This is a genomic window from Paenibacillus thiaminolyticus (genome assembly GCF_007066085.1).
Taxonomy (GTDB): domain Bacteria; phylum Bacillota; class Bacilli; order Paenibacillales; family Paenibacillaceae; genus Paenibacillus_B; species Paenibacillus_B thiaminolyticus.
Map to the genome: position 1 here is coordinate 2,190,969 of NZ_CP041405.1, position 57,671 is coordinate 2,248,639.

The 57,671-nt window shown below is 56.8% G+C and carries 52 protein-coding genes and 2 tRNA genes (2 of these 54 cut by a window edge); 23 read left to right on the forward strand and 31 right to left on the reverse strand.

Going from position 1 to position 57,671, the window contains the following annotated elements:
* From FLT43_RS09860 to FLT43_RS09935, 16 genes are all read right to left on the reverse strand, one after another.
* On the reverse strand, nucleotides 1-2,026 hold the 5' portion of the coding sequence (locus FLT43_RS09860; RefSeq protein WP_087445052.1) for a hypothetical protein. 647 nt of this gene lie to the left of the window's left edge; only the first 2,026 of its 2,673 coding nucleotides appear in the window; its start codon is at nucleotides 2,024-2,026; its stop codon lies off the left edge, out of view.
* A gap of 16 nt (nucleotides 2,027-2,042) precedes the next feature.
* Entirely contained in the window at nucleotides 2,043-2,423 is a 381-nt protein-coding gene (locus tag FLT43_RS09865; protein WP_087445051.1) for a phage tail-collar fiber domain-containing protein, read from the reverse strand.
* A 13-nt stretch (nucleotides 2,424-2,436) separates the two neighbouring features.
* On the reverse strand, nucleotides 2,437-3,183 hold the full coding sequence (locus FLT43_RS09870; RefSeq protein WP_164776462.1) for a putative phage tail protein: 747 nt from the start codon (nucleotides 3,181-3,183) through the stop codon (nucleotides 2,437-2,439).
* Between the two features lie 31 nt (nucleotides 3,184-3,214).
* Complete coding sequence (locus tag FLT43_RS09875; protein ID WP_087445049.1) at nucleotides 3,215-4,312, reverse strand: baseplate J/gp47 family protein; 1,098 nt, start codon at nucleotides 4,310-4,312, stop codon at nucleotides 3,215-3,217.
* On the reverse strand, nucleotides 4,309-4,746 hold the full coding sequence (locus FLT43_RS09880; RefSeq protein WP_087445048.1) for a DUF2634 domain-containing protein: 438 nt from the start codon (nucleotides 4,744-4,746) through the stop codon (nucleotides 4,309-4,311). The genes FLT43_RS09875 and FLT43_RS09880 overlap by 4 nt, the downstream gene beginning before the upstream one ends.
* The gene (locus FLT43_RS09885; protein WP_240927260.1) at nucleotides 4,739-5,155 is read right to left on the reverse strand and encodes a peptide methionine sulfoxide reductase; all 417 of its coding nucleotides are present in this window, start codon (nucleotides 5,153-5,155) and stop codon (nucleotides 4,739-4,741) included. The genes FLT43_RS09880 and FLT43_RS09885 overlap by 8 nt, the downstream gene beginning before the upstream one ends.
* Nucleotides 5,148-6,179 (reverse strand): XkdQ/YqbQ family protein, encoded by a 1,032-nt coding sequence (locus FLT43_RS09890; protein WP_087445047.1) that lies wholly within the window; start codon nucleotides 6,177-6,179, stop codon nucleotides 5,148-5,150. Before FLT43_RS09890 ends, FLT43_RS09885 begins: the two co-directional genes overlap by 8 nt.
* 11 nt (nucleotides 6,180-6,190) lie before the next feature.
* Nucleotides 6,191-6,832: a LysM peptidoglycan-binding domain-containing protein gene (locus FLT43_RS09895; RefSeq protein WP_087445046.1), complete on the reverse strand. Its 642-nt coding sequence runs from the start codon at nucleotides 6,830-6,832 to the stop codon at nucleotides 6,191-6,193.
* Nucleotides 6,833-6,935: 103 nt separating this feature from the next.
* Complete coding sequence (locus FLT43_RS09900) at nucleotides 6,936-10,700, reverse strand: phage tail tape measure protein (RefSeq protein WP_127510938.1); 3,765 nt, start codon at nucleotides 10,698-10,700, stop codon at nucleotides 6,936-6,938.
* Between the two features lie 185 nt (nucleotides 10,701-10,885).
* Nucleotides 10,886-11,380 (reverse strand): phage tail assembly chaperone, encoded by a 495-nt coding sequence (locus FLT43_RS09905; RefSeq protein ID WP_087445044.1) that lies wholly within the window; start codon nucleotides 11,378-11,380, stop codon nucleotides 10,886-10,888.
* A gap of 38 nt (nucleotides 11,381-11,418) precedes the next feature.
* Entirely contained in the window at nucleotides 11,419-11,865 is a 447-nt protein-coding gene (locus FLT43_RS09910) for an endoglucanase (RefSeq protein ID WP_087445043.1), read from the reverse strand.
* 18 nt (nucleotides 11,866-11,883) lie between these two features.
* Nucleotides 11,884-13,302: a phage tail sheath subtilisin-like domain-containing protein gene (locus tag FLT43_RS09915; RefSeq protein ID WP_087445042.1), complete on the reverse strand. Its 1,419-nt coding sequence runs from the start codon at nucleotides 13,300-13,302 to the stop codon at nucleotides 11,884-11,886.
* A gap of 3 nt (nucleotides 13,303-13,305) precedes the next feature.
* Nucleotides 13,306-13,506 (reverse strand): YqzN/YkzM domain-containing protein, encoded by a 201-nt coding sequence (locus FLT43_RS09920; protein ID WP_087445041.1) that lies wholly within the window; start codon nucleotides 13,504-13,506, stop codon nucleotides 13,306-13,308.
* A 1-nt stretch (nucleotide 13,507) separates the two neighbouring features.
* Nucleotides 13,508-14,353 (reverse strand): 3'-phosphoadenosine 5'-phosphosulfate sulfotransferase, encoded by an 846-nt coding sequence (locus tag FLT43_RS09925; protein WP_174818191.1) that lies wholly within the window; start codon nucleotides 14,351-14,353, stop codon nucleotides 13,508-13,510.
* On the reverse strand, nucleotides 14,346-14,564 hold the full coding sequence (locus tag FLT43_RS09930; RefSeq protein ID WP_087445040.1) for a hypothetical protein: 219 nt from the start codon (nucleotides 14,562-14,564) through the stop codon (nucleotides 14,346-14,348). The genes FLT43_RS09925 and FLT43_RS09930 overlap by 8 nt, the downstream gene beginning before the upstream one ends.
* A 194-nt stretch (nucleotides 14,565-14,758) precedes the next feature.
* The gene (locus tag FLT43_RS09935; RefSeq protein WP_087445039.1) at nucleotides 14,759-15,181 is read right to left on the reverse strand and encodes an ArpU family phage packaging/lysis transcriptional regulator; all 423 of its coding nucleotides are present in this window, start codon (nucleotides 15,179-15,181) and stop codon (nucleotides 14,759-14,761) included.
* Between the two features lie 298 nt (nucleotides 15,182-15,479).
* Between FLT43_RS09935 and FLT43_RS09940 the strand changes: the two genes are divergently transcribed.
* The 3 genes from FLT43_RS09940 to FLT43_RS09950 all read left to right on the forward strand — a co-directional run bounded on the left by FLT43_RS09940 (nucleotide 15,480) and on the right by FLT43_RS09950 (nucleotide 17,524).
* Nucleotides 15,480-15,911, forward strand: a complete 432-nt coding sequence (locus tag FLT43_RS09940; protein ID WP_006675223.1) for a helix-turn-helix domain-containing protein — start codon at nucleotides 15,480-15,482, stop codon at nucleotides 15,909-15,911.
* A gap of 33 nt (nucleotides 15,912-15,944) precedes the next feature.
* Entirely contained in the window at nucleotides 15,945-16,406 is a 462-nt protein-coding gene (locus FLT43_RS09945; protein WP_087445038.1) for an ImmA/IrrE family metallo-endopeptidase, read from the forward strand.
* A 152-nt stretch (nucleotides 16,407-16,558) separates the two neighbouring features.
* Nucleotides 16,559-17,524, forward strand: a complete 966-nt coding sequence (locus FLT43_RS09950; RefSeq protein ID WP_087445037.1) for a GDP-mannose 4,6-dehydratase — start codon at nucleotides 16,559-16,561, stop codon at nucleotides 17,522-17,524.
* A 330-nt stretch (nucleotides 17,525-17,854) separates the two neighbouring features.
* On the opposite strand, the gene FLT43_RS09955 is transcribed toward FLT43_RS09950, so the two are convergent.
* The 5 genes from FLT43_RS09955 to FLT43_RS09975 form a co-directional block, all read right to left on the reverse strand.
* Nucleotides 17,855-17,928: transfer RNA gene (locus FLT43_RS09955), tRNA-Gly, on the reverse strand.
* A 64-nt stretch (nucleotides 17,929-17,992) separates the two neighbouring features.
* Nucleotides 17,993-18,069: transfer RNA gene (locus FLT43_RS09960), tRNA-Pro, on the reverse strand.
* A 136-nt stretch (nucleotides 18,070-18,205) separates the two neighbouring features.
* On the reverse strand, nucleotides 18,206-18,865 hold the full coding sequence (locus FLT43_RS09965) for a response regulator (protein ID WP_087445036.1): 660 nt from the start codon (nucleotides 18,863-18,865) through the stop codon (nucleotides 18,206-18,208).
* A gap of 26 nt (nucleotides 18,866-18,891) precedes the next feature.
* On the reverse strand, nucleotides 18,892-19,743 hold the full coding sequence (locus FLT43_RS09970; RefSeq protein ID WP_087445035.1) for a sensor histidine kinase: 852 nt from the start codon (nucleotides 19,741-19,743) through the stop codon (nucleotides 18,892-18,894).
* 175 nt (nucleotides 19,744-19,918) lie between these two features.
* A complete protein-coding gene (locus tag FLT43_RS09975; protein ID WP_087445034.1) occupies nucleotides 19,919-20,920 on the reverse strand; it encodes a LacI family DNA-binding transcriptional regulator in 1,002 nt (333 codons plus the stop codon).
* 242 nt (nucleotides 20,921-21,162) lie between these two features.
* On the opposite strand from FLT43_RS09975, the gene FLT43_RS09980 reads away from it, so the two are divergent.
* Nucleotides 21,163-21,489 carry a YbjQ family protein gene (locus FLT43_RS09980; RefSeq protein ID WP_087445033.1) on the forward strand — a complete coding sequence of 109 codons (327 nt, stop codon included), beginning with the start codon at nucleotides 21,163-21,165 and terminating at the stop codon, nucleotides 21,487-21,489.
* Between the two features lie 8 nt (nucleotides 21,490-21,497).
* A complete protein-coding gene (locus tag FLT43_RS09985) occupies nucleotides 21,498-21,749 on the forward strand; it encodes an HD family phosphohydrolase (protein ID WP_087445032.1) in 252 nt (83 codons plus the stop codon).
* A 74-nt stretch (nucleotides 21,750-21,823) separates the two neighbouring features.
* Here the strand turns inward: FLT43_RS09985 and FLT43_RS09990 are convergent, their stop codons facing one another.
* On the reverse strand, nucleotides 21,824-22,792 hold the full coding sequence (locus FLT43_RS09990; protein ID WP_006675215.1) for an aldolase catalytic domain-containing protein: 969 nt from the start codon (nucleotides 22,790-22,792) through the stop codon (nucleotides 21,824-21,826).
* Nucleotides 22,793-23,224: 432 nt separating this feature from the next.
* Between FLT43_RS09990 and FLT43_RS09995 the strand changes: the two genes are divergently transcribed.
* The 3 genes from FLT43_RS09995 to FLT43_RS30995 are packed head-to-tail and all read left to right on the forward strand — an operon-like array spanning nucleotide 23,225 to nucleotide 25,812.
* A complete protein-coding gene (locus FLT43_RS09995; RefSeq protein WP_087445031.1) occupies nucleotides 23,225-23,488 on the forward strand; it encodes a FeoA family protein in 264 nt (87 codons plus the stop codon).
* Nucleotides 23,485-25,614, forward strand: a complete 2,130-nt coding sequence (gene feoB / locus FLT43_RS10000; RefSeq protein ID WP_087445030.1) for a ferrous iron transport protein B — start codon at nucleotides 23,485-23,487, stop codon at nucleotides 25,612-25,614. The genes FLT43_RS09995 and feoB overlap by 4 nt, the downstream gene beginning before the upstream one ends.
* 15 nt (nucleotides 25,615-25,629) lie before the next feature.
* A complete protein-coding gene (locus tag FLT43_RS30995; RefSeq protein ID WP_087445029.1) occupies nucleotides 25,630-25,812 on the forward strand; it encodes a FeoB-associated Cys-rich membrane protein in 183 nt (60 codons plus the stop codon).
* A 120-nt stretch (nucleotides 25,813-25,932) separates the two neighbouring features.
* Here FLT43_RS30995 and FLT43_RS10010 read toward each other — a convergent pair whose 3' ends face one another.
* Nucleotides 25,933-26,823: a LysR family transcriptional regulator gene (locus tag FLT43_RS10010; protein WP_087445028.1), complete on the reverse strand. Its 891-nt coding sequence runs from the start codon at nucleotides 26,821-26,823 to the stop codon at nucleotides 25,933-25,935.
* 152 nt (nucleotides 26,824-26,975) lie between these two features.
* On the opposite strand from FLT43_RS10010, the gene FLT43_RS10015 reads away from it, so the two are divergent.
* Complete coding sequence (locus FLT43_RS10015) at nucleotides 26,976-27,980, forward strand: DMT family transporter (RefSeq protein WP_087445027.1); 1,005 nt, start codon at nucleotides 26,976-26,978, stop codon at nucleotides 27,978-27,980.
* 919 nt (nucleotides 27,981-28,899) lie between these two features.
* On the opposite strand, the gene FLT43_RS10020 is transcribed toward FLT43_RS10015, so the two are convergent.
* The 3 genes from FLT43_RS10020 to FLT43_RS10030 form a co-directional block, all read right to left on the reverse strand.
* Nucleotides 28,900-30,411: a leucyl aminopeptidase gene (locus FLT43_RS10020; RefSeq protein ID WP_087445026.1), complete on the reverse strand. Its 1,512-nt coding sequence runs from the start codon at nucleotides 30,409-30,411 to the stop codon at nucleotides 28,900-28,902.
* 136 nt (nucleotides 30,412-30,547) lie between these two features.
* Complete coding sequence (locus FLT43_RS10025; protein ID WP_373994961.1) at nucleotides 30,548-31,708, reverse strand: ATP-binding protein; 1,161 nt, start codon at nucleotides 31,706-31,708, stop codon at nucleotides 30,548-30,550.
* A gap of 559 nt (nucleotides 31,709-32,267) precedes the next feature.
* On the reverse strand, nucleotides 32,268-32,672 hold the full coding sequence (locus FLT43_RS10030) for a hypothetical protein (RefSeq protein ID WP_087445025.1): 405 nt from the start codon (nucleotides 32,670-32,672) through the stop codon (nucleotides 32,268-32,270).
* Between the two features lie 211 nt (nucleotides 32,673-32,883).
* On the opposite strand from FLT43_RS10030, the gene FLT43_RS10035 reads away from it, so the two are divergent.
* From FLT43_RS10035 to FLT43_RS10055, 5 genes are all read left to right on the forward strand, one after another.
* Nucleotides 32,884-33,129 carry a KTSC domain-containing protein gene (locus FLT43_RS10035; protein ID WP_087445024.1) on the forward strand — a complete coding sequence of 82 codons (246 nt, stop codon included), beginning with the start codon at nucleotides 32,884-32,886 and terminating at the stop codon, nucleotides 33,127-33,129.
* A gap of 228 nt (nucleotides 33,130-33,357) precedes the next feature.
* Nucleotides 33,358-33,843, forward strand: coding sequence for a DUF4912 domain-containing protein (locus FLT43_RS10040; RefSeq protein WP_255321576.1), 486 nt, complete (start codon nucleotides 33,358-33,360; stop codon nucleotides 33,841-33,843).
* Nucleotides 33,840-36,755, forward strand: coding sequence for a 1,4-alpha-glucan branching protein domain-containing protein (locus FLT43_RS10045; protein ID WP_087445022.1), 2,916 nt, complete (start codon nucleotides 33,840-33,842; stop codon nucleotides 36,753-36,755). The genes FLT43_RS10040 and FLT43_RS10045 overlap by 4 nt, the downstream gene beginning before the upstream one ends.
* On the forward strand, nucleotides 36,755-39,187 hold the full coding sequence (locus tag FLT43_RS10050) for a sugar phosphate nucleotidyltransferase (RefSeq protein WP_087445021.1): 2,433 nt from the start codon (nucleotides 36,755-36,757) through the stop codon (nucleotides 39,185-39,187). Before FLT43_RS10045 ends, FLT43_RS10050 begins: the two co-directional genes overlap by 1 nt.
* Before the next feature lie 4 nt (nucleotides 39,188-39,191).
* Nucleotides 39,192-41,183, forward strand: coding sequence for a glycoside hydrolase family 15 protein (locus FLT43_RS10055; RefSeq protein ID WP_087445020.1), 1,992 nt, complete (start codon nucleotides 39,192-39,194; stop codon nucleotides 41,181-41,183).
* Nucleotides 41,184-41,304: 121 nt separating this feature from the next.
* Here the strand turns inward: FLT43_RS10055 and FLT43_RS10060 are convergent, their stop codons facing one another.
* Complete coding sequence (locus FLT43_RS10060) at nucleotides 41,305-41,835, reverse strand: GNAT family N-acetyltransferase (RefSeq protein ID WP_087445019.1); 531 nt, start codon at nucleotides 41,833-41,835, stop codon at nucleotides 41,305-41,307.
* Between the two features lie 130 nt (nucleotides 41,836-41,965).
* Here FLT43_RS10060 and FLT43_RS10065 point away from each other — a divergent pair, with 130 nt between their 5' ends.
* On the forward strand, nucleotides 41,966-43,759 hold the full coding sequence (locus FLT43_RS10065; protein ID WP_087445018.1) for an ABC transporter substrate-binding protein: 1,794 nt from the start codon (nucleotides 41,966-41,968) through the stop codon (nucleotides 43,757-43,759).
* Nucleotides 43,760-44,500: 741 nt separating this feature from the next.
* Here the strand turns inward: FLT43_RS10065 and FLT43_RS10070 are convergent.
* Nucleotides 44,501-46,492: a S9 family peptidase gene (locus FLT43_RS10070; RefSeq protein WP_087445016.1), complete on the reverse strand. Its 1,992-nt coding sequence runs from the start codon at nucleotides 46,490-46,492 to the stop codon at nucleotides 44,501-44,503.
* Between the two features lie 340 nt (nucleotides 46,493-46,832).
* Between FLT43_RS10070 and FLT43_RS10075 the strand changes: the two genes are divergently transcribed.
* From FLT43_RS10075 to FLT43_RS10105, 7 genes are all read left to right on the forward strand, one after another.
* Complete coding sequence (locus tag FLT43_RS10075; protein WP_087445015.1) at nucleotides 46,833-47,510, forward strand: class I SAM-dependent methyltransferase; 678 nt, start codon at nucleotides 46,833-46,835, stop codon at nucleotides 47,508-47,510.
* Nucleotides 47,511-47,582: 72 nt separating this feature from the next.
* A complete protein-coding gene (locus FLT43_RS10080; RefSeq protein WP_087445014.1) occupies nucleotides 47,583-48,668 on the forward strand; it encodes a glycosyltransferase family 61 protein in 1,086 nt (361 codons plus the stop codon).
* Nucleotides 48,669-48,752: 84 nt separating this feature from the next.
* Nucleotides 48,753-49,430, forward strand: a complete 678-nt coding sequence (locus tag FLT43_RS10085) for a class I SAM-dependent methyltransferase (protein ID WP_087445013.1) — start codon at nucleotides 48,753-48,755, stop codon at nucleotides 49,428-49,430.
* A 60-nt stretch (nucleotides 49,431-49,490) separates the two neighbouring features.
* Entirely contained in the window at nucleotides 49,491-50,576 is a 1,086-nt protein-coding gene (locus FLT43_RS10090) for a glycosyltransferase family 61 protein (RefSeq protein ID WP_087445012.1), read from the forward strand.
* Between the two features lie 156 nt (nucleotides 50,577-50,732).
* Complete coding sequence (locus FLT43_RS10095) at nucleotides 50,733-51,374, forward strand: acetyltransferase (protein WP_087445011.1); 642 nt, start codon at nucleotides 50,733-50,735, stop codon at nucleotides 51,372-51,374.
* A 27-nt stretch (nucleotides 51,375-51,401) separates the two neighbouring features.
* Nucleotides 51,402-52,520 carry a DegT/DnrJ/EryC1/StrS family aminotransferase gene (locus FLT43_RS10100; protein WP_087445010.1) on the forward strand — a complete coding sequence of 373 codons (1,119 nt, stop codon included), beginning with the start codon at nucleotides 51,402-51,404 and terminating at the stop codon, nucleotides 52,518-52,520.
* Nucleotides 52,521-52,542: 22 nt separating this feature from the next.
* The gene (locus tag FLT43_RS10105; RefSeq protein ID WP_087445009.1) at nucleotides 52,543-54,237 is read left to right on the forward strand and encodes a DUF4214 domain-containing protein; all 1,695 of its coding nucleotides are present in this window, start codon (nucleotides 52,543-52,545) and stop codon (nucleotides 54,235-54,237) included.
* 25 nt (nucleotides 54,238-54,262) lie between these two features.
* Here the strand turns inward: FLT43_RS10105 and FLT43_RS10110 are convergent, their stop codons facing one another.
* Nucleotides 54,263-55,426, reverse strand: a complete 1,164-nt coding sequence (locus FLT43_RS10110) for a glycosyltransferase (protein WP_087445008.1) — start codon at nucleotides 55,424-55,426, stop codon at nucleotides 54,263-54,265.
* A gap of 176 nt (nucleotides 55,427-55,602) precedes the next feature.
* On the opposite strand from FLT43_RS10110, the gene FLT43_RS10115 reads away from it, so the two are divergent.
* Nucleotides 55,603-56,715 carry a glycosyltransferase family 4 protein gene (locus tag FLT43_RS10115; RefSeq protein ID WP_087445007.1) on the forward strand — a complete coding sequence of 371 codons (1,113 nt, stop codon included), beginning with the start codon at nucleotides 55,603-55,605 and terminating at the stop codon, nucleotides 56,713-56,715.
* A 126-nt stretch (nucleotides 56,716-56,841) separates the two neighbouring features.
* Here the strand turns inward: FLT43_RS10115 and FLT43_RS10120 are convergent, their stop codons facing one another.
* Together FLT43_RS10120 and FLT43_RS30100 are read right to left on the reverse strand one after the other, a co-directional pair.
* Entirely contained in the window at nucleotides 56,842-57,366 is a 525-nt protein-coding gene (locus FLT43_RS10120) for a DinB family protein (protein WP_244194391.1), read from the reverse strand.
* Nucleotides 57,367-57,487: 121 nt separating this feature from the next.
* A protein-coding gene (locus FLT43_RS30100; RefSeq protein WP_307719695.1) for an alkaline phosphatase family protein crosses the window boundary here: on the reverse strand, nucleotides 57,488-57,671 show its 3' end. It continues 203 nt past the right edge of the window; the window shows 184 of its 387 coding nt (coding positions 204-387); its start codon lies off the right edge, out of view; its stop codon occupies nucleotides 57,488-57,490.

Sequence of the window (57,671 nt, forward strand, 5' to 3'; positions counted from 1 at the left end):
CTTTGCTGCTCTCTTCTCCAGGATAAGTTGAATTTATTACGGTATTTCCGTTTATTGGGGAATGAAAAGGAATCACTTTCTCCCTTAGCACAATACCGCTGCCGACCTCGACCATGTTCGATCCTGCCGAGAATTTCGCCCCTAGTTCGTAATTCCGGACGGGTTCTACGGTAGGCTTCGCCTTTAGGTATTGGAGGCGGTATGGCTGCCAAGTCCGATTTAATTGATAATATGTCGTATTAGATGTGTTTGGGAATGTGCTCGGCGTACCAGAACCAGTATAACCGCCCTCATACGTAGTACCATCAAAACTTTGTAGTGGTGTCCATCCTTTATGCAATCCGTCTGTACGGTTATAAGTCCCTATAGCTGTAGGGTCAACACCCGAAATATCGTACATCTTCCATCCCAAGAAATATGCCTTAATCTCATCCTGCGACGGCTCGTAATCCTTTCCCCATCCGCTGTCTGAGTTGGCGATAGTCATCCAAACATACCCTCCAAGTGAGCCGCTTCCTACGTTAAATGAATCGGGCTTAACCAAAGGTGCTGAAATCGTATCGTGAGTGAGTTGTGTACCATCAAATTTTATTAATGCAACGTGATTAGTGGTATTCTTTTGTTTTAGCTCAATCGAGAATTGCTTAAACCCATCAGGCTGATCGTTGGTGGTCGTATTATCAAAATTACTTGGTTCAAGCGTGACCTTCTTCCACTTCTCCAACACATAAGGCAGCCCATCGTCTCCCATAAAGAGCGTATCGGGATTGCTGCCGTCTACTGGATGAGCGGCCAGTTCTGTTTCGAAGGCGAGCTTGCTGCGTTGCTGTGGGAAGAAGGGCTTCGGGTCTGTACCGGGAACAAGCATTGGATTCTTAACTTTAAATGAGCCAGTAGCTGACATATTGCCAAAGAATACGCCGATGTACTTGGTATCGTCGCCAATTTCGATGGTTGCTCCTGATTCGTCGATTTCATGTTGCCGTATTGGTGTTGCATCATACTCGGTCTGCTCATTAAAGTAACATCTTACGTCTGACCCCATAGGGTCAAAATCAACCCGGTACGTTTTATGTTTTACCTTCATATTCCCGAGACCAACGAATTGAATCGTGCTATTAGTCATCAGGTCTATATCATAATCAGACCTTATATCTACGATTGCTCCATTTACGGCTCCCATATGATAGAAGGACGGCAACAAATTGCCTCCTGTTACGATGGCGTATGGATTCGTCACGTTGGTCAAACTGTCTACGTAAGGGTATTTCTCCGCCACCTGAGCAAACTTCATGCTGCCGATGGCTTCGTATTCAGCTTGCGTGATCTCATATAAGGCAAACACGCCGATGCGGAATTCTGCGCCAGCCGTCCCTTCGCCCCGAAAGTAAAAAATGAGGCTTTCTTCTGCGGATAGGTGGGATGGAGAGATATCTATATAGCGGTACTGCATCCCATTCCCTTTGGAAAGATTGCCCGACTTCCGGATCGTATAATACCCGTCAGCCTTCCATTCTGCTAGGGAAAAGTAAACGGGTTTATCACACGAAATATTGTCCAAGTATGCTACTGCTACATAATGCTTGGAGCGGTCAATGTTTAGTTCGTACCGGGCGCCAAAGTGTCCCGGACTGTCCGCTGTACGGTTGCATACGATTTTCTGAGCTTTCGTTCCCGTCGGGACAGACGTTGTTATGATTTCACCCGTGCCGAAAAACGTGAATAGCGGTGATGTTCGGTAATCATAATTACCGTCTTTTCCAATCTGGTTGACGAGAGTTCGTCCTATAATATCCCCCAGCCTGAACGGCGCATCATGCTCCGATTCAACAATTTGATAACCTGGCCGGAAGGTAAGAGCTTCAGAAGGAAGCGTCTCTAACTGCTTACTCATGGTGACATCGTTATCAAGCAGCGGTTTAAGGACATTCGGGTTAAAGTCATCAGGATGTGCCCTTGTTTGCGTCGTCACGCCTTGAATTTCCTGGTTTATTCCCCCTGGCAAAACGTCACCTTTAATGCTCACGGTGATTCACTCCTTATTAAAAAAGTGCATCGAAGTCAAATTCAAGCTCGTCATTTGCTTCCAGGTTTTTGGTCGTCGTCGTCTTGATTGCGGCCAGTGCCCCGTCAGCATCAAAGAGGGCCACTTCGTTGATTCCCGCACCAGCTAAACCGTCATTTTGGGCCTGGACGGATAAAGAATAACGTACCGTAGCCGGTTCGGGCATAGTTGTCCTTACTTCTTTGCGAAAAACTTCATTAAACAGGCTGGTTTCGTCCCCGGTCAACGGCTTCGGAACGCCGGACGCATCTACGCCGCCGGTGCCGATGGCGATATGCGTGATTTTCACCATAGGATCCATTCCGGCCGCAGCACGAGCCAGCTTCTCGCGATATACTTTCGTTCTTGCGGTTGCCATATGTTCGCCCCCTTCAAAAGACTTCCTCATCAATAACCTGACCTGCGCGAATGTGGCGCAAGCTGCACTGATCCGCACTTTCCAGATAAAAATCGAGCCCGAACGGATTCATCCCGCTAAATGATTGCTCGCCAGCAAACTTCCAGGCCCCATTAAAAACAAGCTCGTCAACATCATCAACTTCATAACGGCTAAATCCAAGGTACAAGTATGAGCCTTTTAATTTAGACCCACCGATGATCTCCGAGGCGTAATCGAGCTTTATGCGACTTTTCACCTTGGCTGAAGCCTCTATGTGAAAAGAGTTGAATAAGTCAATCATCAGTTCTACGATATGGAGCAAATGAGCGGGTTTCGCTTCCTCGAATGCAAATTTAAGACCGGTGTAACTGGTTAGGTCATCAATATCATAAATCGTCTTGAAAGCATACGATTCATGCAATGGCAGGAACAGTGCGTTCCTAGTTTGGCTATACGCATTCGCCAGGTCGCGGGCCGTTTGTTCCGTAAAGGTGCCGCCACCGATAATTTTGGCCTTAATTCGGGAACGGCGGGTTTCATAGCTGTCCTCGTAAATGGTTGGTAAATCCCATTCCTCTTCCCAAATGTCAAGCCCCCAAGTTGCACGTTCAAGATAACACTGCTCCAGTATGGAGTCGAAGGTTTGCCATAGACCATCCAACTCAATCCCCTGTGTATCCAGTATCGAGAGCATGAACGGGGATAATTCATATTGTTTTTTCCGTAAATAGCCCAACATAATTGGACCCCGGTTGCTTTTGAACGACGAATTAACTGACATTAATCGTCACCGTCCCAAGAATCGCAACCGCATCTTGCGCAATTTCAATATTGGCTTCATTTCCATTGACTTTGAGGGCTCCGTAGTCAATAACAGGAGGGATATCCAGAATGATATTTGCAATCCGAGTATAGCGAACAAGCGGATCGGCAAATGCCAGCGTCTTTAAGTATGCGCGGACACCGTCCTGAATCATTTCTCGTACCTCGTTAGAAGAGCCTTCACTGCTGAGCGTCACGGTGACGGAAACATGAATCGGAACCTCGGTTGCTCCAACAACGGTTACCATCGAACCGATAGGGCACACATTTTGGATGAAACTCTCAACGGCTTCCACGACTGATGGAGCAGGGGCTGTTTTCTCTTCATTGATAAGTACCACTTTAACCGTACCCGGACCTGCCCATAACGGAATAACTTTTAAGCCGCCCACCCCGGGAATCGAGAGCGCCCATTGCTCGTAATCCGATTTGTTCCCGCTGCCGGTCGGAGTGCGGACCTTCAGCAGAAAACGCTCCCGCAGCGAATCGTCGCTCTCTTCATCGGTTCCGCCTTCCAGCGCGGTCAGATTCGTCACCGCTGTAATGCCTGGCACAGGCTCGCTCAAATGGCGTATCGCTCCCGCGGGCACGTTGCCGGATCGCCCTGCATCGAGAGCCTCCACATCGGTAAAGCCTTCGCCGTTCTCCGCAAGCGAAATGCCATGGATCACCCGGTACAGCAGAGCGGGCGTTGACTCCGTGCTCTCGGTCGCGATCACGTACCCGCCCGGGACGGCCGCGCCGGGCTTGCCTGTAAAGCGGATTGTTTTGTCCGTTGAACGGGCTGTGGCGGCAGGCCGCCGTGTCACACCGTGCTCCGCGCAGCGTTCGTCAAGATAGGGGCCGAACGTCGTCGAAGCAAATGCGCGCCGCAATACCTCCTTGGCCCAGTCGGCTGCCTGGGTCAATTCGATCGCCGCCGGTTCCAGCACATCCCACGGAAACGATCCTTCCGAACGATCCAGGCTTACCGGCAGCCGCGACAGCATGCGGTCTCGGATGACCTCTTCTGTATCTTCCTGTAAAAAAGGAGGCAGTTCCCTCATACGCTCACCTCCATTCGTTGCTCTTGTCCAATGACCGGTACGGCCGTAAAGGATACCGTGACCGAATCGCCTTCAAATTCATACTCAAAATCGGTAACCATCTGCGTCCGAGGATCAGCAAGAAGCGTCTCGGTGATGGTACGTTCCAGTTCGGAACGAACGGCGGCCCGGGTCGGCTGCCGAATTGCATTCCGGATCTCGCTTCCGTAATCGCTCGAGTAGGCGAGACAGGCGAAGCGTTCGGTCAAGACGGCCTTCTGGCACCATTGCGCCCACGCCGTATGGCCATCGGCCATTACGAAGCGCCCGGCTCCATCGATGACAAAATCGCCGGTTGCGAAATCGAACAGCGGACTCTCGGGGTATTGAACATCGTTCGGGCCCTCATTCTGGACCAGAAACGGCATGGAGAACGCCGGAAATAAATCAGGCATGATCGCCGCTCACCACCTTGCTCATAATGATAGGCTCTCCGGACACCCACAGCACCAGGACCCGGTCTCCGGTTACGAAGCGGGGACTGACATCGGCAAGCCGGCTTCCATCCTCCCCAGTGACAAAATCAAACCGGGTCAATGCGGAATAGGTCGTCTCTGCCGTATCCTCCCCTGTCTCGACAACAGGCGAAGCCAGGCGGGCCACTCGGGAATATACGGGGACAGTGAAATCCCAATCGGCCAACAAATACCCTTCCGCCGGAATCGGAACGGCGAACTGATCTAGCAGCAGGCTGCCGTCGTCCTGGATCGTGCCCAGGTCAATGACGTTCAACGTATCCACGCAGCGGGACACCCTCCCGTCCATGGCGGACAGCAAGCGCCCGGCCCACTCTCTTTTACTCATGGTCGACCACCTCCATCGTCATGCTGCGGTTGTCTGCATCATGCTGAATCCCGTCTATGATGTAATAGCCAAGCAGCGTGCCGGCTGCAATATAGACCTTGTCCCCCCGCCGCAGAAAAGGAAGATCAGGAGCCGTAACGCTCCGCCGCCTGCGCGGCTTGCCGCGCTCCTTCAGCACTTCCTGCGCAGCCTCCCGCACAGCCGCGACCGTGTCATATTGCTGGGAATAGATGATCTCTTGCAAAATGCCGAATTTCGTCTGACCATCCACGGTATCATCGATTTTGAGCCGAGTTTTTTTCATCCCCTGTCCCGGCCCCTCATGTTCCACTTCTCCGGCTTGCTTGCTGACGATTTTGACGCGAGTCACCAGATTCTCGATATCCTGTTGATCGCTGGCACTGCTCACAACATCTGCGTCGAATTGATAAATCGGCTTGTTTTGTCCGGCTTTGACGACATGCATTTGGCCGTTGCTGGCGCGGATAATATACTGGCCCTTGCCGCGGCTGCGCACCTGATCGATGACGGAGGTCATCATCGAAGCCAAGGTCTGGCTGCGGAACGGCTGCGCGGCTAAGACAACCGCAGGCAGATCCATCTGGCCGAGCGGAATATTCCAGGCTTTCGCAATATCTCTGATAATGACGGAAGCTTGCGTGCCGTTCTTGTACCAGCGATCGTCCTTGCTCCGCAACAGGTAGATCAGCATATCATACGATTTAATTTTCAAGACGCCGTTGCCATCCTGCATATAATCCCAGTCGAAAATGACGCCCTGATGGATTTCCTTCCATCCTTGGCCCCAATCCGCTTGTAAGATCGTCCGGGCGCCAAGCTGCAGCTGCTGATGCAGCCATTTGCCATTCCATTTCTGGTTCCGTATCGAAAAAGACAAGCGGACAGCCAGTTCATTAGGCTGTTCTTCCCAGCTTAAGCCGCTGGCCAGCGTGGTGAGTGATATCTGTTCCCCTGCAGGCAGGAGAACAGATAGGTCATATTTCACGTCAGCGATATTGATCATGGCGGCACCTCCTACACAGGCAGCCGCAGAACCTGGCCCGGCTTGATTTGATTCGGATCCGGGCCGATCTGCTTTTTATTGTCAGGGATGCGGTAGATGTCGCCGTGGCGTGCGCCATTTCCAAGAAACCGCTTGGCGATGCCCCACAGCGTATCACCCGGCTTCACGGTGTAGGTTGCCGGAGGCGGCGGCGCGGCGCGTCCGGCAGACGCGGCTGTTCCGCTTGACTTCGCCTTCTGGCCTTTTTCCGGAACCATGATCATCTTGGCTTGCACCAGCTCAATCGAATATTGAGCGTCACCATGCCCGCCCAGCCACGTATGGTCAAATGTCTGGATATACACATCGTGATTGATCGGCGTCTCGGTAATCAGCAGCTTCAGTTTTTGGCCTTTATCGCGCCAGCCGGACAATAGCCCCGCAATCGCTTGCGGGGACTGCCAGGACTTGACGGTCACGCTGTCCTTCCGCGCTTCTCCGGGGAAGATTCCCTCCCAGTTGAACCGTGTCGGCACCGTGCCGCGCGGTATCGTGAACTCGCCCAGCGCAATGCTCTGATACGTGACCATGCGCGCGGCCGTAGCAGCCGTGACCTGCTGCGGGTTCAACGGAAACAGCAATCTTCTTGAACCATCCGACAAGTAGAAATCCATATGCGCCTCCCTTATAGTGCGTGTTGAAAAAGGCCGTCTCTCAGCACCGAGAAGGTGGCTTGAGCTCGAAGCGGTTTGGCGATGAGCCGATTCCCCGGTTCTTTTATACACGGTTTTGCGCGGCATCTTCGATCTTCTGCGCAATCACGCCGCCAATATAGTCCGCGATTTCTTCGCCGTTCCGGCGGAGCGAATCGAGCAGATTATCGCCGCTGCCTTCCAGCGTGAAGTTCAGCGTCACGCCGCCAAGATGGATGCCGCCCAGGCTCTTGGAAGAGCTGGCGGTTGATAATCCGGCCTCTTCCGTCAACGCCGGGGCGCTAAGGTTCATTTCCGGTCCGCCAGCCAAGCCGCCCATGGCATAAGGCTGCACGCCAAGCATATAGCCGGCTTGCTGCCACAGCGACAGCCCACGCGCTCGCTTGCCTGGAGAGAGAGGCACGATCATTTCCGGCCCTGCCTCGCCAACCAGCCCGATGTGGGGGCGGGTTATAAATCCGCCGTGGGCGTAAGCTTTAACCCCATGGTGGCCGCTTGTGTGAAGACCGGTAATTTCCGAACCCCGGTCCCTCACGTCACCAACCCAGTCTGACACGGGCTGGGCCACGTTTTGGTCGAACCAGTTCGTTAGATCAGACCACACATTTTGCACCCAATTTTTCGCTTCTCCGAACCTGTCCTGTATCCAGCCAGAAGCATTTTCCGCCCCTGTTTTGATCGGGTCCCATATGTTCGTTCCGAACCAGCCAGACACATCCGACCACGTATTTGTCAGCTCTTCTTTCGTTTCGCCCCAACGGGTGGAAAACCATTGACCTGCAATGTCCGCGCCTTCCTTAAGCGGGGTCCACACCGTTTCATCGAACCAACCGGATATCTCCGCCCATTGTTCGGTTATCCAGGCTTTGGATTCATCCCATATATCCGACAACCACTGACCTGCAATCGCTGCGCCTTCCTTGATCGGTAGCCAGACCGTCTCGTCAAACCAGGAAGCAAACGGATCCCAAATGGACTTAACCATTTCGCTTCCCATGTCCCACAGGCCGACGGTAAAGTTGATCGTGTTAATGCCTGCGTCTTTGAGTGGCGTCCAGACGTTCGAGCCGAACCAGTCGCTGATGCCGTTCCATTGATTCGTTATCCAAGTTTTGGCTTTACCCCATTGGTCAGTTAACCACTGTCCTGCCGCAGCGGCGCCTTCCTTGAGCGGCGACCACACGGATGAATCAAACCAGGATACGAGGTTTTCCCACTCTGTCCCAATCCATTCACCAAGTGCGCTACCGCCCAACGAGCCGATAATACCGCCCACCGTACCACCGATAACCGTTCCGACTCCGGGAATCACGGAACCGATAGCAGCACCGGCAGCAGATCCAGCGGCAAATCCGCCCCAACCTCCGATCGTTCCGCCGATAGCCTGATTTCGTTCTTCTCCTGGTTCGGCAGCAGCGATATTGACCGCATCCAAAAGAAATGAAAAAGGAAGCTTCACTCTACCCCCAGTTCGGGCTAGGAAGCCCAAACCCTTGCCATTCCCACCTTGGAACCATTTGGGCATCCAGCTTGTCTTCGGAGTTGGAAGCGAGAAGCGAGACGCTTTACCCACTTCGTCATACCGGCCAAGCTGCCCGGCGTTGGCCATACGCACGACGTCGTCCCGGCTATAGGTGCGATCCAGCGGAATGCTGCGCCAGTATCGCTTCCCGGCGGGACGATAATTCCGCGGGAATTGCGCCGCCGGACCCGGCTGGCCGCCAAACGCCCTCTCCAGCTCGTTATACCGCCCGAGCTGTCCGGCGTTGGCCATGCGCACGACTTCGTCCCTGCGATATGTGCGATCCAGCGGGATGCTGCGCCAGTACCGCTTCCCGGCGGGACGGTAATCCGGCGGGAGCTGTGCCGCCGGGCCCGGCATCGCGTCCGCTGCCGTGGTGCCGCCAAGCCAGCGGCGATACCATGGCGAACGCTTGGCGGTGCCGGCGCGGGCGGTTCGCGTAGCGGCGGTTGCTGTCGTCTCGGCCATGGTGGCGGACGATCCGCCTCCAATCCACTTTCTCGCATTTTTATAGAACTTTTTCCCCTTACCTAGGAACTGGACGGTCTTGGATAGGATCCAAGCATCCATCATCAGCGCCAGCGTCTGACCCAGCGGACTGCTTGTATCGCCGCCGAGCCAGGTTGGCTGCACATTTTTGAACGCCTCGAGAGCCTTGCCCACGATTTTCCCCGCATCGAATGCTTCCAGGAAGGCCTCGAGGAAGGCCCGTCCGGCTGTGGAACCGGCTTGAACGAATGGCGAAGCATCTACATCCGCCTCTTTGGAAGCCATACCAAGCGCCCCCATAAGGTAGCCGCCAAGCGCTCCGCCCAGGGCCGCCCCGATCTTGTGCGCGGCTTCGATCACCCGTTCGCGTCCGCCTCCGCCCCACCATTCGTTGAAGGGAGCGACCACAATTTCATCCCATAGCAACCGGATTTTCCCGAACACGCCGGCGTTGTTCCAGGCATCCGAATCCATAATGTCGAGCAGCTTCGTAAAGACATGGTTGATTTTCCCGCCGATCATGTCCGCCAGCCCATTGCTTTGCGTAAACGCTTCGGCAATCCGGTCGATCCAGGCTCTCAAGGCCGGCACGGCTTGCATTCCAATCGAGATCGCGATGCCTTCCCATGCGCCGGACAGCCGCCGGATGGAACCGAGCAGGGTGTCCTCCTGAATTTTGGACATCTTCTTGGCGGCGCCTTGCGCCTGCTCCAGCTGCTTAGCATAGGCCGCGAAGCTTTCCGATCCCATGTTCAGCAAGATGGAAGCGGCATCGGCTGTTTCCGTGCCGAACGCACTGGCCACATCGGCAAGCCGCAGTCCCTTGCGTTCGACTTCCGCCATGAATGGAGTCAATCCCTTGAACGCGCGCTGCGCGTCCCACAGGTTCAGCCCCATCTCCTTCAGCTTCTTCGCCGCAGGACTCGATGCGTCGTTAAGCTGCGAAAGCATGAGGCTCATGGCCTGGCCTGCGCGTTCGCCCTGAATGCCATGACTGGACAGCACCCCGATAGCGGCAGCCATCTGCTCGATAGCGATGTTCGCGTCTGCCGCGGCCGGAGCCGCAAGGGAGAACGCGCTGCCCAACTGCGAGATGCTCGTGTTCGCCGTCGCGGCCGTTTTGGCCATGACATCTACGACCCGTTCAAGCTGCGCCGCGGGCATGCGCATGCCGAGCAGCACGCCCGATGCCAGGTTCGCCGCTTCGGCCAGATCCATTTGCCCGGCAGAGGCAAGCAGCAAGGTCGGGCTAATCCCGGCGAGCACTTGCTTGGCAGTGAAACCGGCTCCAGCGAGAGCGCCCATGGCATCCGCAACCTGAGTGGCCGTAAAAGGCATCGATGTGCCCAACTCACGGGCACGCTGATTGAGCGCAGCAAAGTCTTGCGCATTGGCATTGGTGGCCATCCGGACGTTGGCCATGCTCTGCTCGAACTTCGCAGCGGTCCGGAACAGACCCGCCAGCCCGGACGCAGCGGCTCCAAGCGCCGGGCCGAGTAATGCTATGCCGCCGCTGACCAGCCGGCCAAGCATACGCAATGGCCGGGTAGCGTAATCAAGGATGCGAACTGTAAATCGGAACGTTTTCCCTGATATGGACTGCACTCGAGCATTAATCGCGACCAGCGTGTCAGATGCCCGATCCGCTGCATGGACCGCCATCTGCCACCGGGTCCGGTTCATCCGTTCGAGCTGCTTGCGCGTGCGTTCTACGCTTTTGTCCAGCTTGCTCACTTTACCTTCTATTTTCGACAGAGCAGGTTCGGAACGATCGTCGACGGCCACGGATATATCTATGCGATAGGCTTCTTTCGCCACCCGCAATCACCCTCTTCCCAGCGATGCAGCTCGCTTCCGTTCCTCTATCTCGGATTCCAGCGCCAGCTTGGTGCTGACAAGACAAAAAAGCCGCTCTCCTTCGGGCAGCTTCATCACCTCGCTAGGGAATTTCCCCTGGCGCTGGAAAATATGATGCAGGAGGGTGGCAACCCCTCCTGCTTCTATCAGTTTTTTATGACTTCCTCCGCCTCGCTGCTCTCGTCATCATCCAGATCATAGCCCGACAGACGGTCGATCTGCTCGATGATCGCATCCTTTTCTCCAGGGAGCAGAACCTTGTCAATGAGCTGTACGCCGCTGATGACATTGAGCTGATCCCAGGCCGCCTTGTTGTTCCATACTTTTTGCTGATCTTCGGACACCGTCGCCTCATAGATCAGATACGAGCGGTATCTCGCCGTATCGGTGTCGTCCGGCATTTTGATGCCGCCCAGGCGGCGGTTTTTCTTATACTTGGTCGCCTTGTCCCGGCACGCGTTATATTCCGCCTCCGCCAACGGACGAATGCCGAAGCGGAAGAACACCTTTCCTTTGCGGGCGATCTCGATGACTTGCCGTTCTCCTTCCGTGCTCGCCGCCGCATCCAGAAGACCGCGCAGGATATCCGTTTCGTTGGCCAAAAGCGTTTCGGACTGGATCGGTTCATTGTCTTTTTTCATGAATATCTATCCTCCATTAAGTTGTTGCTCTCTCGAGATTAGCGGCTTGCACGGATGATGCCGGTGAAATTAAATACGGCATCCGGCGCTTGCGAGCGCAAGCTGTCGACCAGGCGCTTGAACAGTACCGCATCGCGGACCACCGTCTCGGTAAAGGTCAGCGTCATGCTATAGCTCTGCATTAATGCCCAGGTATGCTTTTGGCCTGCCGGCTGGTAATCGCTGTTCGTCACGTTGAGCTGGGCCTGCCAAGTGTTCACTTCGGCAAGGAAGGTGCCCTCGCCGTCGTATAGCTCCCCATTGTATCCTCTGGACACATTCCGGAAATCGAAGGCGCCGCGATCCAGCATCTGCTGAATGTCGGGCGGGCTGTTGACCCGGAAGCTCCATGAGCGGTTAATAATCTCGCCTACCTGCACATTGGCGATGTCGATGCTTCCATCAGGAACGCAGTCGCGGAAAATATAACGTGCGTCTTGTGCCATTGTTGTTCCTCCTTACGGTTACGCAGATTGCGGCGAGAATTGGAAGCCGAAATCCAGGTATATTTTTTCGATGCTGTCCAGGTCGACCAGATCCGAGAAGCGGAACCAAGCCGCATCGCCTTGCGGCGGGTAATTAGGGTCCACGATCAGTTGACCGCTTTCCAGACCGCCCTCGCGGATCATCGTCTGGATGATGCCGTTCGCAATCGTCACGACAAAGGCGCGCCCATCCGCGTTGTTATTCCATTTGCCGAGGTATGGATGCAGCGTGTACACGATCCGATCGATAAGCTCATAGCGCGTGCGGGTGCGGCGAATTTTTTTCCAGCCTTCGTCTTCATCAGCCAGAAGCGTTACTTTCGTGTTGATGCCATAATCAATTTGCGCCATGCCGTCCGGGTTGAGCGAGAAGGTAAGCATCCCGGATTGAATCGCTTCTTTGTACTGCGCATTCGTCAGTTCCCCGACCAGATCGATGGAACCGGTCATAGGAACATGCGTCAAGCTGGCATTGTACGCGCTCGAAGCAATGACGCCGGCAACCCGGGCAGCCGCTCTTGCGCCTTCCACGGGACCGTTGGCGGTCCGAAATCCGTTGCCGACATAGACGATGGCAAAATCATTGAAGGCTATGGCATTCGTCTTGCGCGTCGCAAACGGAACGCTGGTCGGTTCGCCGACCACGCCGATGATTCGCCCGCCGCCTTCGGCAAGCATTCGCTTCACGAAGGAATGGAGAGAGGCATGAACGGAGGCGTCCTCCGAATCTACAATTACGGTATCGAAAAATTGGCGTTCGAGACGTTCAAACGCATTCGCATAGTCTGCACCGGTAACGATTGGGTCTGCACCGCCCGTAAGCGGGGCATCCAGCAGCGCATCGAGTTCCCCGGATCCGTCCGCTATTTTTGCCGCCGTCAAGTACTGGCTCTGTTCATTGATGGCCGCGACAAGATGCTCCGGCTCGCTTCCTTTGGCGAACAGCAGCCGTTCCAGCTGGCGTGTATTTTCATGCAGCACGAACTCCCGCATGGTCACATCCTCCAGGGAGTCGCGGATCGTGACCGTCATCTGCCGCGTGGTTGGATACTTGGTGAGCAGCCGGACCACTTTGGCCGCCGGATCCGCGTTGTCGTTCAATTCAAGCGTGGCCTGGGTTCCCCCCGTGCCGGCGCGAACAGCCAACACCGTGCTGGCTCCGCCCGCAAAAATTTCCCGGATGCAATCCGAGCCCTGGCCGTCGCCAAGCTTCCCGGCCAATTCGCCGGGTGCTTCTACCGTTACGACTTGCGCAAGCGGTCCCCAGTTGGATTGGATCACGGCCGCAGCCACGCCGACGGTTCCTGTGACGACACGGGCGCCGCCGGCATTATGCCAACGGACATAGACGTCTGGCCGAATCTTCTGTTCCCCTAAAATAAACGTTGCCCCTGACATGGGCTACACCTGCCTTTTCTGAAATTGTTGAACTGCCTTTTCCGCTTCCGCTCGGGTCAAGCTGTCGGTAGGGACCCGGCGCAAGGCTCCCGCCATCGCATCGGCCGAGACACCGAATTGAGCGGAGGCAGCCATAATTTCCGCCTTCGTATAAGAGGCTTCCGGCTGCCGCTTTCTTGGTTTGGACTGTTTGGCTTCCGCCATGTTACGCACCTCCGATATGAATATGGTCGAGCAGCGGCGATGACGCCGCCGTCTGCAGGATGCCGAACCGGACATCAAGCGAGATCTGTCCGCTGCGGCAAGCGTCCTGGGTTCCGTCAGCCGATACGCTCTGGATCAGCATCGGGGATTGATCCAGCATGCGCACCTGCCCGTCGAGCGCCAATTGCCGCACCGTCAGATCCAGCCAGCGGCTGCGCGCTTCCGCATGCGGAACCAGCATATGCCCGCGCAGCGTCGCTTCGATCCAAGCACCCTGGCTCACCGTCTGGATGCTGCGGATCGCGGCCACACGCCAATATAAGGCGGGAGTATCCTCCGATGGATTCCAGGCTACGGGATCGGTCTCAATCTCCGGGAAGCGCGCGCGAGTCCATGCAGCCATCGCCGCCACCGGATCCGGATCCAGCGGCGTATGTGACATCCACCCCAGGGAAAACACTTCAAACTGGACACTTCGGGCAACCGCCTTGAGCTTCTCATCCACCGTGTCCGAGCCTGTGCCTATGTACCGGAAGAGGATGGACTTGCCGCTGATGGCGTCCGTCAATCGTTGACGATCCAGCGCGGAGATGACGGCGGCGGCCAGGCTGTCCACATGCGGTAGCTCCGCAGGCGGCGCATACGGCGCCACTTCGATCTTGCAGCTGGAGCCTGCCCAGTCGTTCTCTACCGTCTCGGAGCCTATGGTGAGAACAAGGTAGGGCTTCGCTTCGCCCGCCTCCGCAGTGCCTGCGTCCAAAATCTTGCCGTTGACGGCCGGAATCCGATCGAGCAACCGCTGGCGGATAACACTGCGCAACGAAGCCCCCTCCAGATACTTATCCATCCCGAATCCGCTCCACCTGCGCCATTGCTTCCATCTTGCTGCCCGGATCCCGCTCTCGCAGCAGCACAAGCGCATACTGCACCCGGAAGCGCAGCGTATGATCCGGGTACTCATGGCTCATCTCGGCATTGTGCATTTCTTCTCCCCCCTGCAATCCGGCGTACGTTCCCGTGAAGCGGCCCCATAATAAAAGACCACCCGGCATCATCATCCGAATGGTCTCTCCTAACGGTCTGCCCGTCGCCCGCCTTGACAGCAGGTCCAGCGGGCACACCACTTCACACTATCATCTTATCACCCGATGCCGACCTTCCGCGTGCCAGCATCCGGCCAACGAGCGGACATAGGGCAGGCCAGCGGCGGAACAGCCTGTGCCGCGCGGATCCTCTCCGGCGCATATCAGCGCTACTCCGCGTACACTTCCAGCCCGAGCAGGAAGGCCAGCTCCATGACGCCGCGCGCCTTGATGCGGCGGAAGGTGCGCTCGCTAACATTCATCTCATGGCAGAGCAAATAATCCGGCGTGCTGTTCTGCGGGCTAAGATAACAACGCTCGATCACGCCCCGCTCCGCCTCGCCGAGATGCGCAATCGCCTTAGTCACATTGTCATGAACGGTCTTCATATATTGCTCCCTCTCGACATTGTGGACCGCGGTCTCCTCGACCGGCTTCCCGACCTTGTGCGTCGCCCCATGATAACGGGGAATATAAGCCAGCGTCGTCCGCATCTCTCGCCGAACCGCTCCGGCTTTGCGGTACAGCTTCGCCACAGCCAACACCGATTCCACCTGCTTGCGCGTCTCTGTCCGATTAATGGTTGCCAACATCGTGAACCACTCCCCAATACGTTATTTATAATATAAAATAAAAATATAAAGTTATTAAAAACAACATTCAGAAAATAATGATAGGTCATGCTGCCTGCACAAATGCACAAATAAGACATTGTAACTCTTCCGTTATTTACAATAACGATTTATACTGTAAGAAATTTATTTCTAGCAACGTACATCAAAGCTATTGAGAACAAATGTTCGTAATGTTATACTGCAAGCATACCATACCGCCGAATTGAGCGTCAATCATGAATTGATGCTCATATATTAAAGGACGAGGGTGATAACGATGACTGGCAAGAATAGAGAAGTGATGGGTTCACGCATCAAGCAGCTCCGCTTGAAGCATGGCCTCTCCCAGGATGACGTCGCGCATGCGCTGGATATGAAGCGGGCGAATGTGGCCAACTATGAAGCGGGACGAACGACGCCGCCGAGCGATATTATCGGTCGTCTGGCCGATATGCTGCACACCTCTGCCGACTATCTGCTCGGGCGGACGGACAACCCGCTCGCGCTGCATGCGGCGGGCACGATTCCGGAATGGGCCACCGCCAAGGACAAGCGTGATTTCCGCAAAATGCTGGAGGAAGATCCGGAAGTAATGTTCGACGGCGTGCCGATGGACGAAGATGACCGCGAACGGGTCATTCAAGTGCTGGAAGCCCTGTTCTGGGATGCGAAGAAGAGGAACAAACGGAAGCCGAAGCGAACAGAATGAACATTCGAACCTTGAAACCGCGGGGTGCATGGCATGGATGTTGAGAACATCGTAAGCAAGCTGATTCGGAAATACAAAACGAACTGTCCTTTTCAATTGGCGCAGCGGCTGAACATTATCGTTAAGCAGGCGCGGCTCGGCAATTCGACGCGCGGCTTCTATTACCGCAAGCTGCGCCGCCGCTATATCGTGATCAATACCGATCTGCCGTTCGAGTGGCAGCGCTTCGTCTGCGCGCATGAGCTGGCGCATGACCGGCTGCATACGGGAACCGGCCACTTCTTCATCGAGCGGAACACGCTGTTCTCCGTCGGCAAGTTCGAGCGGCAGGCGAATGAGTTCGCGCTCCGGCTGCTCCTGGACAGCACCGAGGCGCTCCCCGGCGACACGAAGGAGAACTACTGCATGCGGCATGGCATTCCGCCTGATGTCGCCAAGTTCCTTCCTTACGGAAATTCGCATGATATTGAACGGGAGCGTAATGCCGTCCCATAGGCAATAAAGTCAGAAACCGGGACGAATGCCGTGGCCTTTTATAGGTGAATCCCATAAGATGTGGCATCTGATGATTAGGTCTGTGCCGGGTGCGCGGAGTCCGCATTCTCCGGCCCCATGCCGCAACTATATGAGAGAGGTGATTCCCTTACATGAAGGCGCTCGTTACCGGTGTCTCCGGGTTTGTCGGAAGCCACATGGCGGAATATTTGCTGGATCGGGGCGTCGAGGTAGTCGGAACGATTCGCAACCGGAGCCGGATGGAGCATATCCGCCATATCGAATCGAAGATTCATCTGGCCGAGTGCGAGCTGCGCGATCCGTTCTCCGTCGAGACGCTGCTGACGCAGGAGAAGCCGGATTTGATTTTCCATCTGGCGGCGCAGAGCTTCGTCCCGACCTCCTGGAATTCTCCCGTCGATACGATTACGAACAATGTGGCGGGGCAGCTTAATATTTTCGAGGCGGTCCGCCGTCATGATCTGGACTGCAAGATCCAGCTCGCCTGCTCCAGCGAAGAATACGGCCATGTCGAGCCTCACGAGACGCCGATTACCGAGGACAATCCGCTTCGGCCGCTCAGTCCGTACGCTGTGAGCAAGGCAGCACAAGATTATCTAGGATACCAATACTTCAAAAGCTATGGTCTGCATGTGCTCCGCACCCGTACCTTCAATCATACGGGCCCTCGCCGGGGCGAGCAGTTCGTGACGTCCAACTTCGCCAAGCAGATTGCCGAGATCGAGAAGGGTATTCGGCCGCCGGTCGTTCATGTCGGCAACCTGAACGCGAAGCGGGACTTTACGGATGTGCGGGATGTGGTGCGGGCCTATTGGCTTGCTCTGGAAAAAGGCGAGCCCGGCGAATGCTACAACATCGCCTCCGGCTCCTGCGTCACGATTCGCGACATGCTGAGCATGCTGCTCTCCTTCAGCAACGTCAACATCGATATCGTGCCGGATCCGAGCCGGATGCGGCCGTCGGATGTCGAGATTTTGCTGGGTGATAACAGCAAATTTTCCCGGCAGACAGGCTGGAAGCCCGAGATCCCGTTGGAACGGACGCTGGAGGATTTGCTGAACTATTGGCGCGAGCGTGCAGGCAAGCAAGCATTGTAAGAAGCAGAGGAACCGGATACACCGTCCCGGCATCTCTGGCATCCCTAAGGCAGTATGGCGCAACAACCGTTTCCCGGTGGGCACCGGGGAGCGGTTGTTTTTGTAACAAGGGAGAACTCTGCCTATGAAATACATACCGCGACGATGGCCGCCAAAGGCAAGGCGGGTAATCATCCAGGAAGCGCCCTCTGCGAGAGTCTGAGCGGATGGGAGAATGCCGTAAAGCAAGGCAAAGGATGGGCTATCATATGTAACATTTCCCCAAAAACCAAAAAAGGCCCCGGTCGGAACGACCAAGGCTAAAGTAGTAAAAGGTTATGAAGAAAAAATTGGAGCGGGTGATGGGAATCGAACCCACGCTGCTGGCTTGGGAAGCCAGCGTTCTACCATTGAACTACACCCGCGAGAGGCCAAAAAACACACCCTGATCCCACAAAAACTGACCGAGTGTGTCCAATCAACAACAGATGGTCGGGACGACACGATTTGAACATGCGACCCCCTGGTCCCAAACCAGGTGCTCTACCAAGCTGAGCTACGTCCCGAAGCAAAGTAATTTTGACAAGAATTAATATACCATATCGTTGAGTTTCATGCAAGCCATTTACGAAAAAATGAACCGGTAAAATCAACCACCATCCAATTGTTCACGACCGCTAGAAAAAACGGCCCATCGCTCCTTTACGAGTCGACGAGGCCGTTCTCCAATGCGTAACGCGTCAGCTGCACGCGATTTTCCAAATGAAGCTTCTGCAAAATATTTTTCAGGTGATTTTTGACCGTATGCTCGGATAAAGAAAATTGCGCGGCAATCTCCTTGTTCGACTCGCCCCGGGCAACCCGCTCCAATATTTCGCGCTCCCGCATCGTCAACGGGGAATGCGCCGGCGCCTTGCTGTTCTTGGTGGAGAATTCCTGCAAAATGCGGAATGCCAGCTCCTTCGACATGGGTGCCTCGTCGATGGCGATTGCCCGCAAATACTCATGCCATGCCGATGGCTGCAAGTTTTTCAGAAGATAGCCTTGGGCCCCTTTTTTCAGCGCCTCGAACAAATGAGTAATATCGTCGGATACGGTCACCATGACGATCTTGACATAAGGGAACCGCTCTTTAATATGCTTCGTCGCTTCCAACCCGTCCATCACCGGCATCGAGATATCCATTAGGATCATATCCGGCATGACCGTCTCGGTCATCGCGATCGCTTCTTCGCCATTCACCGCTTCGCCCACGATGACGAAGGAGGAATCGATCGCCAAAATATCCCGCATCCCCTCTCGCGCATGCGCATGATCGTCCGCGATCAACACGCGAAATACCGGTTGTCCAGCCATACTCATCGTACCCCTCTCCTCTCGTGTCACGCCTATCTCGCCTCGGCCACCCGCTCGGCTACTCCCCGCTTCGAGACGCGCATAATCGTCTGTCCGGCCTCCCGCCTCATCTCGAATTTCCAGCCCAGCGTCCTGGCCCGATCCCGCAGCATTTTCAATCCGTATTTCCCGGCAGCGGCGCTCGGATCGCCCTCGAACCCCGCTCCGTCATCCCGCACCTCGCATTCGAAGCCGTCCCCATTCAGCCGGCCGATAACCCGCACATGCTTCGCGTCGGCATGCTTCCTCACATTGGTCAATGCTTCCCGCACGCAGGAGAACAAGGCAATCTTCTCCTTGATGGTAAGCGATTCTTCCGGGATGGCCCATGCGACATCCATCTCCCACTCCGTATCTTTGTGAATGTCCTCGATCATTTGCATGAACGGATGGGACCAGGTAAAATCCTTCTCCTGCGGCACGGTCCGCAGGTTCGCAATCGCTTGCCGCACATCGTCATACACATGCCGCACCGTCTGGCGGAGCTTATCCAATTGACCCTGCTTCTCCTCCGAAGGGCATGACTCAAGGCGATCGATTTTGACCGACAGCATGAACAACGATTGCGAGATGCCGTCATGCAGCTCTTGCGCCAGCCTTTCCCGCTCCTCTAGCGCCGCCGTCATCCGCTGCTCCCGCCGGAGCGTCGCCTGCGTTTCGTCCAGCTTCTTGAACAGCCGGGTCAGCAGCGTCGCCGAGACGATGAACACGATGATCGGTGCCAATATATTGCCCATGTCCATCGACAAATAAGGAAGCAAAAAGGAATGTCTGACATATTCCCATAGCCCAATCGTCAATGTCGGAATCCATAAGATCAACCGCTTAATCATCTTGTCGCTCATTCGTGCATCCTCCCCGCTCAATCTGCCGCCCAGACCCTTGCAGCCGGACGATGATTATCCCGTTCCTTACTGCCGCCCTTTTCCCGGTTGTGCTTTCCAGCAAAAAAGCATGAGATCCCGCACGGGAACTCATGCCGCCTTCCTGCAGACGATGAGACGATGGCCCTGACTGTTCTCATTGCGATTGCGGCGCTGCCGTTGATTCCCGGACGATAATCTCCGAATTGAGACGGACGGTCCGGTTCGTGAGCGAGACGCCGTTCATCTGCTTGACGAGCATGTCCACCGCCGCCTTCCCGATCTGCTCGGCCGGCTGCCGCATCGTCGTCAAGCGCGGCCGCAGCTCGGAGGCAAGCACCTGATCGTCATAGCCGACGATCGACATATGCTCCGGCACCCGCAGGCCCGCTTCGGTCAACGCATTGATGGCGCCCAGCGCCGTGAAATCGTCCGCCGCGAACAGCGCGGTCGGAAGCTGTCCTTGGTCGAGCCATTGGCGAACCGCCTGATATCCGGATTCAATCGAGAACTCGCCCGGCTCCACCGCGAACGGCTCTAAGCCCGCTTCATCCAACGCCTGCCTGAAGCCGCGCTCCCGCTCGATCGAGCTAAGGAAGAAGCCCGGACCCTGAATATGGGCGATGGAGCGGTGCCCCAGTTCAACGAGATGGCGGGTCGCTTCATAGCCTCCCGTATAATTGTCGACGGTAACGCCATGTACATCCGGCTGAACGGTCTGATGATCGATAAGCACGAACGGAATATTCCGGTTCCGCAGCTCCGTCAAGTAAGACAATTCATGAATCGGCGACAGGAGAAGCAGTCCGTCCACCCGATCCTCCTCGATAAAATCCCTTCCAACGCCTTCTTCCTGGGGATAATTCGCGACTGACAAAGCAAGATAATATCCGTGATCCTTCAACAGGGAAGACACCGTCTGCACGATGCTGTCCAGGAACGAATCCTGCAGCGTCGTGACAATCATGCCGATGACTCCGGTTTTGCCTTTCGCCAAGCTTCGTGCCGCCGCATTCGGGTGATAGTCCAGTTCCTTCATCGCCTGCAGAACCTTTTGGCGATTCTTTTCTCGAACAGTTTGGGCATTGTTCAAGACACGGGATACCGTTACGACAGACAAGCCAGCTTTTTTGGCCACATCAAAAATACTGACTTTCATATCCTTCTCTCCTCATTGTCATCGTCATCCTGCCAGCCACATTGTTGTCATCTAATATCCATAATAACCAATATAGCCCTTCAATCCAATAAAATCTGCAGCAATCCGCTATTCATTTTGAGTATACTATGAATTAGAGTGGACTTGTGCCAATCGCCGCCTTGAAACGTAATTCAAGTTACGGCGTATTAGGTATAGATAGGGTGGATGCATACATTTGCCTCACGAAGGAGATGGTAAGAATGATTGTAGCAACAACCGAGAATATCCCCAACTATGAGATCACCGACGTGGTTGGCACTGCTTTTGGCGTCGTCGTGCGCGCCCGCGGCATCGGGGGAGACATTATGGCTTCCTTGAAAGGGCTGGTCGGCGGCGAAGTCAAGCAATACACGCAGATGATCGAGGACGCCCGGCGCCAGGCGATGGATCGGATGATCGAGAACGCGCACGCGATGGGCGGCGACGCTATCACGATGATGCGCTTCGACAGCGGCGACGTCGCACAGAATATGAGCGAAATCGTAGCATATGGAACGGTCGTCAAGCTGAGACCGGCTCAGAGGTAGGCGGGCCTATGTGGATCGTGATAGGTACGGCGTTAGTCGTATACGGGCTCCCTTTGCTTGCCCTTATCATCCTCATCGTTATCGGCAAAACCTATTTTGACAAGCGCTACAAGCAAGTCGACAATCCTCGCGATGCGATCGGCATCAACGCCGATTATGCCCCGACCAAAGAAATTTTTATCGATCCTCGCGACGGTTATAAATATCAGGTATACTACAATGCCAAAACGGGCCAAAGACAATATATCCGCATGGATTGATGACGGTTCGCTTGGCATCCAAAGAAAACAGCCCGCATCCCTATCATGGGAGCGGGCTGTCTTGCTCTATCTAATTATTCCGGCTTCTTCTGGGAAAAACTGACTTCTGGCGTCGTCATCCGGTCGTAGAACTCAACATATTGATCACGCTCGTCCGATGCGAGCAAGGCCATCGCCGAACGCGGATGCTCATCGAGCGTTCCCGTGACAAGATATGGAATCAGGTAACCCCATTCCCATTTTTCGCGCGTCTTGAGCATATGATTTTGAATAAAGCCAAGCACCGGTCGCATATGGTATCTGCTGTTCTTCAGATGCGTCAGCAGCAGCTCGGTCGGGCAGTTCCCTGCGCCGCGTCCCATGCCGTAGACGGAGGCATCCAGAATCTCGACGCCCAGTTCGGCTGCGACGAGCGTATTGGAGAAGGCAAGCTGCATATTATTGTGGGTATGCACGCCAAGGCGTTTGTTCGGCAGATGCTCCTTGAACTTATGCACCAGGTAATGTATATCGTTATGATCGAGGCTGCCGTAGGAATCGACAATATAGACGATGTCTACCGGACTATCCTTAATCATGGCGAAGGCTTCAATCAGATCGTTCTCCATTACGTTGGAGAGCGCCATAATATTAATCGTTGTCTCATAGCCTCGATCGTGGAAAAGCTGAATCAGATCGAGCGCTTTGTCAACATCCTTGCTGTAGCAAGCGACACGGATCAGATCGAGCATGCTCTCGGAGCGAGGCAAAATATCATTTTCATCCACCCGTCCGATATCAACGAGCGCCGACAGCTTGGTTGTTCCTTTTTGCGGAATGACTTTACGCAGGAAATCGTCATCCAAAAAACGCCAAGGGCCCGCTTCATCCGCGCCTTTAAGCAACTTCGGCGAATTTTTGTAGCCAATTTCCATATAATCGACGCCCGCTTCGTTCAATGAGGCATACAAGCTTTGCACGAACTCGACGCTGAAATCCCAGTTATTGACGAGACCGCCGTCGCGAATGGTGCAGTCGATAATTTTACAATGATTCGTTTTCATCCCGCTATCTCCTTCTCAAAAATAATTTTCTCTCTATTCTAATAGAGAAGACCTCTGAAAGTAAAGGAAATCCAGCTTCTTTCTCCACAACGATTCTACTTTTTACAAACCATCCATTGTTAAGTGCGTGTTCAAAAGGCCGGTATTCAGCACCGGAAAATTGCTTGAATTCGAACCGGCAGCACAGTGTAAATAAGACTGCATGAGAGCTGAAAATTGTTTCCAGAGGAAAACATACATCGTTAAACTACGCTTTCTGCGAGTAGGTGCAAAAATTCAATGCGAGGTTATTTCCCGTAATAAAAGTGATCAAAATCACTGTAACCCGGACTTCTCTATGATAGAATCCGATCACCAATTGATAAAGATTATCACTACCATTTGTTGACTGATATTTATCATATTCCGCGCAGAGAAAGAAGGATGAACACGATGGGCCGTCATATTCCCCGTCCTGCTCTAATAACCACCCCATTATGCGAACTTAAGCCTGGCCAGACAGGCTGTGTGTGCGATCTGTCCGAAGCCAATCCTGCCGTATGCCGGCGCTTGATGGAGCTCGGAGTCGAGGAAGGCACGCATGTGCAGGTAATGCATGCCGGCCTGCTCGGCGGACCGCTTACGCTCGAGGCGAATGGCCAACTGATCGGCATTCGCCGCAGCGAGGCCCGTCATATCGGGGTGAATGCGGTATGAGCGCACAGATAACCGCGCTGGTCGGCAATCCGAACACCGGGAAGACTTCCTTGTTCAATGCCCTTACCCGCTCTTACGAATATGTTGGCAACTGGACAGGCGTAACGGTGGAGAAAAAAGTGGGGCGGCTGCATCGTCAAGCAGGCGCCCTGATTGATCTGCCGGGCATCTACTCGCTTCATCCGATGTCAAGAGATGAGAGCGTCGCCGTACAGTATTTGTTGGACGAGCTTCCGAACGCCATTGTCAATGTCGTGGACGCCTCTCAATTGGAGCGCAATCTCATGCTGACTGTGCAGCTGCTCGAGTATGGCGTGCCTGTATATGTCGCCCTCAACATGACGGATGTCGCTGCCGGAAGAGGCATTCATATCGATCCGGCGAAGCTGTCCTCCGCGCTCGGCGTCCCGGTCATTCCGGTGAATGCCCGCAAGAAGCAGGGCATCGCCAGCATTTTGGAACGCCTGCAGACGCAAGCCGCCGAGGGCATACCCCTACAGGATTCGGCTCGCAGGGGCGCATCCGGAGGAGGATCAGCATCAGCGCTTGAGGATGCAGACTCAGCATCACCGCTTGGACATGAAGGCGCACGCCGCAGCCCGCTCATGCTGAATTACGGAAGCGAGGTGGAGCAGGCGATCGAGCGCATCGCCGCGCTTCTTCCCGGCGATGACACGGTGCCGGTACGATGGACGGCGCTGCAATACATCGAGCAGAACGAGACGGTCCGCCAAGCTGTCCAAGCGCGTATTAGTGCAGAGCAAGCCCGCCAGATTGGGCGGATTATCGAAGAGGCTGAGCAGCGCCTGTGGGACAGCGGGGCCGCGCTGCATCTTCCGCAGCGGCTGCGCAGCATCCGGATGGAATTCATCCGTCAGGTTATCGCTTCGTCCGTCCATGCGGAGCAGCGGCAGGCACGCACGATGACAGAGCGCCTCGATAATATCGTGACGAATCGATGGCTCGGCATTCCGATATTTATCCTTATTATGTTTCTTACCTTCAAAGTCACCTTCGACTGGCTCGGCACGCCGTTATCGGACGCGCTGGACGCGTTCTTCTCCGGCCCGCTGACGGAAGGAGCAGCAGCGCTGCTGGATGCGGCAGGAGCCTCCTCTTTCACGCATGCGCTGCTGGAGGAAGGCATTATCGCCGGGGTCGGAGGCGTGCTGGTGTTCGTGCCGCAAATCTTTTTGCTGTTCCTTTTCATCTCGTTTATTGAAGATTCCGGTTATATGGCCCGTGTCACCGTCGTGATGGACCGGCTGATGGAAGCCGTCGGCCTGAACGGCAAGGCGTTCATTCCGTTCGTCATCGGCTTCGGCTGCAACGTGCCGGGCATCATGGCGGCCCGCACCATCGAACAGCCGCGGGAGCGTCTGGTCACGACGCTGCTCGTCCCGCTCATGTCCTGCTCCGCCCGGCTGTCGGTATATGCATTGTTCGCCGGCGTATTCTTCCAGTCGCATCAGGCGATCGTCGTCCTCAGCCTGTACTTGCTCAGCATCGTGCTGTCGCTGCTGCTGGCCAAGCTGTTCACGAAGCGCTTAATGAAGGAAGAGCACAGCATCTTCGTCGTCGAGCTGCCGCCTTACCGGATGCCGCAATGGCAGACGCTGTTCCGCAGCACATGGGAGAAGGGCAAGGGCTTCGTCCGCAAAGCGGGCACGTTCATTCTGGGCGGCTCGGTCCTGATCTGGTTCCTCACCTATGCCGGCCCCGGCGGGCTCGGAGTAGAGATGGACGACAGCTATCTGGCACTGATCGGCGGCTTCCTCGCCCCGCTGCTCGCACCGCTTGGCTTCGGGACATGGCAAGCCGGGGCCGCGCTGTTGACCGGGTTCCTGGCCAAGGAAATCGTCGTGTCCACGATGAACATCATCTATCATGCGCCGGATGCGGCGATGCTGCAGGCACAAATTGCCGAAGCCTTCACGCCGTTGTCCGCTTATACGTTCTGCGTGTTCCTGCTGCTGTACGTCCCCTGTCTCGCGACGGTCGGCATCCTGCGCAAGGAGACGGCTTCGTGGCGGTGGACATGGTTCTCTATCGGATATTCGCTCGTTCTCGCCTATGCCGCGGCACTAGTTGTAACGGCAGTCGGACGTTGGCTTGGCTATATGTAAGAAAGGATGATGGTGATGCCCTGGTTCGAGATTGTCCTCGTATCCGCTATCTTCGGCTACGCCGGCTGGACGCTGATCCGGCATATCCGCAAAAGCAAGCAGGGCGCGTGCGCCTCATGCGCCCTGAATCGCTCCTGCTCATCCGGAAGCTGCGCTACCGCGCCGAAGCCGGAGCCGGAGCATAAGGTAACCGAATAGAAGCGAAGAAGGAGCGCGCCCGCAATGGGCCGCTCCTTTTTCGATTTTAAGCCGCTTCGCTTCTCCCGCACAGCCCCGGCTTCCGGCTCCGCTTCGCTGCTTGACTTGTTCATGTTCGCTTCACGCACTTCGCCGGCTTCGAATCGCCCCGATCGCTTCGATGAATCTCCGCTCCACGCTGCCCAGATAAGAGTCTCCCCGGCGGATGTAGACGACAGAGACTCTGTTGAACGGGGCCGGAATCGGAAACACGCGGAGCGAGCCGTCCGCCTCTTGCTTCTTCACAGCGGCTCGCGGCACGACGGTAATGCCGAGTCCGGCCGCCACCGTGCCGATAATCGTCTCCAGCGTACCGAATTCCATCACCTTCGTCGGCTGAATGCCTTCCTGCTGCAGCCATCGTTCGAGCTGCGCCCGGTAGCCGCAGCCGCGCCGGAATACAAGCAGCGGCAGATGCAGCAGCTCCCGGAACGGAAGCGGCTTGCCGGGCTTGTGTTCCCATGCGTCCGGTCCGCAGACGAGCACCAGTTCCTCCTCGAAGACCGGAATCGTCTCGATATTGGCTGCGCTCACCGGCCCGGAGACGAACGCGCCGTCCAAATTATAATCAAGCACCTCTTCGGTCAGCTTCTCGGTCACTCCCGTCACGAGAGAGATATCGACCTTCGGATGGTTGCGGTAGAACAGGCTGAGAATATCCGGCAGCCCGACGACCGTCTCGATCGAGCCGATAAGCAGAGAACCGGCCGGATCGTCAGGATCCTGGAACGCCTTCTTCATCTCCGCCATCAGCAAGGCCATGCGCTCCGCATAATGGAGCAGCTTCCGCCCCTCCGCATTCAATGTCATGCCCCGCCGGTGGCGATGGAACAGCGGATATCCGATCTCCTGCTCCATCAGGCGAATGCGGGCGGTTACATTGGACTGGACGTATCCCATCTCCTCCGCTGCCCGGCTGACGCTCCCATGCTCGACGACGGCCAAGAAAATGTGTAAATCGCTTACTTCCATCGTTGGCTTGTCCCTCCGCTCCGCGCTGTACTAGGTATCATTATTAGTGATATCTTAAATCACTTTCAATTGTTTTACAAGATATCTGAACCGAACTATGATGTAGGTTAGCTGCTTTAATTAGGATAGTGCATACAGGAGTGAGTAACATCATGAGCAAGTCCCGTTTCTGGAAAGGTGCTTTATTTTGTTTGTTTTCCGCAATCGCTTGGGGAGCGATGTTCCCTGTGGCCGAGAGTGCGCTGCATCATATCGATCCGTTCTGGTTCTCCGGCATACGCTACAGCGCCGTCACCGTGCTGCTCGTTCTGCTGCTTGCCTGGAAGGAAGGCAGACAGGCATTCCGGACCGAAGGCCATGGCATGAAGCTGTGGGGATTGGGAACACTCGCTTTTATGGTATATAACTTTGGCGTTTTCTGGGGCCAGCATCAATTGGGCAAATCCGGCGTGTTGCTGGCGTCCATCATGGAATCGTTCATGCCGATGCTCGCCGTGCTGCTCGTCTGGTCGCTGACCCGCAAGCGTCCGAATATCCGGACCTTGGGCTGCGTAGCCGTCGCCTTCATCGGCGTGTTGTTCGTCGTCACGAAGGGCGATTTCACCGCCTTCGCGAACGGCGGCCTGAAGCTGCTCCCCCTCCTCTCGGTATTCGCCGGCGTCATCGGATGGGTTGTCTTCACCGTGGGCAGCGGCCAATTCTCCGGCTGGTCGGCGCTTCGCTTCTCTACGCTGACCTGCATCTACGGGGGAGCGACCACGATGGCCGCCGTCCTCGCCCTGACCCTTCTCGGCATCCTCGATGTCCCGGAAGCAACCCAGGTGGTCCGGATCGTCCCGGAAATGCTGTTCATGATCGTCGTGGCGGGTCTGATGGCCCTGCTGAGCTGGATACAGGGCATTCAACAGCTCAATTCGGTGAACGGCATGCTGTTCATTAACTTCGTGCCTGCGACGACCTTCATCATCTCGGTCATCCAGGGCTATACGGTCTCCGCAGCCGAGATTATCGGCTCGCTCCTTATCGTCGGCGCGCTGATCGCCAACAATCTGATTACGCGGCGGGAAGCGGCCCTGGAAGCGCGCAAGCCAGCAGCCCCGCGGCCGTCGCCAGCGCGCCGGCCCGCCAAGAAGCAATCACATGCGCCAGCAGGATAGCACACTTTTCACAACATATAACCCCTATTGGAAAAGGGAGAGACGCCAAATGCGCCTCTCCCTTTTCTCTTGGCGCAACATAATTCGCCGCTCATTCAATGCTTCATTGTGCAAGTCAGTAGTTGTCCAATGCTGTATATCACATTTCAGTACTCATCCAATGCTGCATATCACAATATCAGACTCATCCAATACTGCATAATCACAACATCAGACTCTTCCAATACTGCATATATGCAGTATCTGCTCTCACCACTCTATCCGAAAAAAGAGTTCCTGCAAATGCGCATCAATTTTCCCATTACGACTTCGATCCGAGGCTAGAGAGGCGAAAAAGATGCACTTTTGCAGCAATTTCATCATATTTAGCTAAAAACAAGGAAAAAAGCTGTATTTTTGCAGGAGTTTCTAGCAATCATCGCGTCATAAGGCGGAAATCTTGTTAACTACTTGCAATCACCCCCGACTCCATCACCTCGAGCCGCACTCGCCCCCAACTCGCCCTGTCCCCCACCTCCTGGCCTCGTACTCGATCCGCATCCACAAGGAGACCCCCTATTCGCCCCACACCCGTACCGCATCCGCCACAAGACCAACTATTCGCCACACACCCGTACCGCATCCGCCACGAGACCACTATTCGCCACACACCCGTACCGCATCCGCCACGAGACCACTATTCGCCGCGCACCCGTACCGCATCCGCCACGAGACCAACTATTCGCCTCGCACCCGAACCGAGTCCGCAGGGGGAACACTCATCGCCTCGCATTCGTTCCGGAACTGCAAAGAGACAAAAATCGCCCCGCCTTCCCCGATACTCGACCCGCCCAAAGGCACAAAAATAGCCGAGGCCGACTCTACGCCGGCCCCGGCTATTCCCCGGTTATTCTAGGATGTCATGTCGAACGGCAGACGATTACGCCTCCGACAATACGTATTCGGTAATGGTACGAACCATGACCCCGGTAGCGCCCTTCGGATCGACCCCGCGGCCGCTGCTCAGGAAGGCGGTGCCCGCAATATCGAGGTGAATCCAAGGCAGGCCGTCCGCGAACGTGCCGACGAACAATCCGCCCGTAATCGTGCCTGCCCCGCCTGGAATGGCGTTGCGCACGTCAGCTACGTCGCTCTTCAGCATATCCCAATATTCCTGGTGGGACGGAAGCTGCCAGACGTATTCGTTCGTGCGCGCCGCCGCTTCCTGGAAGCGGGCGAAGAAGGCGTCGTCGTTCGTGACGACTCCCGTCGAGATGCTGCCGAGCGCCACGCCTACGGCCCCCGTCAAGGTCGCCGCATCGATAATCTTGCTCGCGCCGAGCTCCTTCGCATAGGTCATTCCGTCCGCCAGCACCAGACGTCCTTCCGCATCCGTATTCAACACTTCAATCGTACGTCCGCTGTAGGACGTGAGGACATCCCCCGGCTTCAAGGCGTTGCCTGCCGGCATATTTTCGGCCGATGCGACGACGCAGACCACGTTCACCTGCGGCTTCAGACGGCCGATAGCCGCCATCGCGCCCAATACGGCCGCAGAGCCGCCCATGTCGCAGATCATCTCGTCCATATTGCCGGCGCGCTTCAGCGAGATGCCGCCGGTGTCGAAGGTAATCCCTTTGCCGACGAGACCGCACACATCCGTCCCTTCCGGCTTGCCCTGGTATTTCAAGGCGATCATGCGCGGCGGGTTGGACGAGCCTTTGCCTACGCCCAGCAGGGCGCCCATGCCCTTCGCCTCGATCTCCTTCTCGTCCAGCACATGCGCCTCGAAGCCGAACTGCTTCGCCAGCTCCATCGCTGTCTCCGCGAGGCGGCTAGGATACAGCACATTGCCAGGCAGATTCGTCAGATCGCGCGCAAAGGCCGTTCCAAAGGCATAGGCTTGTCCGCGAACCGCGCCTTCGTTCCATGCCTTCTCATCAAGACCTTCTCCGGCCAACGTCACTGCTTCAACGCAGTGAATTGGCTTTGCGTCTTTCTTGTACGTGACACGCTGGTATGCTCCGAGCAAGAAGCCTTCCACCATGACATGCGCCATCGCAGCCGCCTCTTCGCCGGCTGCCTTCTTCAGCTCATCCGGCACGATAACCGTGACGCGGGACAGCTTCAGCTTGACCGCTTCGCGCGCAGCCTCCGCGAGCATCAGACGTACTTGCTTCGTCGCAAGCGCCTCATCCTTGCGGCCGACCGCGATCAGGACGGGAGCCTTCACTTGTCCTGTCGCCGTGACATACGTCTTGCAGCAGCCTGCCTCGAACAGCCCGGCCTTCACCGCTGCCTGACAAGCCTCCGCTCCCGGGAACCCGGAAGCTTGCTCCAGTTCGGAGCGGGATCCAATGACGACGATGCCGTCCGCTTCAATGTCGCTTGCAGCCTTCGCTGCCGTCTGAATGGTAACCTTGTCCAGCCAAGCTACATTCGATAAGTTCACGTATGTATCATCCCTTTTACTAATAATGAAGTGCCCATCGTATCCATACTATCATATCTTCGGTGATTCGGGCACGGCCACGGACGCTTTTCTGTCAAAAATTGTACCGGTGCCGCAGCAGATCTGACTCGGGTGATTACGATGTGACCAAAGGAAGCTTGATAACGAATTCCGTCCATTCTTCCACCTTACTGTCTACGTCAATGATCCCTCCATGATTTTTAATAATGCGGTAACTGACCGACAATCCCAAGCCGGTGCCCTCCGCTTTCGTCGTGAAGAAGGGGTCAAATAAATGCTCCAGCGTCTTCTGCTCCATGCCGATTCCATTGTCCCGTATCCGGATGGCGACATACCTGCCTTCCTTCTCCGATGTGATGCGAATCCGGCCCTGGCGGACTTCCTTCACATGTCCGATCGCTTCAATCGAATTGCGGATAATATTTAAAATGACCTGCTTAATCTGCTTCACGTCAATCGACACGCAGTGCGTATCGCCGTGAAGATCCTCTTCCAGCTCGATTTCGCAGCCTTTCATTAACGCTTCGCTTTCGGTAAGGAGTACGACTTCGCGGAGCAGGGAGGAGATGGGAATCTCTGAGGTCATTGGGGCGGATGGTTTGGATGAATTCAGAAATTCAAAAATGATGTCATTCGCGCGGTCAATCTCCGCGAGGATGATTCGTGCATACTCTTCCTTGCCCAGATGCATCAGATGCGGGCGCAGCAACTGGATAAATCCTCGAATCGACGTGAGCGGATTCCGTATCTCGTGCGCGATGGCGGCCGCAATCTTGCCCAGTATCGCCAGCTTGTCATTCTGGTACGCCGTCTGCTCAATCCGCTTGAAATCCGATACATCCTTGATGCTGAATAAAAAATCGCCGTCCATTTGATCCCCGTAAGTAACGGTAATTAAGTAATGCCTGTCGTTCCGGTCAGAGAATTCATGATAGCGCTTTCTCGTCAAAATAGTATCTTTGTACAACCGCAATATTTTTTTACGCTTGTCCTGTTTGAGCAGAGGATGGAACAGTAACTCCCGCAGACTGCAGCCAATGAGCGCCTTGCGGGGAATATCGAGCAGCTTGGCGGCCTCCACATTGATAAACGAAAGAACGCCGCTGCTATCGAACAATACAATGCCGCTATCCATTTGCTGAAGCACACTTTCATATTTATTGCGCGCCATCTGGGTGGAGTACAATGCCTGTGCGGACCGAAACCAAGGTTCGCGAATCGGGTCTAGTACCAATGTGATCCCCTCCTTGCTTCCCTGTTCTGCCTTATTAGCCATAATCCATTCCATGAAATACAGAAACGAACGATGCAACATTTTCATGGCCTCATCCGTCTCAACATGGGACAGCACGGTAAACATAGCTTCCTCGTGGAAGCTCCATACAATCTCCGGATTCAGCGGAGCGGCACGTGCAGTCTCGCGTGCAAGGTTCAACTCCCTTATTCCGCCGTACAACATATAACGCCTGAGTCCTTTGACATATCGAAGCTTCCATTCCGACCGTTTACACTCTTCCTGTGCGCTTATCGAATTCATGCGGGACTCACCTCATCTACGGCAACCAGTTCCGTTCGGCAAGACCAATTCCAACAGTTCCATCATAGTAAACTTTTGGCAAAAACGTCAACCCTAGATAATGTCGAAAATGTACAAAAAAACTCGTATCCCATAAAAGTAACTTAAAGGATGTGCAACCACAGCCCCATACTAAAAAAGGCGACCCGGCCATGTATCGATGCCCCGTCATCGCAGCTGTTCCTGCGACGGTCCCATACGACCGCGTGTCGCCCTTTCCTTATGTCGAACTCCTCCATTAGACTGGCTCCTATCCTCTCTACTGCTTCATGAGCTGCGCCTTGCGCCGGCTCATCAGAGCGAGTCGCCGCTTCAGCTGCGATTCCCATTGCGTATCCTTCCACTGCTTGGCCAATGCCAGCAGATCGAGCGCATTATCGATTTGGTTGCGGACCAGCTCAAGCGGATCATCATTCTCATGATTAATGCAGTTCTCGAAAAGCTGACTGTCGTCCGTGGTAACGTAATCCTTGAAGTTCACCTCCTCTGCCCCATCGCTTTGAGCATACTCCGCCAAAATTTCATACTCATTTTCCACGAGAAAATGCACCTCGATACGGTGGCACACCGGACACAGCAACAGGGGAACATTTTGTATGCGAGTGCGGTAATGCTGAAGCGTGCCCTTCGTTCCGATCATGCTTGCTCCACAACAGAAACTCATGTTCTCCCTCCTCGGCATGAATACAAGGCTTCTGCATACGGCCGTCTCTCCGTCGTCTTGTTATTTTATTCGATACGGAAGCCGTTAATTCCTTCAACAACAGCTAAGTTCCTCCTAACGTCCCACGTCCCTCTCACGCCTGTCACGTCTAATCCTGCGCTCTGCCGGCATATAGATGTGACATTAACGATCTTCAAAGGGAGGTTCGTCGATGAAGCCTAACATGCTGTTCATCGGCTCGAAGCAGATTGACTATGTCCAGTATGACGAAGCAAGCGGGCAGCTCTATATTCATTACGCAACCGGACGGACGGATGCCTATTGCTCCGTCTCCCCGCATTGGTATGAGCAGCTGCTCCATTCTGAGAATCGTTATGACGATGTCGTTCAGTTGACGGCTCGCTCACGCTCGGAATCAAATGATCAAAGAGCCGTGTCTGTCGATAGGCGCAGCTGATCAAATTAGAGCCCTTCATGTATGTATACCTGTTCGCCGCGGAAATGAAACACGGGTTTATCGCCTTTCAATTTGGAATATTCTGGTTTGCAGTCGGATAGTATTAGGTGTAGTTCGATTTCGTTCGTTTGCACACCCCCATATACCTGAAAGGAGGACCCTCTTATTTCTATCCGCAATGAACTGTTCCCTTCCAACCGCGAATCCATCCGCGAACGACCGTCCGCCATTCACCTAATGGTGAAGAACCCGGACACCCTGTTCGCATACTGGCATATCTCCCCGCGCAGACGTGCTGCCGCGGAACGGCATTACGGCCGCCCCTGGAGCACGATGACGAAGAACATCCGTCTGTACGCCGCGCCGCATCCTGGACGGCTGCAGTCCGGGGACGGAGATGCGCCGCTTCCTTATCACGATTGCCGCGATTCCAGAATCCAAGGGGATGAAGCGGCTTCGGCATATCTTCGTCCTGTGCTGCCCGGAGGAGCCCATACGGCCGATTTCGGCATTCTGGATGACGACTCCCAATTCGTCCCGCTTGTCCGTTCTTCCATTGTATGCATCCCTATGTCCGCACATGCATCTGCCCATTCGGTCCGGCTCCATTCCGCTTCATCCGGAATCATGCCGCCCAAGTCCGAGACCGGCACTTTATTCGAGCAATTTTCCGTATATACGCTATATTCCAAGCATGAAGGAGTCCACGCATGATCACAACAGTTCCGCATTGCAAGCGTACCTCCCCCGCAAGTACGGGGCAGATCGCTCTTCTTCTCCATGCCCATCTGCCCTATGTGCGCCATCCCGACCGCAGGGGCACGCTGGAGGAGCGGTGGTACTTCGAAGCCGTGATGGAGACGTATCTTCCGCTGCTGGATCGGTTCCGGCAGCTTGAGCGGGACGGCATCCCGTTCCGGTTGACGATCTCGCTCTCCCCTGCCCTGCTCGCCATGATGGACGACCGCCGGCTTCACGAACGGTTCGAAGCGCATCTGGCTCAATCCATCCGCCTCGCCTCCTCCGAGCTCGAGCGGCTGGCGGCGGAGGGCGCGCTGCGGGAAGCCGCCGCCATGTATCTGGAGCGCTGGCGGCGGTACCAAGCGCTGTACCGGGATTGGGGCGGGCGTCTCATCGACGGCTTCCGCCATTATATGGAGCGTGGCCATCTGGAGTGCATCACCAGTGCCGCGACCCACGCTTTCCTGCCTTACGTGAAGCAGGAGAAGCTGGTGCGCGCCCAGTTGGAGGCCGGGCTGCAGGAGGCGGAGCGACATCTCTGCCGGCGCCCGGCGGGGCTGTGGCTGCCCGAGTGCGCCTATTCGCCCGCCCTCGCGCCGCAGCTGCAGGCCTGCGGCATTCGTTACGTCGCCGTCGCGTACGACACCTGGACGAAGGCGCACCCGGCTCCGTCGTCCCTGCCGCACGCCCCTGTCATGACGACAGGAGGCATCGCGGCGTTCGCCGGGGATCCGGAGTCGTCCCGCCAAGTGTGGAGCAGCCGCGAGGGCTATCCCGGAGATGCCGACTACCGGGAATATTACCGGGATATCGGCTTCGATCTCGGCTGGCATGACGAAGCGGAATGGAACTATATCCGCCCTTATCTGCTGGAGGACGGCAGCCGGCTCAATACCGGGCTCAAATATTACCGCATTACCGGAGCGCAGGCGGCGAAGGCTCCGTACTGTCCGGAGCGGGCGCTCGCCAAGGCCCGGGAGCATGCCCGGCATTTCCTCGACTGCCGGGAACGGCAGCTCCAGGAGGCCCGGGCTAACATGGACCGCCTCCCCGTCGCGGTCTGCCCTTACGATGCGGAGCTGTTCGGCCATTGGTGGTACGAAGGGCCGCTCTGGCTTGAGGCGCTCTTCCGGGAGCTGCATGAACGGCAGTCAAGCCAGGCAAGCGGCCTCGCCTTCGTCACGCTTGGGGAGGCTCTCGCCGAAGCGGATCTGCCGACGTCGCCCGAGGCCGAGCTTCCGTTCGGGAGCTGGGGCCGCGGAGGGTACGGCGAAGTCTGGCTGCAGGAGCGCAACGATTGGATCTATCCGCTGCTGCATGAAGCGGAGGACCGATTGGTCCAGGCCGCGGAACGGCTGCGCAAGCAGGCCGACCCGGGTCCAGTGCTGGACGGCATGATGAACCGGGCGCTGAAGGAGTGGATGCTTGCCGCGAGCAGCGACTGGGCTTTCATCATGGATGCCGGCACCGTGGTGGAATATGCGGCAGCACGGACACGGGAGCATCTGCGCCGCTGCCGGATTATGCTGGACGGCGTCATGGCGGGACAGGAAGAAAAGGAGCTGTTCCGGCAATGGGAAGCGGAATATCCCTGCTTCCCCGCCCTCGATTATCGGACGCTGCTCGGTGAAGATGAAGGGGGGAGCGCCCTTGAGCAACGCTTCGTCCCGATGGACGCCCCGGAACCGGCTGCCCGGGTGCTGATGCTCGCCTGGGAATTCCCGCCGCTCGTCGTCGGCGGACTGTCGCGCGCTGTCTACGACCTGTCGCGGCATCTCGCGCGCGGGAATTGCGAGGTGCACATCCTGACCCGCGATGTCCCCGGGTCTCCGGCGTACGAACAGATGGACGGCGTCCATGTCCACCGCGCAGCGATGCTCGCCCCGTTAACTCCTCCCGCCTTCATGGATTGGGTCTTCCAGATGAACGCCGCCCTGAGCGACGGCGCGGATGCGCTCGTGGGGGAAGGCTTGCGCTTCGATTATATGCATGCGCATGACTGGCTCGTCTATCCAGCGGCACACGATCTGAAGGAGACATACGGCTGGCCGCTCATCAGCACGATTCACGCGACGGAATACGGGCGCAACCATGGGCGGATTGAGAGCGGGCTGCAGCGCCGGATTCACGGCATGGAGCAGCGGCTCGCCGCCGAATCGGATCATGTCATCGTGTGCAGTTCGGCGATGCAGGACGAGGTGCAGCGGATCTTCGATCTTCCGCGCAGCCGCATCTCGAAGATTCCGAACGGAGTCGCCATGGCAGAGGAGGGCGGCGAAGCGCCGGCAAGACAGTTGAAGCGGACGGCGGCAGTACATTCTGCCCAAGAGCCGGAAGCATACGGGCCGATGCTGTTCTATGTCGGCAGGCTCGTGTACGAGAAGGGCATCCATGTGCTGATCGATGCCATGCCGCAGATTCGGCAAGCCGTGCCCGGCGCGAAGCTCCTCATCGCGGGAACGGGACCGATGAAGCGAGAGCTGGCCGCCCGGATCGAGGCTCGCGGGCTCGCGGGGCAGGCCCGGCTGCTCGGCTTCGTGAACGATGAGACGCGCGACGCATACATACAGGCAGCCCGTGTCTGCGTATTCCCCAGCCTGTACGAACCGTTCGGCATCGTCGCCCTGGAAGCGATGCGCTTCGGCACCCCTGTCGTCGTCTCCGACACCGGCGGGCTCGCCGAGATCATCCGCCACGGGATCGACGGCTACAAGGCGCTGCCCGGGCATGTCGAATCCTTGGCCTGGCATGTGACCGATCTGCTGCTTCACCCGGAACGGGCCTCCCGCATGGCCGCGGAAGCCGTCCGCACCGTGCGCCGGCAGTACGACTGGCGCGCCATCGCCGCATCGACGAGAGAAGTATATGAAGGAGTGAGTCCCTGATGAAAGCCGTAATTATGGCCGGCGGCAAAGGTACCCGGCTGCGCCCGCTCACGCTGCATACCCCGAAACCGATGGTTCCGCTGTTGAACCGGCCGTGCATGGAATATGCACTGGATCTGCTGCGGAGCTGCGACATTTACGAGATCGGCGTAACCGTGCAGTATCTTCCCGAGGTCATTCGCAATTATTTCGGCGACGGGTCTGACTTCGGCGTGAAGCTTCATTACTTCGAAGAGGAGAGCCCGCTCGGGACCGCCGGCAGCGTCAAGCATGCCGCCTCCTTCCTCGACGAGACGTTCCTGGTCATCAGCGGGGACGCGCTGACCGACTTCAATCTGCGCGACGCGATCGAGTTCCATCGGCAGAAGCAGGCGATCGCCACGATGGTGATGGCGCGCGTCGCCTCTCCGCTCGAATACGGCGTCGTCATGACCGATGGCGACGGGAGGGTGACCCGCTTCCTGGAGAAGCCGGGCTGGAGCGAGGTATTCAGCGATACGGTCAATACGGGCATTTATATTATGGAGCCGGAACTGCTAGAGCGAGTACCGGACGGCGTCAGCTACGACTTCAGTCTCCAGCTCTTCCCGCAGCTGCTGGAGGAAGGGCTCCCCCTCTACGGCTATGCGGCGGAAGGCTACTGGTCCGACATCGGAACGCTTCAGCAGTACCGCCAGACGCAATACGACATGCTTGATCGCAAAGTCGCTGTCCGCATTCGGGCAGCCGAACCGATGCCCGGCCTGTTCGTGGAGGAAGGGGTGCGCCTGCCGTCCCGCATCCGGCTGATCGGTCCTTCCTACATCGGCGCGGGCTGCACCCTTCACCCTTCCTGCTCTATCGGCCCGTATACGATTCTCGGTGCGGGCAATGTCATCTTTCCGCACAGCGCGCTGGAGCGCAGCATCGTCTGGAACGGCTGCAGCATCGGCAGCCGCGCCGAGCTGCAGGAAGCGCTGCTGATGGATCGAACGCAGGTCGGGCAGGACGTCCGCATCCAGGAAGGAGCGGTCATCGGGAGCGGCTGCGCGCTCGGCGACAAGTCGGTCATCCGCCCGGAGGTCAAGCTGTGGCCGGGGAAGCGCGTCGATCGCCTGCGCACCGTCAACGCCTCGCTCATCTGGAGCGAGGACGCGCCGGCCTCCCTCTTCCGCGGCAGCCGCATCTGCGGCACGCCGAACGCGGATCTGACGCCCGCCTTCGCGGGAGAGCTGGCTGCCGCCTACGGCTCGGTGCTGCCGGCGGGGGCGTCCGTCGTGCTGGCCCGCGGCCCGCATGACTTCGATGCGCTGCTCCAGACGGCGTTCGCAGCCGGGCTCCGCTCTGCCGGCGTCCATGTCACCGACATCGGCGAAGTGTCGGCGGCTTGCGCCCGGTACACGGTCCGGAAGCTCGGCGCAGCCGGTGCGGTGCATATCGGACTGTGCCCTCCGGCCGCAGGGGCCGGTCCGGAGCGGGGCGCTCTCTGCTGGATGGATGCCGAGGGGCGGCCCCTCTCCAGCGCCGCCGCGCGCAAAATAGAGCAGGCCTACTTCCAGGAGGATTATGCGCGGGGCGCAGTCGATCGGCTGGGCAGATTCGAATCGTATGCCCACGCCCGGTCGGAGTATATCGCGGCGCTGCAGCGCGAGCTCGATCTGGAGCCGATCGCGGCGGCGAACTACGCCTTCGTCCTGCACGCCCCTGCTGCCCACGCGCCCGAGATCGAAGCCTGGGCGGCCATGCTCGGCGGGACCCGAATCCATCTCCGGGCGGAGACATCCAGCCCTGCCGCTGTCCTGGAGCAGGTCCGCCGTCTGGGCGCCGACTTCGGCATCGCCTGGGATGCGGACGACCGGCTGCAGGTCATCACGCCGGACGGCGGCCTGCATGAGCCGGAAGCGCTGCTTCCGCTGATGGTGCGGGCCCTGGCGCTGCGCGGCATCCGGGCTTCCCTCGGCATGCCGGTCAGCGCGCCCGCAGCCGTCGAAGCCGCGGCAGCAGGAAGTCTGCTGCAGATCGTCCGCACGAAGGAGGATCTCCACGCCCAGATGGAAGCCACCTCCGGTCTGCCCCTTCATCCGGGGGCCCATCCGCTGTATGCTGCCGGCCTGCTCATCCAATGCGCCGCCGCCGAAGGAAGGACGCTCTGCCAGCTGCAGGAGCAGCTCCCTTCGCTGTGCATGGCGAAGGAGGAGCTTCTGTGCCGCCGGGAGGAGACTGGGCCGCTGCTGCGGGGGATGACCGAATGGGTGCGGAAGGGGAAGCACCGGGCCGAATTGCTGGACGGGATCCGGCTGCAGGCCGAGGACGGATGGGTCCTGATTCTGCCCGACGCCGACGAGCCCCGCTTCCTGATCGTCGCCCAGGCGGACAGCATGGATAACGCGCGACGCCTGGCCCGGCAGTATGCCAACCGGCTGGCGAAGACACAGCTTCTCATAAGGAAGTGATACGATGCCGAGACCGCTTGTCGTAGGCAACGGCAAGTTCCTTGTCAACCTGGACGATCGTTGCTCTATCCGGGATATCTATTATCCGTATGTCGGCCAGGTCAATCATGTCGGCGGCTACCGCTGCCGCACCGGCCTATGGGTGGACGGCCGGTTCAGCTGGCTGGAGGACGCCGCCTGGCGCGTCAGGCCGGCCTATGCCGAAGACTCCCTCGTTACCGAGGTGGAGGCCTGCCATGACGGCCTCGGCTTGACGCTGCGGATCAATGATGCCGTCCACCAGCGGGAAAATATCTTTCTGCGGCGCGTTCAGTTGCGGAACGAAGCGGATAAGGCGCGGGAGATTCGAGTTTTTTTCCATCAGGATCTGGCCATTAACGAGACCGAGGTGGGAGATACCGCCGCCTTCTACCCGGATAACCGGACCTTGTTCCACTACAAAAAAAACAGCTACTTCATGTTCAACGGCTTCTCCGCCCAAGCGGAGGGAACGACAGCCGGCATATACGAATATACGACCGGGATCAAGCGGTTCCATCAGGCCGAGGGGACGTGGAAGGATGCGGAGGACGGCCATCTGATGGGCAATTCGATTGCGCAGGGCTCGGTGGACAGCACGTTCAGCCTGCGCCTGATCGTCCCGGGCGGCGAGATGCGGGAAGCCTATTACTGGTTCAGCGCCGGCAGCCGGCTGGAAGAGGTAAAGCGTCTTGACCGTTATGTGGCCGACAGCCACCCCGGGAGACTGATCGATCGGGTGCGCACCTATTGGCAACGTTGGGCGAACAAGCGGAACAAGCCGTTCGCCGATCTGGAGCCGGATCTCGTGCGGCTTTACAAGCAGAGCCTGCTGGTGGTCCGCAGCCAGACGGACGTGAACGGCGCGATTATCGCCGCCAATGATACGGACATCATGCAGTTCAACCGGGATCATTACAGCTATATGTGGCCGCGAGACGGCGCGCTGGTCGCGCAGGCGATGTCCGCCGCGGGTTATCACGGCATGATCGCTCCCTTCTTCCGCTTCTGCGCGGATGCATTGACTGAGGACGGTTATTTGCTCCATAAATATAATCCGGACGGAACGGTAGGCTCCAGCTGGCATCCGTATCTGCATGACGGTCAGGAGCAGCTGCCCATTCAGGAGGATGAGACTGCGCTCGTCCTGCATGCGCTCTGGCAAGATTATGAACTCCATGACGATATCGAATTGCCGCAATCGCTGTACCGCGCCTTCATCCGCAAGGCGGCGCGCTTCCTGCTCGAATACTGCGACGACCGCCTTGGCCTCCCCCGCCCGAGCTATGATCTGTGGGAAGAGCGGTACGGCATCTTCACCTTCACCTCCGCCGCCGTGTACGGGGGATTGACGGCGGCCGCCCGCTTCGCCGCCCTGTTCGGCGATGACGAGCGCTCGGACGCCTATGCGCGGGGGGCGGAGGAGATCAAGGCCGGGATGCTGGGTCATCTGTGGAACGAGGAACACGGCCGGTTCGCGCGCGGGCTGCATCGGGTCGACGGCCAATGGCGGCAGGATATGACGCCGGAGAGCAGCATCTTCGGCATCTACGCCTTCGGCGTGCTGCCGCCGGACGATCCGCGCGTCGCCTCGACGATGCGCTCCTTGAGAGAGGCGCTGTCGGTGCGCAGCGCCACGGGCGGAATCGCGCGCTATTGGGGCGATTACTATTTTCAGCGCTGCTCCGACATGGAGGCGGCGCCCGGCAACCCTTGGATCATCTGCACGCTCTGGTTCGCTTGCTACGACATCGCCACCGCAACCTCGCTCGAACAGCTCGTATCGGCGCGCCGTACGCTGCGCTGGGTCGCCGATCACAGCCTGCCGAGCGGTCTGCTGCCGGAACAGCTCGATCCGTACGACGGCAGCCCCGTATCAGTCGCGCCGCTTACTTGGTCGCATGCGACCTATATCGATACGGTGCTCAAATATGTGGCCAAGTACGAGCAGCTCCAAGCTTCGCAAGCTTGCTTCTGATCTAATGTTCGCACCTATGAACAAGCAGCCTGACGGCGGATTTTTGTCTCCCCGTCAGGCTGCTCTGCCAATAAGATATGCTTTTTTTCCCGTAATCTGTCCGAGGATCCCGTGCGCCGGGTCAGTCCGTGAACTCCGATTGCAGCATGCCCATATGGATAATATGATGCCACGCTCCATCGCGGAACAACGCCTCCCGGGAGACGCCTTCCCGGCGGAAGCCGATCTTCTCGTACAAGGCAACGGCTCTTGCATTGAAATCGAAGACCCGCAGCGACACGCGGTGCAGATTCAGCTCGCGGAAGGCGTAGCGCAGCAGCAACGAGAGCGCCTCGCGTCCGTACCCCTTCCCCCAATAATCCGGCTCGCCGATATCGATAATCAGCTCGGCGTTCCGGTTCTTCTCATCGATCGCGATAAGCGAAGTGATGCCGATCGGCTTGTCGTCCGCCGCATCCGCGATAATGTATGATTTGGAAGCCGAAGAGCCAAGAATGACATTTTTCACGAAGCCCGCCGTCTCCTCCTCCGTATATACGTCCATCGCCGGGTTCGTCCAGTACATCGCTTCCGGCGTATTTCTCCACTTATGATACACGCTGACGTCCTGCTCCGTCATTTTGCGGAGCTTGATTCGCTCTGTTGCAAACATGGCCGCTCTCCTCTCATTCCTCGTAAAGTACAAATAGTGCAAGCTTGCCCCTCTATTATCTCCTTTGTCAAAAGCGGAAAAAAGGGTATAATCATGAGTCAAATGTCCCCTTTTATAATAGAGGTGAAACATGAACACTGATTATTTGGATATGCGCGCCCATTTCTACCCGCGCGAGTCGGAGGGCCGCGTCCGGTTCCGGCTGGACGAGCTGGCTGCGGTCTGGAAGTGCAGCAGCAAGCAAGCGAAGCGCAAATTAAAAAAACTGGATGAAAGCGGCTGCTGCTCCTACGTTCCCGGAAGGGGCAGGGGCAATTGCTCGGAGATCCGGTTCCGTTCCCTTTTCCAAGACGATCTGGACGCGGCGATCAGGCATAGTCTGCTTGCTAAAAATATGGATCTGCTGATGCATATTCTCCAGCTTCCTTGTCCGAAGCAGTGGAGCGGTCAACTGCTTCGCCCGATTCACGAGCTGCTGGGGCTTCAGGCGCCGGATCCGATTACCGATGTGCTGCAGGCGATCGTGACCTTGCCCGTGACGAATCTTGATCCGGCCCAGGCATCCGTTACGTACGATCTGATGCTCGTCTCGCTCATCGGCGACACGCTGCTGCGGTATGATGCGAAGCGGGATCAGCTGCTTCCTCATCTGGCAGCCGCCTGGGAGACGGACGCGGACTGCCGGACGTGGACCGTCTATCTGCGCAAGCAGGTCCGCTTCCATCACCGCCGGCCGCTGACAAGCGGCGACGTGAAGTTCAGCCTGGAACGGTTGATGCGCCCGGACTGCGCCAACCGTTGGCTGACCGAGGATATCGGCACTGTCGACTGCATGAACCCGCTCACCGTCCGGATTGTTCTGAAGCGCCCGAACCCGCTGTTCGGCCGCTTCCTGGCGGCGGCGCCGACGACGATCGTGGCGGAGGATACCCCTGTTCATGACAAGCATTTCACCGGAACCGGCCCGTATATGCTCACCGAATGCAATCGGCTCAAAGCCGTGCTGGAAGCGTTCGATGATTATTTTGGGCTGCGGCCTTATATCGACACCGTCCAATTTTGGCATATGCGGGCGGATGCCGCCCATCAGATCGGCTACCGCCTGGCCGGGATCGGCGCACAATCTGAAGCGATGAGAAACGGCGATGAAGGCGGGGAGATAGATGAGGTGGCCGTGGAGGAACGGATCGAGCAAGGCTTCCGCTTCCTTTTGTTCAATACGAGGCACGCCGGGCTGATGCAGGACCGGGCGCTGCGGCACGCCATTCATGAGCTATGCGACGTGGAAGCGATGTGGCGCGATCTGGGCCGAAGCGGGCTCGTTCCGGCCTCGCATTTTATCCCGGGGAAGAGCAAGCCGTTCGCACGGAGCCTGCGTAAGGCCCGGCACTGGCTAGCCCAGAGCGGCTATAAGGGCCAGGAGGTGCACCTGTCCCTGCTCGATCTGCCTGCGGCATGGGAGGAGGGGCTCTGGCTGAAGCGGCGGGCGGCACGGATCGGGCTCAATCTGGTTCTTCATCCGTATGCGCTCGACGAGCTGTATGACAGCTCTGCCGGGGAGCGGATGGACTTGAGTTTGTCCGGTTACGTCTCGACGCATGACCCGCTTCTGTCCATGATGGGAGCCTTCCATAACCCGGTGCTTCCTTTTCGAAAATGGATGGCTAGCGAGCATATCCACCCCATCGACGGGATGCTGGAACAGATGAAGGAAGCGGCACCTCTCGCGGGGGAAGCGCTTGGCGATAACATTATCCGCTATCTCCATGACAACATGCTGCTCGTCTTTCTGTATCATCCGCGGCATTGGCACCGCTTCGATCTGACGCTGCGGCACATTCAATTCGATCCCTTCGCCTTCCCCGATGTAACCGCGTTATGGGTGCGGCCGGCGTGGACGGCAGAGGGGATGCGGCAGCCATAGCGGACGGATGCTCCCGGAAGAGGCGGTCGTAGCGGACGGATGTTCCGGGCACCGGCAGCATGAGCGGGCATCACATCCCGGCGGCACCGCCACTCTGAGGCAATGATGAAAAAAGGCCAACCCGTAATCTCCGGTTAGCCCAATAGAGTAGAGGATGAGGCTATCCCTTTTTATCTTCCAAGAGACAGCCCTATCCCCGCTTCCCACAGCTCGACTAGCCGCAAAAAACGGCGAAAATGCAGATTTTCCTTGTGACGTGTGCTCCGTTAGAGGACTTCCTGCAAAACGGCATCAATTTCGGGATATCTGATGGATAATTGACACAAATGGATGAAAATAATGTATTTTAGCAGGAATTCCATTTATATATGCCTGAAATAGCGAAAATTGCTGCATTGGCGCAGGATTTTACTGATCCATCATCTTCTGCCGCTTTTCCCGCTTCCGTTTTTTCCCCCGGCGTTTTTCCCCTTCCGCCTTCCTCTGTCGGCCCACGTCGCTCCCTGCTCATCATCCCGCAAATTATCGGCTCCAGAGTCCGGAACTTCCTGCCATTCATATGAGATATCGGTTCCGGGGTCCGGGACGTCCTGCAATTCATACGAAATTTGATGCCGGTGTCCGAGGCGTCCTACACGCCGCCCCACCGCAACAACGTCTAAAAGGCCGCATGCTCCGATCGCATGCGGCCCATCGCGGCCTGCGGCCATGCGGGCGCAGGCCGGCCTCAACTTGCCTATACTATACGTATTGCTTCATCCAGCCGGCAATCCGGTTCAGGCGTTCTACGCGCAGCTCGGGATGCCCGTTGCGCGACAGATCGTGGTTCGCGCCCGGGAACCGCACCAGCTGGGTTGTCTTGCCCAGACGCTTCAAGGCCACGTACAACTGCTCGGCTTGCTCGATAGGGCAGCGCAGATCGTCCTCTCCGTGCAGAATCAGCAGCGGCGTCTGCACCTCATGTACATAAGCGAGCGGAGAATGCTTCCACAGCTTCTCCGGATCCTCCCACGGCTGGGCACAGATCTGATACTCGGTGAAATAGTAGCCGATATCGCTGACGCCATAGAAGGAGAACCAGTTCGAGATCGAGCGCTGGGTGACGGCGCCCTTGAAGCGGTTCGTATGGCCGACAATCCAGTTGGTCATGAAGCCGCCGTAGCTGCCCCCGGTTACGCCGAGCCGCTCTTCATCCACGAACTCGTAGCGGGCGATGGCCTGATCCAGCGCTTCCATAATGTCCTCGTAATCCTTCCCGCCATAGTCTCCGCGGCAAGCATCAACGAATTGCTGTCCGTAGCCGTGACTGCCGCGCGGGTTCGTATACAGCACCGCGTAGCCCTGGGCGACAAGCAGCTGGAATTCATGCACGAACGAATTCGCGTACATCGTATGCGGACCGCCGTGAACCTCGACGATCGCCGGCACCTTGTCTCCCGGAGACATCCCTGGCGGCTTCATCATCCACGCCTGCACCTTCCAACCGTCGGAGGTCTCGGCCCAGAACGATTCCGGCCGGCACAGCTCCAGATCCGCCAGGAAGTCTTCGTTCGGGGCGGCCAGCCGGCGCTCTTCGCCCGTATGCGTATCCATGACGAACAGCTCTCCCGGCTGCAACGGATCGGCTGAGATGAAGACGAGCCGCTGCCCATCCTTCGTCACCGTAAATTGGGTAATCTCCCGATCGCCGGAGGTTAGGAGCTCATAGCCTCCCTCCAGCGGGAAGCGGGCGACCTGGACGCTGCCTTCCGCCGAGACGAGCGAGTAGACGGCGGAACCGTCCGGCGTGAAGACGGGAGCGGAAGACCCGCCCGCCTTCATGTCGGTCACGGCCGCATTGCCGAGATACAGATCGAGATCGGCGGTTACGCACACGGTGGCTCCCCCCGCGGCCGGTACGGCATAGAGGCGGATTAAGGTCGCGTTCTCATATTGGCGATCATGACCGAAGAACGCGATCGTCTGTCCGTCCGGCGAGAAGGCGAGCTTGCCGATGACAAGACCGGATTCGGTCACTCGGCGGCAAGTGCTGTCCTCGCAGTTCACGATGAAGATGTCTTGCGTGAAGACGAGATCCGGGTCGACTGCCTCATCCTCTACGCGCTTGGCGGAGAAGGCGGCATGAACGCCGTCCGGCGACCAGGTGAACTCATGAATATCGTAATCCCCGGAAGTCAATTGAACGATCGAGCCCGATTCGGGATGAAAAACAAATAAATGCGTGCGCTTTCCGTCCAGCAATCCTTTGCCGTCCGCCTTGCATTTCAACCGATCGATGACGAGCGCCTGCTTGCCGGGTTTCTCCTTGCCGTCTTCCTGCTGCTCCTTCTCTTCGCTCTTGGCCGGATCGATGCTTGATGTATACAACAGGCGGGAACCGTCCGGTGACCAGGCAAATGCGCTGACGCCGGACTCCGCGTCCGTAATGGCTTCCGCTTCGCCGCCATCGGCTGCCATCGTCCAAATCTGTTGGTGCTTCCCCTTCTTGCGCAGGAAGCCCAGCTTCGTCCCGTCCGGCGACCAGACAGGCGCGCCGTCCTGCTCTCCGTGCGTAAATGCCATGTTCTTGGTTCCGTCTGCTGCCGTGATATGTATGCGTGAGCGGTAACCGCTCTTCTCCTCATTGACCTGCTTCGATACATAAGCAATCGTTCCGTCCTGCGGATTGACGGCCGGGTCGCTTATCCATACGAACCGGTATAGATCTTCCGCTGTGATGGCACGCTTATCCATCGTAACACCTCCCATGATTGATATACATAGTATGGCACCCCTTCCCTGTATAAGACAAGCCCAAGATGGCAAAGTCCCGCGGGCAGATTGCCCCGGACCGATGTGTTTCCCCTCGATTCGTTCAACACCAGATGCTTGCCGCTTCGCCACCCGTTATTTGGCCGCCTTCCGGACTGGCATTCGGCCCCCTCTTCTCGTGCCCGCTTTCCGCTCCCCTTCGCCGCCAACCACGTCCGAATTGTGCTTCTCCCCCCTCTTAGCTGCCCTTGCCGCCGCATTTCCCCCTGCATACTCTATTCAATGACTCTACTATTCTATAAATAAAAAGGCGGTGTTTTAGATGGAATGGCACTATCATCAGCCCGTGTTCGCATCAGATTCCGCGCTGGAGCTGCCGCAACTTTTCATGACGAATGGGGCCTGGTCCGGCCATCGCCGGTTCGCGTATGATCTGGTCCGCTTCGCCCGGCCTCGTACCATCGTGGAATTGGGCGCCTTGTACGGGACCTCGTTCTTCGCCTTTTGCCAGGCGGTGAAGGACGGACAACTGAACTCCCACTGCTTCGCCATCGATTCATGGCGGGGCGATCCGCATGTCGGCATCTATAACGACAGCGTCTTTCATGCGGTTCAGGCCGTTACGGCCCGCGAATTCCCTCATATCGGCACCTTGGTGCGGAGCGACTTCAACGGAGCCGTAAACTATTTCGCTGACGGATTTATCGACATCCTCCATATTGACGGCTATCACACCTACGAAGCGGTTCGCAATGACTATACAACCTGGCTTCCGAAGCTGGCCGAGAACGGAATCGTATTGTTCCATGACATTGTCATCCGCATGGGAGATTTCGGTGTATACCGGCTGTGGGAAGAGCTTCAGGGACATCCCCATATCACATTCACTCATTCATGCGGACTTGGCGTGCTGTTCCCCAAAGGATGTCCTGCCGATTGGCTGCCGCTGATCGAGAATCAGGAAGCGCTTGTGGCGAACTATGCCGCGGGACAAATGTAGACGGGCTTCTGGGGCGTTACCCGTTCCTCTGCCGCAAGACAGCAGCAAATCTGCACAAGGAGGGCTGGATCGATGAATACGATCCCTAATCTTTTCTATCACCGGACGCGAGACTGGGCTGCCAGGTATGCCTTTGATATTCAATCGCTGCAAGAGCGGTACAAAATCATTTATCCGGAAGAAACCGCCGTCTTGCCTGCGCCCAAAGGGGTGGACTTGCCCCGTTGGCCGCCGCTATGCCGCTTCGACGAGGCCTTTGTGGCAGTCATCCCGGAAGGAAGAGTCATGACGGGGTGCGGGTACGTTGTTACCCCCGACCATCGCCGGCTTCTCGACGTGGAACTCGCCTATCCCTACCCGTTCAACGAGCTTCCTCCGCCGCAATATACAACTGACACCGTGGCCACATTAATGTGGGGCTGGAATATTCCCGGCTCCGCATATACACATGCCATTTTCGGGCATTGGTTTTTTGACATTTTGCCCCGAATTCATCTGCTGGAACAGAGCGGAATCGCTATCGATAAATATTTGATTGGCCAACTGATTTATCCATTTCAATATGAATCGCTGCAAATGCTCGGTTTTCCGATGGATAAGTTAATTCAAGTCGACCGGAACGACTTCCATCTGGCCGCGCGCAAGCTGGTCGTGCCTGCCGTCCCGTTCGTTCTGGGCGGGTGTCCCCGTTGGGCCAATCAATTCATCCGCTCCCGCCTGAAAGACGCTCATTCCATTCCTCCCCGTCCCGGCTATGAACGAATCTATGTCAGCCGGCAGGATGCGCACGTCCGTCACGTCGTCAATGAAGAGGAAGTTATGCAAGTGCTGGCCGAGAATGGCTTTGTCCGCATTGTGCTCACCCCGCTGTCCACGGCGGATAAAATTGCAATCTATTCTTCCGCTCACATTATCGTCTCTCCGTTCGGAAGCGGAAGCATTAATACTGTTTTTTGCAATCCAGGCTCTACCCTGATCGAACTAACGCCTGTTACGGTTATGGATGGTTACTTCTGGAAAATAAGCAATCATGCCGGGATGAACTACTTCGAGGTGCTCTGTAATATCGAGCAGCCGCCGAAGCCGCTCGGCGGCTCTGACAACCTGATCGTAGACATTGACAAGCTGAAGCGCGTGCTTCATATGGCGGGAATCTAGTCGCGTCCGCAAATAGAAATGCCGCTGCTAGGGCGCGCTCTCATCTCAATGAGTCTATTATCTAGGAAGGTGGTGTGCATTGCGATGCATTGGAACTATCATCAGCCTGTGTTTGCAACGGATTCCGCGCCGGAGCTGCCGCGTGAGTTCATGACGCATGGCGCCTGGTCCGGCCATCGCCGCTTTGCATATGATCTGGTCCGCTTCGCCCGGCCTCGCACGATCGTGGAATTGGGCACGCTGTACGGCACCTCGTTCTTCACCTTCTGCCAAGCGGTGAAGGACGGACAGCTTGCGGCGCGCTGCTTCGCGGTCGATACCTGGAAGGGAGACCCGCATGCCGGCAGCTATGACGATGTCGTCTACCAAGCGGTGCAAGCCGTTACGGCCCGTGAATTTCCGTATATCGGCACCTTGGTGCGGAGCGATTTCGACGGGGCGGTGAATCTTTTCGCCGACGGTTCCATTGATGTGCTTCATATCGACGGCTATCACACCTATGAGGCCGTTCATCACGACTATACGACATGGTATCCGAAGCTGGCCGAGAATGGGATCGTGCTGTTCCATGACACTGCGGTCCGCCTGTGGGATTTCGGTGTATACCGGTTGTGGGAAGAACTCGGGACGCATCCGCACATTACGTTCCCCCATTCGAACGGGCTCGGCGTCCTGTTCCCCAAAGGTTGTCCAGTGAACTGGCTGCCTCTGATCGCGAACAAGGACGCGCTTGCGGATAACTATGCCGCAGGACAAGTGTGATGCATGGCCATGCCGGCTACTGCGGCACCCGGCGATGATGAGCAGAGGAGGGCTTGAATTATGAATACGATACCCGATCAGTTTTATGTAAAGACACGGGACTGGGTTGCCCAGTTTGCCTCTGACCCTCAGCTCGTGCATGAAAGGTATAAAGTCATTTATCCGAAGGAAACGATTCATCTGCCTGCGCCCAACGGAGAGGATGGGAAGCGCTGGCCATCGGCATGCCATTTCGAGGAAGCCTTCGTGGCGGTTATTCCGGAAGGAAGAATCATGACCGGGAACGGCTATGTCGTCACTCCCGATCATAAGCGGCTGCTCGATGTGGAGTATGCCTATCCTTATCCGTTCAGCGAGCTTCCTCCGCCGAAATATACGGAGGAGACGGTAGCCACCTTGATCTGGGGCTGGAACATTCCCGGGGTCGCTTATACGCAGGCCATTTACGGCCATTGGTTTTTCGACATTTTGCCGCGGATTCATTTGCTAGAGCAAAGCGGCATCGTTATTGACAAATATTTGATTGGCAAGCTGACGCATTCGTTCCAATATGAATCGCTTCGAATGCTCGGCTTCCCGATCGACAAATTAATTGAAGTTGACCGCGATGACTATCATCTCGTCGCGCGCAAGCTGGTCGTGCCTGCGGTCCCGGTCATCCTCGGCAAGAGCCCGCGCTGGGCCTATCAATTCATCCGCACGCGGTTGAGAGATGATCACCAAATTCCGCCCCGGCCAGGGTTTGAGCGAATTTATGTCAGCCGGGAGGATGCACACGCCCGCTTCGTCGTCAATGAGGAGGAGGTCATGCAGGTGCTGGCCGAGAAGGGCTTTACCCGCATCGTGCTCACCCCGCTGTCCATGGAAGAGAAGATCTCCATCTACTCTTCCGCTCAAGCCATCGTCGCCCCGTTCGGAAGCGGCAATGTGAATGTTGCGTTCTGTAATCCGGGTACAACGATGATCGAGCTGTCTCCCATAACCGTCGTCGATGATTATTTTTGGAAAATCAGCAATCACGCCTGTCTCAATTACTATGAAATCATTTGCGATATCGAGCAGCCGCCGAAGCCGGTTGGCGGGGCCGACAACCTGATCGTAGACATTGACAAGCTGAAGCGCGTGCTTCATATGGCGGGAATCTAGCTGCCCCATGCCGTGTATCAATGCTTGGACGTACCAATTCCCTTCTCTCTATCGACAAATAACTAATTTGTCTTCCACACTGCGATGGCCTAGTCTTCTGCTAGCTTGGAATCATACACATACCATATCCAATCCGATTGACAGGAGGAATGAGCCTTGTCTGACAGCCAGCGGACAATCGTTATCGGGGCGGGCGGGCATGCCAAAGTCATCATTGACACTCTTCGGGCCGATTCCGCCGTCGACCTTGCCGGCTGCACTTCCGTGGCCGGAAGCGGCTGCGTGGGCGGAGTTCCCGTCCTGGGGGATGATTCGATCCTGCCGGAGCTGTATGCACAAGGGGTCCATCAGGCATTCGTGGCCATCGGCGACAACCGCATTCGCAGGAAGATGGCCCGCATCGCCGTGGACATCGGCTACACCCTTATCAACGCGATCAGCCAATACGCCTATATTTCCCCCTCGGCTAGCCTTGGGTCAGGCATCGCCATCATGCCCGGGGCCGTCGTCAATGCGGAAGCCTGCATACAGGATTATGCCATCATCAACACCGGTGCAACTGTCGATCACGAATCCGTTATCGGAGAAGCGTGCCACATCGCTCCGGGAAGCCATTTATCCGGCAACGTGCGGATCGGGGAAGGCTCCTTCCTCGGGACCGGAACCCAGGTGATTGACGGCATCACGGTCGGAGCATGGTCGGTTCTGGGGGCAGGCGCCGTTGTCGTCCGCAATATTCCCGATCACTGCATCGCCATAGGGGTGCCGGCCCGTGTCATCACACATTTTGATCGGTAAGCAGTCTTGAATGTCGGAGGGAGAACCATGAAGAAATATTATCCTATAGCAGCTCCGATTCTGAACGGGAATGAGAAAAAATATGTAGCCGATTGTCTCGATTCGACGTGGATTTCTTCCAACGGTTCGTATCTGGGCATGTTCGAGCAGCAATTCGCCGCTTTTTGCCAGACGAAGCATGCAATTACTTGCAGCAACGGTACGACCGCGCTCCATCTGGCGCTCATCGCGCACGGAGTCGAACCGGGAGATGAAGTGATTGTTCCGACGCTGACATTCGCCGCTACGGCGAATGCTGTCGCGTATTGCGGGGCGACACCGGTGTTCGTCGATTCCGAGCCGGAGACGTGGAACATGGATCCGAAGGCGGTCGTGCGTAAGATTACGCCCCGAACGAAGGGCATTATTGCCGTCCATCTGTACGGGCACCCCGTTCATATGGATCCGATTATGCAAGCGGCACGGGAACACGGATTATTTGTCATCGAGGATGCCGCCGAAGCCATCGGCGCCGAATACAAGGGAAGAAGAGCTGGCTCTCTCGGCCACACGGCCGCCTTCAGCTTATTCGGCAATAAAATCATTACAACAGGCGAAGGCGGCATCATTACTACGGATGATGACGATATCGCCGAGAACATTCGCCTGTTCAAAGGACAGGGCATGGATAAATCCCGCAAATATTGGCATACGGTCATTGGATACAATTACCGCATGACCAATATCCAGGCCGCGATCGGCTGCGCGCAAGTCGAAAATATCGACTGGCATATCCAACAGCGCATTCGAGTAGCCATGCATTATTACGACTGCCTGCAGTACGATGAACGAATCTCGCTGCCGGTCCAGAAGGTATGGTCCAAAAACGTCTATTGGATGATGAGCGTCGTATTGAACGGGTGCTCGGAAGCGAAGCGGGACCGGGTCATGGAGCGATTGAAGGAGGATGGCATCGAGACGAGACCGTTCTTCTACCCGATGCACATTCTTCCGCCGTATCGGCATCTGCAGCCGCATACGGAGTTCCCGGTCGCGAACCGAATCGCTGCCCAAGGGATCAACTTGCCGAGCCATGGGGTATTGACCGAGGAAGATATTCATTGGATTGGCGGCAAGCTGCAGAGTGCGCTAGACAAGGAATCCTAATGCTGGGAATGGAGGGAGAAGGTTGAGCCGTCATTATCGAATCATTCATCATTTCTATGAGCTGATGAGACAGGAAGGGAAGGATTTTGTCCGACATATGTATATTCAGATGCTTCACCGTGAACCGGGCGAAGCCGAGCTGCACCATTACGTCAGTCTTCTATCCCTGCGAACAGACAAGTCATGGATTGCGATGAGCGTCCTGTGCAGTGAAGAAGCCGAACAGCTGTATCACCGCCCGGCCATCACGCTGATTCCTCAGCAGCAGGGCACCATCGCCAGCCGTGTTCACTCCTTTTATACTGCCGAACCGCTCTTTTTCCTTCACTCTTTATATGCAGAACTGCTCGGGCGCGCCCCTGATCCAGCCGGGATGGAAGGGCATTCGCGCACTCTCTCTTCCGGCGCCTCGCGCAAGACCCTGCTCAGTGCCTTCGTCAAGTCGGAGGAATGCCAGCGGCTTCTGTCTGGGCCGAACCTCCTTCCTCTTCCGCTGCAGCCGCATCCGGCTGCGGTGGGATGGGGCGGAAGTTCTCCCGTGACGCAGATCGGCATCTTCCTGGGCTACCCCCATCCCCTTGCCCTCGACGGCGAAGGGATCGGAAGATTTCTGTACCGGCTTATCGAGGGCTTCCTGACGATACGGCACGATACGGTCATCCATATTGCAGCTACACATTACAATGAAGCGGACACCCGCAACATCTTTAATGGCTTGAATGCCCGCTTTCCCGGCCGCTGCCAGGTTGTAGGATCCAATAACATCGGCTGGATCAACGATCATGTCCCCGCCGACATCTGGATCGTCCCTATCGTCTCGCTCGATCTGGCCCTGTATCTGAAGAAGCCGTATATTCTTTGTCTGCATGACCTCGTCCATCACCAATTGCCGGAGTTATATTCCGCGTACCAATCGGAGTTCTGCAACCGGGTGAACCGCACCGCCTATTATGTGATGGAGGGAGCTGCGGCCATCGTCTCTAGCTCGCAGTATGTCCGGCTGCATCACGCCGTCGCCCTGGGAGGAATGCCGATGGCCAAGACTCATGTCATTCGCCTGGCCCCGCCCAGCAGCGAATACCGATCCTTCCCGTCCGTTCCCGAAGCGGTATTCCGGGCGACATATCAGCTCTTCGAGCCTTATATTGTATTCCCGACGGTCCTCCGTCTTCACAAAAACTTCGAGCGCCTCATCGTCGCCTTCCTCCGGTACAGACAGTCGCCGGACGGCTTCGCATCCCGCCTGTGTCTCGTGTTCACAGACGATTTGAGCAACAATCCGAAGCGGGCCGAAGTGATGCATCTTCTCCTTCAGTGCCGGAACAAAGAAATCCGCGGCAGCGTCCGCTTTCTCGGCCGCATTCCGAAATCCCATATCCCTTCCTTGTATCAGTATGCAGCCGGCACCATTGTCCCGACGTTATTCGAGGGCAGCTGCCCGTTCCCGATACTGGAATCGTTGACGATGGGAACTCCGGCGGCGGTCAGCAAGCTGGAAGTGACGAAGGAACTGATACAGGATATGGAAGGATTTCTGGCCTTCAATCCGTATTCTCTGGAGGAAATGGAGGCTGCTATCCGAGGACTGTGGCTGCACCGGAATCAATTGCTGCCGCGTCAGCAGTCCGCGATAAGCCAGGCGATGCAGCGCTCCTGGAACGATGTCGCCGCCGAATATTACGCCCTTATCCAGTATGTCGCGGCAGCAGGCGGCTGAAAAGCGTCTGACTTTACATCCGCCTTTATAAACCGTGGTATTTCTGATAAGCGCGATGGAAGACAAGAATATATTTAAGCGCGATATCGTCCCATGTCTCGGAAGGATCGTGAATGCCGGCCATCGCCGAAGCTTTATAATGCGCATAATTGCCGAACAACTGGTCAAGCGCCCTTGTGATAGCGTCCGGCGATTCCGGGTCGAACCAGACGACCTCGGCGCTATGCCTTGACAGATGCTCGCGCATGACAGGGATATCGGAGCACAGCACCGGCACGCCCAGCTTCAGCGCTTCCTCAACGGGATAGCTCCCGCCGCCTTCCGACAGGCTCGGCATAATCAGCGCCTGGGCCTGGCGCACAAGCGGAATGACATCGTTGTCCGGGACGAAGCCGAGTGGATATAGATGTTCGTCCAGCCTCAGACCCGTTCGGTGGATGAGCGATACCAGTGCCGGAATGTACACCTGATCCGGCCATTGCGGCGGCACGCTTCGCAGCAGCTCCGTATTATGACCGAACAAAATAAGCGGAATCGGGTACTTTTCGCGAAACCGGGAGTAAGCCAGCAGCAGATTGTAATGGTTCTTGTGCGGGGAAATGTTGCTCGGGTACAGAATATATTGCTGCGGGATGCGGGCAGCTACGCCCGGGCTCAATTCGCCTGCCGCCAATGTCGGGGCTGGCACGATCGCATGCTCAATCACGGTGGCGGCTTCGCATGAAGGTCCGAAATGCTGAATTAGCCTGCCCTTGACATGATGGGAGGAGACGACGATTGACGTCATGTTGTCCAACCATTCCTTGGCGGCCCTCCAGACATACGTCACGACGGAGCCGCTTAAAAACGGAGGCACATAATCAAGCACCGTCGTATCATGGAAGGTGCAGATCGCAGGCATCCCAATCGGAACATATTCGGGCCCATGCGGCCAAAAAAAATAAACGACATGCATATCCTGAAGAAGGGCCTGCCCTTCAGCGGATTGAATGCTTCCGCTGAAATAGGCGATTTCCATATTCGGATAGCTTATGCCGTATAATCGCTCGCGGAATCGCGTCTCAGCGGAGATGACGAGCCTGACCCGCTCGATGCCTGCTTGCCTGGCCATGGCCGGCAGCAAATTAGACAGCAGCCGGGCCCCTCCTCCTACGGAAATCAGATTTGCGCACCATATCACAATCTTCATGTCGCCGGTCCTCCTCGCAGCGTATAACCCATGACTGAATTCCATCCTCAGCATCCTTAATGCTTATGCGGGGCAGAGCCCGAAAATGTATGGACAGCGTCATCCACTGTGCCGCATGTATACAATAATAAAATTCCTGATGACTAAGAATAGAAAAGTAAGGGAGGCAACGTTCGATGGCTCAAATTGTGTGGCATGGCAATGCATTTGATTCGACCGGTTATGCGAAGGCGACAAGGCAATATGTAATGGCTCTGCACGCTCGCGGCGCCGACGTGAAGCTCGTCAGCCATTCCGCTCTTCCTCCAATCGAGCTTCCGCGGGACCAGCGGGACATCTTGGAACATCTTCAGGCCAAGCCTCCGACGGCCGGACCGCGGATTCATATTTATCACTACATTCCAGAGCTGTGGCGGAGAAGAATTCGTCCCTCCTTCGGATTCACCTATTGGGAAACCTCAAAAATACCGGACTCTTGGGTTCGGCAGGCCAATCAAATGAACGGCGTATTTCTGCCCAGCACGCATAATATCGGCGTATTCCGCAATTCAGGCGTTACAGTACCCTTGATGTACATACGGCCATGCCTGCTGGAGCCGTACCGACCGCCTTCCCCGCAGGCCGCGCCGCCCTATATTCACGCCTTGCCCCCGTTCCGCTTCCTCAGCGTCTGCTCCTGGATTGAGCGTAAGGGCATCGACGTGCTGTTGAAGGCATTCTGGAACGAGTTCACGGCGGCCGATCAAGTATGTCTTGTCATCAAAACGGTTGGCAACGCAGACGTGCTGCATGAAGTCGAGCGGCTGAAGCAGGAGCAGCGGCTTCCCCATGTTCCCGCCCCGGTCTATATCGATCTGGAGCTGCGCAGCGAGCTGGAAATGGACGCGTTATACCGAAGCAGCCATGCCTTCGTCCTCGCCAGCCGCGGAGAGGGGGTCGGATACCCGGTGTTGGAGGCGGCGATGAGAGGGGTTCCGGTCATTACGACCGGATGGGGCGGCCATATGGATTTCTTAAATGAGTACAACAGCTACGCCATCCCTTATCATCTGGCGCCCGTCAAGCCGCAGCATTACTACAGCGGGTACCAGGCCGATCAGCTATGGGCGGAGCCGTCGGGAAGCGAACTGCAGCGCATTCTGCGCCACGTCCTGTCGCACGATGACGAGGCTGCGCTGAAGGGACAGATCGCGAAGCAGCATACAATGGCGCATTTCTCCCCCGACAATGCGGCACAGGAGCTCCTTCAGGCGCTGTCTGGATTGACGCGCCGTTCATTCACCCGTTAAGCGGAATAGATTGCTAGCGTCTAACTAACGTCTTAGCGCGTCTCTGCCTATCCCGTTAGCTCATTTCCTAAAAGAGGCTGGCCGCTTCCTTCCACTATCCCGTTGAATCAGACATTTCCCGAAAAATCACGGCGCGTTTCTCTCCCGCAAGCATTTTTTGAGATGGGCGATATTCGCATAATGGTGGCGGCTGTGATCGGCAACATGCCAGATGGCCCAGCGAATCGCAGCCTGATGCCCGTTCTCGTAGGGTACCGAGCGTTCCAGATCTTCGTCGCGCAGCCCCAAGCAGATCTCCCTGAATCTGTCCTGAACGTAATCATATTCATCCAACAGCGTCTCCAGCGGGATGCCGCGAATCGCCGGCAGTCTCCCTTCCGCGTCCGTCATCGGCCCGAAGCGTTCGGCAAGCTCTGCCGGAACCGCCATCGACTGCAGACGGTATACCCACTCAAGATCAACGACGGCAAGATGCCGGAGAAGCTGGGCAATGCTATTCATCTGATGATCCGGCCCCCGATAATCGATGTCCGTCTGGTTCAAGCCGGCGACCAGACGCTTCAGCCGCTCGTAATTATAAGTGACGGCGGCGTGCAGCAAGCCTACGGTCGGCGACATGCGCGGATCCGGATTAAAATCGTAGCGTTTCATTTTCGACTCTCCTTTCTGGCCCAAGGACGAAGCATCCCGACCAGATTTATTATTCTAAAGAAAGCATGCAATCTTTGTATCCTCTCCCAAAGCGTGCATGCCTCCTGTATCTCCTATTCCATTAGCCCCGGAAAAATGCGTGCGGTACGCGGGCATCCCAGCTCTCCGGAATCGGCAGGCCGAGGGCCGCCGCCACGATGGCAGCCGTATCCTTGAAGGTCAAGCCTTCCAGATTGGCGTTCGGGGCGATGCAAGGTCCGATTGCCGCCCAGAAGATTGTCCGATCCATCGGATGAGCGCTTCCG

Coding starts and splice junctions, on each gene's coding strand:
- FLT43_RS10075 (WP_087445015.1), top strand. CDS start 46,833: ATGGAATGGCACTATCATCAGCCCGTGTTCGCATCAGATTCCGCGCTG.
- FLT43_RS10050 (WP_087445021.1), top strand. CDS start 36,755: ATGAAAGCCGTAATTATGGCCGGCGGCAAAGGTACCCGGCTGCGCCCG.
- FLT43_RS10060 (WP_087445019.1), bottom strand. CDS start 41,835: ATGTTTGCAACAGAGCGAATCAAGCTCCGCAAAATGACGGAGCAGGAC.
- FLT43_RS10045 (WP_087445022.1), top strand. CDS start 33,840: ATGATCACAACAGTTCCGCATTGCAAGCGTACCTCCCCCGCAAGTACG.
- FLT43_RS09950 (WP_087445037.1), top strand. CDS start 16,559: ATGAAGGCGCTCGTTACCGGTGTCTCCGGGTTTGTCGGAAGCCACATG.
- FLT43_RS10080 (WP_087445014.1), top strand. CDS start 47,583: ATGAATACGATCCCTAATCTTTTCTATCACCGGACGCGAGACTGGGCT.
- FLT43_RS10120 (WP_244194391.1), bottom strand. CDS start 57,366: ATGAAACGCTACGATTTTAATCCGGATCCGCGCATGTCGCCGACCGTA.
- FLT43_RS09990 (WP_006675215.1), bottom strand. CDS start 22,792: ATGAAAACGAATCATTGTAAAATTATCGACTGCACCATTCGCGACGGC.
- FLT43_RS10055 (WP_087445020.1), top strand. CDS start 39,192: ATGCCGAGACCGCTTGTCGTAGGCAACGGCAAGTTCCTTGTCAACCTG.
- FLT43_RS09980 (WP_087445033.1), top strand. CDS start 21,163: ATGATTGTAGCAACAACCGAGAATATCCCCAACTATGAGATCACCGAC.
- FLT43_RS09895 (WP_087445046.1), bottom strand. CDS start 6,832: ATGGATTTCTACTTGTCGGATGGTTCAAGAAGATTGCTGTTTCCGTTG.
- FLT43_RS10025 (WP_373994961.1), bottom strand. CDS start 31,708: ATGGCTAATAAGGCAGAACAGGGAAGCAAGGAGGGGATCACATTGGTA.
- FLT43_RS09970 (WP_087445035.1), bottom strand. CDS start 19,743: ATGAGCGACAAGATGATTAAGCGGTTGATCTTATGGATTCCGACATTG.
- FLT43_RS10030 (WP_087445025.1), bottom strand. CDS start 32,672: ATGAGTTTCTGTTGTGGAGCAAGCATGATCGGAACGAAGGGCACGCTT.
- FLT43_RS09885 (WP_240927260.1), bottom strand. CDS start 5,155: ATGAGTAAAAGAGAGTGGGCCGGGCGCTTGCTGTCCGCCATGGACGGG.
- FLT43_RS30995 (WP_087445029.1), top strand. CDS start 25,630: ATGCCCTGGTTCGAGATTGTCCTCGTATCCGCTATCTTCGGCTACGCC.
- FLT43_RS10090 (WP_087445012.1), top strand. CDS start 49,491: ATGAATACGATACCCGATCAGTTTTATGTAAAGACACGGGACTGGGTT.
- FLT43_RS10015 (WP_087445027.1), top strand. CDS start 26,976: ATGAGCAAGTCCCGTTTCTGGAAAGGTGCTTTATTTTGTTTGTTTTCC.
- FLT43_RS10070 (WP_087445016.1), bottom strand. CDS start 46,492: ATGGATAAGCGTGCCATCACAGCGGAAGATCTATACCGGTTCGTATGG.
- FLT43_RS09865 (WP_087445051.1), bottom strand. CDS start 2,423: ATGGCAACCGCAAGAACGAAAGTATATCGCGAGAAGCTGGCTCGTGCT.
- FLT43_RS09920 (WP_087445041.1), bottom strand. CDS start 13,506: ATGGCGGAAGCCAAACAGTCCAAACCAAGAAAGCGGCAGCCGGAAGCC.
- FLT43_RS09985 (WP_087445032.1), top strand. CDS start 21,498: ATGTGGATCGTGATAGGTACGGCGTTAGTCGTATACGGGCTCCCTTTG.
- FLT43_RS09930 (WP_087445040.1), bottom strand. CDS start 14,564: ATGATGATGCCGGGTGGTCTTTTATTATGGGGCCGCTTCACGGGAACG.
- FLT43_RS10110 (WP_087445008.1), bottom strand. CDS start 55,426: ATGAAGATTGTGATATGGTGCGCAAATCTGATTTCCGTAGGAGGAGGG.
- FLT43_RS09910 (WP_087445043.1), bottom strand. CDS start 11,865: ATGGCACAAGACGCACGTTATATTTTCCGCGACTGCGTTCCTGATGGA.
- FLT43_RS10085 (WP_087445013.1), top strand. CDS start 48,753: ATGCATTGGAACTATCATCAGCCTGTGTTTGCAACGGATTCCGCGCCG.
- FLT43_RS09870 (WP_164776462.1), bottom strand. CDS start 3,183: ATGTTGGGCTATTTACGGAAAAAACAATATGAATTATCCCCGTTCATG.
- FLT43_RS09945 (WP_087445038.1), top strand. CDS start 15,945: ATGGATGTTGAGAACATCGTAAGCAAGCTGATTCGGAAATACAAAACG.
- FLT43_RS09995 (WP_087445031.1), top strand. CDS start 23,225: ATGGGCCGTCATATTCCCCGTCCTGCTCTAATAACCACCCCATTATGC.
- FLT43_RS09975 (WP_087445034.1), bottom strand. CDS start 20,920: ATGAAAGTCAGTATTTTTGATGTGGCCAAAAAAGCTGGCTTGTCTGTC.
- FLT43_RS09905 (WP_087445044.1), bottom strand. CDS start 11,380: ATGAAAAAAGACAATGAACCGATCCAGTCCGAAACGCTTTTGGCCAAC.
- FLT43_RS10115 (WP_087445007.1), top strand. CDS start 55,603: ATGGCTCAAATTGTGTGGCATGGCAATGCATTTGATTCGACCGGTTAT.
- FLT43_RS10065 (WP_087445018.1), top strand. CDS start 41,966: ATGAACACTGATTATTTGGATATGCGCGCCCATTTCTACCCGCGCGAG.
- FLT43_RS10035 (WP_087445024.1), top strand. CDS start 32,884: ATGAAGCCTAACATGCTGTTCATCGGCTCGAAGCAGATTGACTATGTC.
- feoB (WP_087445030.1), top strand. CDS start 23,485: ATGAGCGCACAGATAACCGCGCTGGTCGGCAATCCGAACACCGGGAAG.
- FLT43_RS09880 (WP_087445048.1), bottom strand. CDS start 4,746: ATGCCTGATTTATTTCCGGCGTTCTCCATGCCGTTTCTGGTCCAGAAT.
- FLT43_RS09935 (WP_087445039.1), bottom strand. CDS start 15,181: ATGTTGGCAACCATTAATCGGACAGAGACGCGCAAGCAGGTGGAATCG.
- FLT43_RS09875 (WP_087445049.1), bottom strand. CDS start 4,312: ATGAGGGAACTGCCTCCTTTTTTACAGGAAGATACAGAAGAGGTCATC.
- FLT43_RS09890 (WP_087445047.1), bottom strand. CDS start 6,179: ATGATCAATATCGCTGACGTGAAATATGACCTATCTGTTCTCCTGCCT.
- FLT43_RS09965 (WP_087445036.1), bottom strand. CDS start 18,865: ATGAGTATGGCTGGACAACCGGTATTTCGCGTGTTGATCGCGGACGAT.
- FLT43_RS10100 (WP_087445010.1), top strand. CDS start 51,402: ATGAAGAAATATTATCCTATAGCAGCTCCGATTCTGAACGGGAATGAG.
- FLT43_RS09925 (WP_174818191.1), bottom strand. CDS start 14,353: ATGGATAAGTATCTGGAGGGGGCTTCGTTGCGCAGTGTTATCCGCCAG.
- FLT43_RS09940 (WP_006675223.1), top strand. CDS start 15,480: ATGACTGGCAAGAATAGAGAAGTGATGGGTTCACGCATCAAGCAGCTC.
- FLT43_RS10010 (WP_087445028.1), bottom strand. CDS start 26,823: ATGGAAGTAAGCGATTTACACATTTTCTTGGCCGTCGTCGAGCATGGG.
- FLT43_RS09915 (WP_087445042.1), bottom strand. CDS start 13,302: ATGTCAGGGGCAACGTTTATTTTAGGGGAACAGAAGATTCGGCCAGAC.